The following is a 56,189-nucleotide window of genomic DNA, read 5'->3' as shown; positions in this document are numbered from 1 at the left end:
TCGTCGAACCGGCCCCCGGCCGGCACCTCGACGTGCCGCTGTACTGGCAGTACTGGCGACTGGAGTCGACGGCGCTGGCGGCGCTGACGGCGGCGGTCCGGGCCGCCGCCAGCACCGCACTGCGCTGACGGTGAGCGGGGCGGACCCCGGCGGGACTCCGCTCAGCCGGTCGCCCGCCCGGCGACGAACGTCCTGCGGTACACCTGCGGCGACACTCCACTGAGCCGCTTGAACTGGACCCGGAACTGCGCCGGTGAGGCGAAACCGACGAGATGGGCGATCCGGTCGACGCCGTGGTCGGTGCGTTCCAGCAGCTCCTGCGCCCGGCGGATACGTACGGCGGCGATCCACTGCATCGGGGTACGGCCGGTCTCCTCGTGGAAACGGCGGTTGAGCGTACGCACGCTGAGCCCGGCCCGGGCGGCCACGTCGGTCAGGGTCAACCGCTCGTCCGCGTGCGACTCCCACCATTGCAGGACCGGGCCGAGACCCACCCCGGCGGGGTCCACGCCGGGACGCACGATGAACTGCGCCTGCCCGCCGTCGCGGTGCAGCGGGGCCACGGCCTGCCGGGACGCGTCGGCGGCGACCGTCGCCCCGTGGTCCCGGCGGACCAGGTGCAGGCACATGTCCACGCCCGCGGTCGCCCCGGCGGAGGTGACGAACTGGCCGGTGTCGACGTACAGCACCTCCGGGTCCACCCGGACGGCCGGGTACGTCGCCTGCAACAGTTCGGCGGCGGCCCAGTGCGTGGTGGCCCGCCGGCCGTCGAGCAACCCGGCGGCGGCCAGGGTGAACGCGCCCACGCAGATCGAGGCGATCCGGACGCCGGCGGCGGCAGCCGCCCGCAACGCGTCCAACACCGCGCCGGGCACCGGCGCGGTCGGGTCGTAGCGGCCGGGCACGATGACGGTGTCGGCGTCGGCGAGCGCGTCGAGGCCGTGGTCGACGGCCAGCCGCAGTGGGCCGGCGTCGACGACCGGCCCGCTGCCGCAGACCAGCACCCGGTAGCCGGCCCGGCCGCCCGGCAACCGCACCCGGCCCAGCACCTCGATCGGGGTGGCCAGGTCGAACGCGATAGTGCCCGGCAGCGCCAGGACCAGCACGGTGTGCACGGTGGCACCTCCCGGAAGCGACGACGCACGGCAAGAAACAGTCGGACGATGGCAATCCTGCCACTGGCCGGGTCGGGCGGCGAGGCCGAGGATCGGTGGCATGTTGGTACAGATCGTGTTGTTCGACGGGTTCGACCCGCTCGACGTCATCGCGCCCTTCGAGGTCCTCGCCGCCGGCGGCGACACCGTCGGGGGCGCACTGACGGTGGAACTCGTCTCGGCGCAGGGCCCGAGGGAGGTGGTCAGCGGCACCCGGGGCCTGACGCTGCGGGCGACCGCGCCGCTGGACCCGACCCGGCCGGGCTACGTCGTGGTGCCCGGTGCCAGCGGTCCGAGCACCGGCGACCCCGACGAGGGCGTGGTGACCATCCCCGTGCTGCTGGCCCGGTTCGCCGACTCGGCGGCCGTACCGCTGCTGCGCGCCGCCCTCGACAACCCCGACGTGACCGTGGCGGCCGTCTGCGGCGGGTCGCTCGCCCTGGCCATGGCCGGCCTGATCGAGGGCCGCCACGCGGTGACCCACCACCTCGGCATGGACGTGCTCGACGCCACCGGCGTACACGCGGTGCCGGCGCGGGTCGTCGACGACGGCGACCTCGTCACCGCGGGCGGCGTCACCTCCGGCCTGGACCTCGGGCTGCACATCCTGGAACGGGAGTTCGGCCCCCGGGTCGCGCACGCCGTGGAAACCCTCTTCGCCTACGAGCGACGCGGCACCGTGTGGCGTGCCGCCGGCCACCTTCCCGTCCCGGTCTGAGGAGAAACGGTGGCACACCCCGTCATCGGCACCTGGGACGTCAGCCTGAAGACCCCCATCGGCACGCTCCGCGCCACCTACGTCTTCCACGACACCGGCGGGGTGCCCGCCGGCACCGCGTCGACGGCGGCGGAAACCGTGGCGCTGACGGCGGTGACCTGCGCCGACGCCCGGGTGACCTGGCGACAGTCGGTGACCCGCCCGATGCGCCTGCACCTCGACTTCGACGTGCTGGTGGACGGCGACACCCTGGCCGGTCACTCCCGCGCGGGTCGGCTGCCCCGCACCGTGGTCACCGGCACCCGCCGTTCAGCCGGCAGTTGAGGACCACCGTCCTGCGCATGACGGGCTTGTCCGGGTCGGCGGGGTGAGCCCGGGACCAGGACCGATGATCTTCGGGGGGCGACCCGGCAGAACGGGGGGAGATCCGTCGAAGCTCATCACGTGCCTCCTGAAGTCGGTCTTATGGTGGGAGGTGGATCAGGCGGCGGGGATGCCGACGACCTCGACGTCGACGTCCTCGGTGCGCAGCGCCTTCACCGCCCGGTAGAGCGCCACCTGGGCGAAGGTGAACAGCGTTCCGACGGTGACCGGCCGGCCGCTGCCCAGGGCGATCGCGTAGATCACCTTGCGGGGGCGGAAGCCCGCGCCGATCTCCCGGCCATTGGGCTGCCGCCGGACCAGCTCGGCCAGTCGCTCCCGGGCGTCCGCCTCGTAACGCAGGGCGTCCACGGAGGCGGCACCCTGAGCGAAGAGATGGCTCAGCGGGGAGCTGCCGGAGGCGCGCTTGACGTGGATCAGCTCGCCGTCCGGGCCGAGCAGGTCACACGCCTCGATGCCGCGCCGGTGCTGGGCCGTGCGCAGCAGCTTCTTGTCGAGCAGGACCAGACGGGGGTCGCGGTCGGCGGCGGCCCGGTTGTAGGCGTCCTCGTCGGGAAGATCGGGCGTCCACGGCGGCAGGGCGATGCCACAGGGGCGGGCCAGGATCTCGGCGATCTCCTGGTGCAGGAACTCGCGGTGCCGGTCGCCGATCTCGTACCAGCCGCCCTCGTGCAGCAGCAGGTGACTCGTGCCGACCGCCACCTCGGCGGTGATCCAGCGGGAGGCCGGCGTCGAGAGCAGCTCCTCGGTGCCGCGCTCGTCGGTGTGCAGGGTGATCCGTCCCCGCTGGAGCCCGGACCACCGGTCACCGGCGGGCACCCGACGGGTGTGGGCCAGCAGGGCCGGCAGGTTCAGCTCGTCGACGAGCGAGGTCCGCCGCCCGGACCTCGGGACCTGGATCCGGTAGGACCGCACCGCCTCGATGTTGTCGACGAGACCGCCGGGGACGGCCACCCCGAGCTGCGCCGGATCCGGCTGGCCCAGCCGCGCGTCCAGCTCGGCGGTGAGCGCGGGCAGCCGGGGGTCGCGGGGGGAGACCGGCCGGATCTGGGTGACGAAGGCGAGGTCGGCCAGCGGGGACACCTGCCGGCAGACCCGGTCGATCTCCCGCAGGTCGGCGAGCAGCCCGGTGGGCTGCACGGCGAGGTGGATGCGCAGCGCGTCGCCGCCCTCGATCCGGGTGGGCCGGCCGGTGCGGCGGCACACGGTCAGGTTCGGGTTGTGGGTTGGTCCGCTGAGCTGGCCGACGATCTCGCCCCACTTGTCGATGCCGAACTTGCGGATGGGCTGTCCGGCCGGGACGAGGCTGCGGTCGACCCGTCCAGCGGTGCCGATCATCCGCCGCCGGACCTGGCGGATCTCGCTGGGCAGCAGCGCCCGGACGGCGAAGGAGACGCCGAACGTCGGGTCGACCACGCCCTGGTCGATCATGTGCCGGCCCAGCGTGCCGTAGGCGAGGGCGTACGCCCGCTCGTCGACGGCGAGCAGCAGCAGCCCGCCCCCGCTGCTGTGACCGAGGTCGACCTCGCGGCCGGTGAGTGCGGTGAGGACGTCGCACCAGTCGGCGCGGGGGCGGGGCACCGTGCCGTGCACCAGCAGGGCGGGTGCTCCGGCGACCTGCCGGGTGCTGACCGGGAAGCCGCTGTCCACCAGGTACTGACGGTTGAGCGCCCGGGTGAGGCCGGTGGCGGTCGGATCGACGCGGAGCCGGTAGACCGTCGTCAGGTAGGTCTCGGGCGGCGGTGCGGGCACCGGGTGCGCGAAGAGCGGGGGCTGGGTGTTGCCGGGCCGGCGGGAGTCCTCCCGGGCGCCGGGACGCGTGCCCGGACCGGTGGTGCGGTGGTGCTGGGCGTGACGCATCGTCGATCTCCTCGTCGTTTCGCGTGGTGTTGCGGTGAACATGAGAACATTATATGTGAACGCCGTCAATGAACGTGGTGCTTGACGGCTGTGGCACACTGCGAAAATGCAGGAGACAGCGACCATGACCGCAGCGGAGATCGCCCGGCTTGCCGGGGTCGGCCGGGCCGCCGTCAGCAACTGGCGCAAGCGGCACCCCGACTTCCCCGCCCCGGTGGGTGGCTCGGCGAACAGCCCGGAGTTCGCCCTCACCGACGTCGAGCGATGGCTCCGCGACCAGGGGAAACTGCCCGACCTTGCCCCCGCCGAGCGGCTCTGGCGGCACCTCGCGGCGGCCGGTGGCTCCCCGGTCGCCGCCCTCGCCGCCGTCGGCATGCGACTGCTCGCCCACCACCGCCCTGCCCGGGACACCACCCCACCGCCCGGTGCGCCACAGCCCGACGCGGCGCCGCCAGCCGTCCCGTGGCCCGCCGACCAACCGGCCATGGGTCCACTCCCCGCCACCCTGCTGGCCGACATCGACGCCCTCGCCGACGACCGGGGAGCGCCGGAGGCCTTCGACGAGCTGTGGCGGTGCTTCTCCGGTCCCGGCCCCGGCCGGCCCCTCGCCACCCCGGACGACCTGGCCGACCTGATGGCCGGGCTCGCCGCCGTGGACGGCGGCACGGTGCTCGACCCGGCCGTCGGCTCCGGGGCCACCCTGCGGGCCGCCGCCCGTGCCGGCTGTGCCGCCGCGTACGGGCAGGAGATCGACGCCGACCTCGCCGCGCTCGCCGGCCTCTGGCTGGCCCTACGGGACGTGCCGGGCGAGGTGCGCACCGGTGACTCGCTGCGTGCCGACGCGTTCGCCGGCCGACAGGTCGACGCCGTCGTCTGCCACCCCCCGTTCGGGGCCACCAACTGGGGCGACGACGAACTGGGCCACGACCCGCGCTGGATCGTCGGCACCACCCCGCGTACCGAACCGGAGCTGGCCTGGGTCCAGCACGCCCTGGCGCACCTGCGGGTCGGTGGGCACGCGGTGCTGCTGATGCCGCCCGCCGTGGCCAGCCGACGCGCCGGCAAACGCATCCGCAGCGAACTCCTGCGCCGGGGCCACCTGCGTGCGGTGATCGCGCTCCCGCCGGGGGCGGCCGGGTCGCACGGCGTACCGCTGCACCTGTGGGTGCTGCGGCGGGCCGCGCCGGACGCGCCACCCCCGGCCCGGATGCTGCTGGTCGACGCGGCCGGCGGCGACCTGGCCGAGACCGCGCCCCGGGTGCTGGCCGCGTGGCGGGAGTTCGACGCCGCGCCGGACGACGAGGTCGACCAGGTCGGTTTCGCCCGCACGGTTCCGGTGATCGAGCTGCTCGACGAGGACGTCGACCTGACCCCCGCGCGCCGGCAACCGGCAGTCGGCAGCGAGGTGACGGGGGAGCAGTTGGTACGCACCCGGGAGCGGCTGACCGCCGTCGTCGCCGCGCTGCCGGAACTGATCCCGCAGGCCTCGCCCGGGGCGGGAGGGCCGCAGGGACTCACCCTCACCGTCGGCGAGCTGGTACGCAGCGGCGCGCTCCAACTGCTCGGCCCGATCCGCTCCGGCCCGGCCGACAGCTCGTCGGGGCGGACGTCCGGCTCCGCGCCGGTGGTTGTGCCCGACGGTCCGCCGGTGCTCACCGTGTCGGACGTGCTGGCCGGGGTGCCCGCCTCCGGGCGGGTCGACGACCGGCTCGGGCAGCGGGTCCCGCTGGCGGTCGGGGACGTGGTGGTGCCGATGGTGGCGCGGGAGCTGACCGCCCGGGTGGTGACCGCCGAGGGCGACCTGCTGGGGCGCAACCTGTATCTGCTGCGGCCCGATCCGACGCGGCTCGACCCGTGGTTCCTGGCCGGGCAGCTCCGCACGACGACGAATGAGCGGCAGGCGTCGAGCCTGTCGGGGACGCTGCGGCTCGACGTCCGGCGGGCGCAGGTGTGCCTGGTGCCGCTGGACGCCCAGCGGGCCTACGGGGAAACGGTCCAACGGCTGTTCGCCTTCGAGTCGGCCATCCGGCAGACGGTGTCGCTGGGAGCCGACCTGGTGCGGCTGACCGCCGACGGGCTGGCCGCCGGTTCGATCCGGCCGGACGGGTCGGCCCGGTGACACGGCTGACCGGCGCGGCCCGGCGCGGGCCCTCGCCACCGCAGGGGTGCGTCGTCGGATATCCGACCCCGAACGGGCGTGGCGACGGTCATCGGCGCGAACCTGGCAGATCGGGCGGGTCGGATCGGTCGACCCCGTCAGCAGGGGCGGCTGCCGGCAGCAGCGGTCCGCGCCCGACGATCCGGACGAAGGCGGGTCATCTGTCGGTCATCGCCCGATGACACCTGGTCGACCATCGCCCCCGGGTGGGGGAGCGCGGGCGGCGCAACCAACAGCCATAATCCTTGACTCAACGCAATCGGAAGGAACGTGGTGAGCACGAAGCACCAGGAGTTGGCGGGCTTCATCTGGTCGGTGGCGGATCTGCTGCGGGGTGATTACAAGCAGTCCGAGTACGGCCGGGTGATCCTGCCGTTGACCGTGCTGCGTCGGCTGGACTGTGTGTTGGCGCCGACGAAGGACGCGGTGCTCGAACGGCACCGGCAGTTGAAGGCGTCGGGTGTGCAGAATGTGGATCCGGTGTTGCGGCGGGTGGCCGGGTTGTCGTTCTACAACACCAGTGAGATGTCGTTCCGTAGGTTGCTCGGTGACCAGGACCATGTGGTGTTGAACCTGCGTGCCTACATCGGTGGGTTTTCGCCGGGTGCGGTCGACGTGTTGGAGAAGTACGGCTTCGACACCCAGATCGGCCGGTTGGCCGAGGCGGGCCTGCTGTACCAGGTGGTGGCGAAGTTCGCCGACATCGACCTGCACCCGGACGTGGTGTCCAACCACCAGATGGGTTACGTCTTCGAGGAGCTGGTGCGCCGGTTCTCCGAGATCAGCAACGAGACCGCCGGTGAGCACTTCACCCCGCGCGAGGTCATCAAGCTGATGGTCAACCTGCTGCTCGCCCCCGACGAGGAAGAGCTGATCACGCCCGGCATCGTGCGCAAGGTGTACGACCCGGCGTGTGGGACCGGTGGGATGCTCAGTGAGGCGCAGGAGCACATCGAGGCGCACAACGCGCACGCCACGGTGGAGGTGTACGGGCAGGAGCTGAACGGGGAGACGTACGCGATCTGCCGTTCGGACATGATGCTCAAGGGTGGCGACCCGACGAAGATCACGTTCGGCAACTCGTTCAGCCAGGACGGCCACGACGGGGAGCGCTTCGACTACATGCTGGCCAATCCGCCGTTCGGGGTGGAGTGGAAGAAGGTCGAGAACTACGTCAAGGCCGAGCACGCCCGGGGTCACGCGGGGCGGTTCGGTGCCGGGCTGCCCCGGATCAACGACGGTTCGCTGCTGTTCCTCCAGCACATGATCGCGAAGATGAAGCGCCCCGAGGACGGCGGCAGTCGCCTCGCGATCGTGTTCAACGGTTCGCCGTTGTTCACCGGGGCGGCCGGGTCGGGGGAGTCGGAGATCCGCCGCTGGATCCTGGAGAACGACCTGCTCGAAGGCATCGTGGCCCTGCCCGACCAGCTCTTCTACAACACCGGCATCTCCACGTACTTCTGGATCCTCACCAACCGCAAGGACGCGTCCCGCCGCCGCAAGGTGGTGCTGCTCGACGGCCGCGACCACTGGACCAAGATGCGCAAGAGCCTCGGCGACAAACGCAAGATGCTCACCGACGACCACATCGCCGAGCTGACCCGGGCCTACGTGGACGTGCTGACCATCGCCGACGACCCGGAACACCCGCAACACGCCAAGGTGAAGGTCTTCGCCACCACCGACTTCGGCTACCAGCGGATCACCGTCGAACGCCCGCTGCGGCTGCGCTTCGAGGTCACCGACGAGACGGTCGCCCTGCTCGCCGAGGCGCGGGCCGTCCTCAAGTACGCCGACCGCGAGTCGCTGCTCGTCGGGGCCAGGTCCCTGATCGGTACGTCGTCCGCGACGCGCGCCGAGTTCGCGCTGCGGCTGAACGGGCTGGGGAAGCTGCCGGCGGCGGTGGAGAAGGCGGTGTGGGAGGCGTTCTCGGTCAGCGACCCGGAGGGGGAGGTGCAGACCGACCGCAAGGGTAGGCCACTGCCGGACACCGACCTGCGCGACAACGAGAACGTGCCGCTCGACGAGGACATCCACGACTACCTCAAACGCGAGGTTCTACCCCACGTCCCCGACGCCTGGATCGACGAATCAAAGACCAAGATCGGGTACGAGATCCCGTTCACCCGCCACTTCTTTGTCTACCAACCGCCGCGTTCTCTTGCTCAAATTGACTCTGAATTGGGGGCACTCGAAACGGAGATTCAGCAGTTGCTCCGTGAGGTGACTGGATGATGGATGAATGGCGTAAGGTACCCCTGTGGACCTTGGTATCCGAGGTTCGCTCAGTAGTGGACCCGGCAAGCCTAGGCTCAACGGTCTTCCACTACAGCATCCCTACGCTGGAGGCCAGCGGCGATGGGCAATTGGAAGACAGTTCGGAGATTCGCTCCGCGAAGCTTCGCATTCGGGGCGGCGAGGTCTTGATCAGCAAGCTCAACCCCCGTAAGAGTCGGGTCGTGATTGCTTCGCCTTCGGGTAATCCTGTTGTCGCTTCCACGGAATTCGTGGCGCTGCGTCCGCAGGGCGTTGATCCTCGTTTCCTTTATTACCTCCTTTCGTCGGAAATGACCCGTCAATCGCTTGACGCTCGGGTTCAGTCCGTTACTCGGAGTCATCAGCGGGTGAGTCCTGAAGATATTATGCGTTTAGTTGTATCGGTTCCCGAGCGTGGGGAGCAGCAGCGGATCGCGGACTTTCTTGATTTTGAGCTAGGTCGCACGGAGGCACTGAAGGGTGCGAAAGAGTCCCAGATCGAGTTGCTGAGGGAGCGGGCTGAGGCGGTTGTCGCTTCGGAGATTTCGAAGCTGTTCGATGAGTATGGGTCGGTTCCTGTTCGGCGTGTCTGGATCGGTATCGAACAAGGGTGGAGTCCCCAATGCGAAGAAATCGATGCTGAGCCGGAGGAGTGGGCCGTGCTGCGGACGAGTTCGGTTAGCTCCGGTGTCTTCAACCCGTTGGCTCATAAAAGGCTCCCGGCTCACGTTAAACCGGATCTTCGTTATGTGATTCACGACGGCGACCTCCTGCTGACGCGCGGGAGTGGCTCCCCGACCATGGTTGGAATCGCTGCGGTTGCCGACACTGGCCAACGCCGGCTGTTGCTGAGTGATCTGCTTTACCGGCTGCGGCTCCATGCTGAATGGCCGGCCTCATTCGTGGCGGCAGTCCTAGGCGCCCGTCCAGTTCGCGATCAAATATCGCTGTTGCTTCGAGGACAGTCTGGTCAGACGATTAAGCTCCGCGGTCAGGACGTGGGTGAAATCCTAATCCCACGGGTTCCGGAAAACATGCGCGCCATGGTGGCAATGGAAGTGGCGTCCACCCATGCGACACACAATCATGCGGTCGGAAGGATTCGTGACGGTCTGAATTTGATGCGGGAACGTCGGCAAGCATTGATTACAGCGGCCGTGGCAGGGCAGGTCGACCTTGCAACGGCGCGGGGGGTGCAGCCGTGAGTTCCGCCGATCAGGAACAGCCGTTCGAGGGCGCCATCGAGAGTGCCTTAGCCGGCCTGGGCTGGTTGCGAGCCGCAACCAGCAACTTCGATAGCCGAGTAGGGCTCGACGCCGCTGAGTTGTTCGCGTTCGTCAGTGATACACAGCCGGACGCGTGGGCGCGGCTGCTGGCGTACCACGGGAACGACCCGGATGTGGCGCAGCGCGAGTTCGCGCAGCACCTCGCCAGGCAGATCGACGAGCGCGGCCCGCTCGACGTCCTCCGCCGGGGCGTCAAGGACAAGGGCGTGCTGATCCGGCTCGCCTACTTCAAGCCCGCGCACGCCATCACCGACGACGCGCTCACCCTCTACCGGGCGAACCGGCTCACCGTCACCCGGCAACTCGCGTACTCGACAAGCAACAACAACACTCTCGACCTGGTGCTCTTCGTCAACGGCATCCCGCTGGCGACCGCCGAGCTGAAGAACCCGCTGACCGGGCAGACCGTCGAGGACGCCAAGGAGCAGTACCGCAGGACACGTGACCCGAAGGAACTGCTCTTCGCTCGGCGTACCCTCGTGCATTTCGCCGTGGATCCTGACCTGGTCTTCGTCACGACGAAGCTGGCGGGGGAGAAGACCCGGTTCCTGCCGTTCAACACCGGGTCCAACGGGCCGGGGGTGTCCGGCGGTGCCGGAAACCCGCCCGTCGGGGCGAGCGGCTACCGCAGCTCCTACCTGTGGGAGCAGATCTGGCACCCGGACACCTGGCTGGACCTGATCCGCCGGTACCTGCACACCGACCGGGAGTCCCAGGCGCTGATCTTCCCGCGTTACCACCAGTGGGATGCGGTGACCCGGCTGACCGAGCACGCCGCCCGGCACGGCTCCGGCCACAACTATCTCGTCATGCACTCGGCCGGGTCGGGCAAGTCGAACACCATCGCCTGGCTGGCGCACCGGCTGTCCAGCCTGCACACCGCGCACACCCTCGACGAGGACGCCCGCGCTACCGGGCTGCACCCCGACGAGGCGGTCTTCGACAAGGTCATCATCATCACCGACCGGGTGGTGCTCGACCGGCAACTCCAGGACACGGTGTTCCAGTTCGAGCACGTGCCGGGTGTGGTGCAGCGGATCGACAAGGACTCCGCCCAGCTCGCCGCCGCCCTCCAGGGCGAAACCGCCAAGGTCGTCATCACCACCATGCAGAAGTTCCCCTACATCCTCAACCAGGTGCAGGGGCTGCGCGGCAAGCGGTTCGCGGTCATCGTCGACGAGGCGCACTCGTCGCAGTCCGGTGACTCGGCCGCCGCGTTGAAGAAGGTGCTGCTCCGGCTCGGCAGCGACGACGTGGACGAGTCGGGCGACCTGCTCACAGCGTCCGCGCTGGCCCGGGGGCGGCACCAGACGCTGTCGTACTTCGCGTTCACCGCCACCCCGAAGGCGAAGACGCTAGAGCTGTTCGGCACCCCGCACCCGGTCACCGGCGACGCGCAGCCGTTCCACACCTACTCGATGCGGCAGGCCATCGAGGAGGGCTTCATCCTCGACGTGCTGCGCAACTACCTGACCTACAAGTCGTACTGGAAACTGGCCAACGCCAACCCCGACGACCCGGAGGTCGACCCGAAGAAGGCCGGCGCGCAGCTCGCCCGGTTCGCCAGCCTGCACCCCACCATGCAGGCGCAGAAGGCCGAGATCGTCGTCGAGCACTTCCTCAAGCACACCGCGCCGCGTCTCGGCGGGCGCGCGAAGGCCATGGTGGTCACCGCCTCCCGCGAGGGCGCGGTCCGCCTGCACACCGCCATCAGGAAGTACGTCGAACTGCACGGCTACGCCGGCTGTGACTCCCTCGTCGCGTTCTCCGGAGAGCTGGAGGTCGACGGCGTCGAATACACCGAGGCCCGGGTCAACGGCTTCGGCGAGGGCGAACTGACCGACCGCTTCGCCTACACCGCCGCCGACGACAGGCACGCCGGCACGCCCAAGGCGAAGCAGCCGGTGGAGTACCGGATCCTGGTGGTGGCCGAGAAGTACCAGACCGGCTTCGACCAGCCGCTGCTGACCACGATGTACGTCGACAAGCTGCTCAAGAACGTGGCCGCCGTGCAGACCCTGTCCCGGCTCAACCGCACCCACCCGCTCAAAACCCAGGGCGACGTGTTCGTGCTCGACTTCGTCAACGAGGCCGGCGACGTCGCCGCGCACTTCCGGCCGTACTTCGAAACCGCCGCCACCACCCCCACCGACCCCAACCTGCTCTACACCGCGCAGCACGCGGTGACCGGCTACCCGGTGCTCGTCGAGTCGGAGATGCAGGCGTACGCCGAGGCGCTGCTCGCCGCCGAAGCCAAGGCCACCACCGACACCGGCCTGCAACGGGCGCACGCCGCGCTCTACCGGTTCACCGAACCGGCAGTCGACCGCTTCAAGGCCCTGGCCGAGCAGGACCCGGAGGCCGCGACCGGCTTCCGGTCCGCGCTGCGCGACTACACCCGGATGTACGCGTTCCTCAGCCAGGTCGTGCCCTACCACGACGAGGACCTGGAACGGCTCTACCTGTACGGCCGGGCGCTGCTCAACCGGCTGCCCCGCCAGCAGGACCCGTCCGTCGACATCGGCGAGGTGCAGCTCACCCACCTGCGGGTCAGCAGGACCGGTGAGCACGACGCGTCCCTGTCACCGGAAGGTGAGCAGATGCTGCCCGGCTTCCTCGGCGGAGCGGTCGGCAGGCAGAACGACCCCGACCGGGTGGCGCTGTCCGAGCTGATCGACGCGTTCAACGACCGCTTCGGCATCGGGCTGGGGGAGGCCGACAAGGTCTGGGTCGAGCAGCAGATCGTCGCCCTGGCCGAGGACGGCACCCTCGAAGCCGCCGCCATGGTCAACGACGAGAGCAACTTCGGCGTGGTCTGCGACAGGCGGATCGAGGACGTCATCCTGTCCCGGCACGACGACAACGGCAAGCTCATGCAGCGCTACCTCGACGACGAGAGCCTGCGCTCCCAGCTCAACCAGTTCGCCCGCCGGCAGGCGTACCAGATGATCCGCCGCCGCAAGGGCATCGCCTGACCGCGTTCGTGAAAGGAGGACGGGTGCCCCCGTCCGACCACCCCTTCCACCTTTGGGTAGCTCGTGACACTGTGTCAACAACGATTGCCCCGCACAGAATTCGGGTGAACGGCAGGGCAAATTTTCGCAAGCAGGGAAACGTTAGTTTCCTTATGCTTCATGAATCGTCAGGTAGCAATGCGTCCGACAGGCGGTTGGGTTGGCTAATTGTTCTGACTGCCGTCGGTATTGCCTACGCTTGTTTTTCGGGCGAAGAGCCCCGTTGGGGAATGGTGCTGATTGGTGTCGTTGGCGTTTTCTGCTTGGTGCCGGTCGTGTTGTCCGATGCCCCGGACAAAGCGAAAAAAGTAAAGCCGTCGCTGCAATCGCTTCCGAGTGGCACTAGGGTGCTGACCAGGTTTGACGAGCGCCGAGCGTTCGACGATCTGCAAACGCTGGCGGATCGGATTGACAAGACACTGCCGGCTTTGGCTGGACTGGTCGATTCGAGGGACGCGGCTTCGCTGGTGGCGCAGAGCCTCTGGCAGGGTGCTGGGATTCTCGCACGGAAGCAGGAGATTCGGGGCGTCCGAGAGGACCTCGCGAAGCATGGTCATCCTGGCTCCCCAATGACGAGCCGTGCCCGGCTGGAGCTCCAAAGCCAACAGGCGCGGGCTGGCGCGCTATGGCGCGAGGTAAACGAGGATCTCGCCACGCTCGTGTCGCAGTTGACGGTGACCGCAGAGGCCGGTGAGGCGTTCGTCCGAGACAAAGAAATCGATGACACTCTACAGCGCACTGCCGATGCCATTAACAAGCTGTCGCTTGATGTTTCACCTATCGAGGCCAATGCCGGAGAGCAACTTGCTGACAAAACAACGGCAGTGTTGACCGCCTACCGGGAACTGAGCGAACTATACGGCGGCGGAACTCAGTCGTGACGACGGTGGGGTGCTGATGCGGGCGCAGGAGCGGGTGGCGGACCGGTACGAGCTGACCTATCCGGTCGGTCACGGCGGGATGGGGGAGGTGTGGGCCGGGTTCGACGAGAAGCTTGACCGGCCGGTGGCGATCAAGTTCCTGCGGCAGCTCACCGTCCCCGAGAGCGAGCGGGAGAACGCAGTCGAACGCTTCATGCGGGAGGCCCGGGTCACCGCCCGGCTCGACCATCCGGGGGTGCCGAGCGTCCACGACGTCGGCTACCACGGTGACGACATCTACCTCGTCATGCAGCTCGTGCCGGGGATGGTGCTGGCCGACCTGATCGCCGAACGTGGCCCGCTGTCGGTGCCGTGGTCCGCCGCGATCGGTGCCCAGATCTGCTCGGTGCTGGCCGCCGCCCACGTGGCCTCCCTCGTGCACCGGGACCTCAAACCGCAGAACCTGATGGTCACCCCGACCGGCGCGGTGAAGGTGCTCGACTTCGGGGTTGCCGCGCTGCTCGGCCCCACCGACGGCCCCCGGCTCACCGCCACCGGGCACACCCTGGGCACACCCACCTACATGGCGCCCGAGCAGGCCCTGAGCAGCGTGGTCGGCCCGCGCGCCGACCTGTACGCGCTCGGCTGCGTGCTCTTCGAAATGCTGACCGGCAGCCCGCCCTACCGAGCCGACAACCCCCTCGGCATGCTGCACCGGCACCTGAACGACCCGGTCCCGTCGGTCGCCGAGCACCGGGCCGGCGTGCCCGACGGGCTGGTACGACTCGTGACCCGCCTGCTGGCCAAGGACCCGCAGCACCGACCGGCGTCAGCCGCCGAGGTGTACGAGATCCTGACCCCCTTCGGCAGGGTCGCACCGGAGATCGCGGCCGACCTGGCGGTCGCCGTCGCCGACGGGCAGGTCGTGGACCCGACCATGCCCTACCGATACCCCTTCGGCCCGGTGCCGCAAAAGGAACCGGTGCCGCCGACCCGGCGGGACGTCGTGCCCCGTCTGGTGCCGGCGGACCTCGTCCAGCCACCCTCGTTCGAGGAGCTTGCCGAGGCGCAGGACCGCGCCTGGGAACTGGCCGAGCAGGAGCGCTTCACCCAGGCCGCCGAACTGCTCGAAACGGCACTTCGCCCAGTAGGGAGAGGGCGCGCAGCGAAACAGCCGCAGATGCTGGAGTTGCGGCTCAACCTCGCCAACCTCTACGTGCTCGCTGGCGCCTACCGAGAGGCGCTGCCCGAATTCGCCAGCCTCGTCGTTGACCTCGCTGAACGGCCAATGCCAGACCAGGAGTTGATCTGGTATTGCCGTCAGCAGGCGGCAATGTGTCAAGCCGAACTCGGCGAGGCAGGCACGGCGTTGGCCGAGATGCGCCTGCTCTTGGCCGAGCAGCAGGGCAACCTGGCGACAGACGAGCTTTTGCCGATCCGGCAGCAGATTGCCATTCTTGCCGCCGGAGTCGGTGAGATCGCGCAGGCTCAACTTCAACTCGACGAGTTGCTTCAGGACGTGATCCGACTACATGGCCTCGATAGTCCGCTGGTGAGTGAGATAGAGACACTACTGAGCCATCTCCGTCGGCTCGACGGCGGTGATGGTCGTGGAGCGCCACGATAATTGAGAGAGGTAGCCTCTATGTATGAGCTGAAGGACGTGCTCAAGCAGTGCGTCGAGCGCATCCAGCGGTATCGACAGCAGCGGACGCGCATACCTGAGCAGAGCACCAGGATGAGCTTGATCGATCCCGTAATTGATGCGCTCGGGTGGGATATCCATGACTTGGAAGAAGTTCACCCCGAGTATCGCCGACGAGGCGTCGACAACCCCGTCGACTATGCGTTGCTGATATTGCGCACCCCACGGTTGTTCATCGAGGCGAAGGCGCTCGGTGAAAACCTTGACGATCCCCGCTGGGCAAATCAGATTATCGGTTACGCTGCGTCAGCAGGTGTCGAGTGGGTCGCTCTTACGAACGGGGCCGAATGGCGAGTTTACAACGCGCACGCACCGGTACCGGTCGAGCAGAAGCTCTTCCGTGTTGTAAGCCTGGAGTCCGACCTCGATGCGGCATCGGAGCTGTTATCCCTTCTTAGTAAGGAGAACATGGGGCAGAATCGCATCGAGGAACTCTGGAGGGGGTATTTTATCGATCGCCAGGTATTGGCTGACCTACTTGACCTCTTCGGTGATGGAGAGCCGGCGCCAGAACTGGTGGGATTACTTGACGACCGGCTGCCCCGCCTCACCCGCAACGAGATCCGTTCCAGTCTGATCCGTGCCCGTGCCTCATTTGACTACCCGGCCCCAACGATGCCGGTGCGCTCCATTGGTGCGGCGAATCCTGCAACATCTCTGACGGCCGAAGGGCCTGTCACGATGCGAACGGGTTCTTCCAAGTCGTCAGCAGACGGAGTAATCCCACCACGTCGGTCCAAGCGTGCAGTCTCTCACACTGAACGATCGATCAAGCTGGCCGACATTATCCGGGTTGGTCGACTATCACCAGGAGCAGAGCTCTATGCCCGATACAAGGGCGTGTCCTACACCGCCGAACTTCTCGCCGACGGCACCGTCCGTTTTGGTGGTCGCCCGTTTCCCACACCATCCGCCGCCGGCCGGGCGCTGAAGATCGACGCGAACGGACCTGGAACGCCTGAGACTGTTCTGGCCACAGATGGCTTGGACTTTTGGTCCTCGAAGGACGCAATACGAGGTGACATTGCCTCGCTCAAGGAGATCCGCCGTAGGACTGCCGACAGAGAGGACGGGTAGCTCAACAGAGGGCGTCGTAGGTCAGGTCGAGCGCTGTGACTCCGGCTTTGCCGTGTCGGCTACGAAGACGCCCAACCCTTGCCTGCCGATGAGTTCTCCGGCCTCGATCATGGAGTCGACGGCTCTCCGGACGGTCGCAGAACTCGTGGAGTGCTGGTCCATGAGTTCCCGGGTGGTTGGGATCTTGTCGCCGGGCTTCAGCAGCCCTGCCTTGATCCTCGCCCTCAGATCATCGCGGATTGATCTCCAGAGGGGTTGGGCGTAGGGCATACGCCGATGTCATCACCGGCGAACCGACAGTAGACGAGCAACCCAAGGTTTGCTAGGAATGCTAGAAAAACCTAGTAGGCTTCGGGCGACACGGGGAGGCGGCATGGGTAGGCGGTGGAAGTGGTTCCTGCGGTCGGGGACGGTCGCGGTGGATCTGACCGGGCAGGTGGTGCCCGACGGGAACGGACCGGGGCGCTGGCGGCGCAGGACGGTCGAGGGCGTCGTACCCGATGGGGTGGTGACGTCGCGGTGCGACGGCGCGCTCGGTGACGCGCGGCGGGCGGGGGAGATGCCGAACCAGCGCGCGGACCGCTACCGGGTGCGGGTGCCCCGCCAGGGACGGCGGGCGGGTTCCGATGGTTGAGGCCACCGGCTCGTCCGTGCCGCGCCGGCACCTCGGGCGGGTGCTGCGGGAGCTGCGCATCGAGGCGTGCATGACGCTGGACGCGGCGGCCGAGGCGCTGGAGTGCAGCCGGCACAAGATGTGGCGCATCGAGAGCGGCCTCGGCATGGTGCGCGCGGTCGACGTACGGGCCATGTGCGAGCTGTACGGGGCGCGGCGCGCGCTGACCGCCGCACTGGTCGCGCTGGCCGGCGAGACGCGGGGGAGGGGGTGGTGGCACGCGTACGGGGACCCCGTACCCGAATGGTTCGACCTCTACGGCGGCCTGGAGTCCGCCGCGTGCCGGCTCCGCGAGCACGCCGGGGCGCTCGTCCCCGCCCTGCTGCAGACCCGGGCGTACGCCGCCGCGACCTGCCCGCGCCGGCCCGGCGCGACCGGCGAGGAGCGGGAACAGCCGGTCGAGGCGCGGCTGCGGCGGCAGGACCTGCTCCGGCGGCGACTGCCCCGACCGCCGCGCTACGAGGTACTGCTCGCCGAGGCGGTGCTGTTGCGGGAGGTGGGCGGCGCGGCGGTGACGGCCGGACAGCTCCGGCACCTGGCGGAGGCGAGCCGGCTGCCGCAGGTGTCGATCCGGGTGCTGCCGCTGGCCGCCGGAGCGCACGACGGGGCGCTCACCGGCTCGTTCGTGCTGCTGGAATTCCCGCTCGGCCTGCGCGCCGACCCCGACCCGCCGGTGGTCTACCAGGAGTCGTTGACCGGGGCGCTCTACCTCGACCGGCCGGCGGAGTGGGCCGCCTACGAGCAGGTCTGGGCGGGCCTGGACGGGGTGGCCCTGGACGAGGAGGAGTCACGCCGGCTTATCCTCACGATCGGCGAGGAGCTGCACCCCGGATGACCGTGGAGCCTCGACGAGGATGGGGCCGGTGAGGCACGCCGGCATTCGTGTCGTCGGCGCGGCGCGGACGGAGACCCCGACCCGTCGGGTGCGTGCGGAAGGATGGGGGTATGCAGAGCTTCCTGACCCCGGAGCAGATCGCCGACCGGACCCGGCGTGCGGTCGACGCGGCCGTCCACGCCGGACGCGCACAGGGACTCGACGTGACCGACCCCCGCGTGCTCTACGAGGCCTTCTCCGTGGTCGTGCACCTCGCGCCGTCGCCGGTCGTGGCCCGGGTGCCCACGGTCCTGCCCGCCTACGCGGACCTCGACAGTGTGGCCGGTCGGCAGCGGGCGGAACTGGACGTGACGGGATGGCTCACCGAGCGGGGCGTGCCGGTCATCCCGCCCAGCCCGCTCGTGCCCCGCGAACCCGTCCGGCACGACGGCTTCTCGATGACGTTCTGGCAGCTGATCGAGCTGGCACCGGCTGGGGAACCCGACTACGTGGCGAACTGTGGCCTCGTACCCGAACTGCACGCCGCGCTGCGTGACTATCCGGGTGAGTTGTCGTTCCTGTCCGCCGCCGAACCGCAGTTCGTCGAGGACGGCCTCGTCGCGCTCGACGGCCAGCCCGAGCTGATCGACCCGGCGGACCTGGACCGTGCCCGCCGCGAATGGCAGGTGCTGGCACCACTCGTACGATCCCGCGAACTGTTCGAGAAGACGTTCCCCGGGGTCGACCTCCAACCCGTCCACGGCGACTCCCCGGTCGTGAACATGGTCGCCGGGGTGGACGGGTACCGCTACGCAGACTTCGAGATGGTGACGCTGGGGCCCGTCGAGTGGGACGTCGTCGGTGTCGGACCTGAGGGGGAAGCCGCCTACCGGAGTGCGGCGCAGCGCCGGAACCTGCGGGACCTCGACGAGGGGGTACTGCGCTTCGTGGCGGCGGTGGGGATGCTGCGGGGCGTCGCCTGTCTCGCCCTGGCCCCCCAGCTGCCGATGCTGGCGGACGCCCTCGGCGGCATGCTCGACCAGTGGCGGTCGATGCCGTTCGCCGGAGGGCTCGGCTGAGCGGGTGATCCCGCGTCGCTGGCTGTCAGGTTTACGACGCGACTGCGGCCGCCATCGATGCAGATGGTGATGTGCGCCCGCTCCCTGGCATCACCGACCGGGTGAAAGCGCAGGTCAGCGACGGCTGCGGTGGCGTTCTGCCCGGCCACACACGAGTGACGGCTGAGCCGCGAAGTGGTGTTGCCCCGCCGGTCACCGATCTGGTTGTCTTGCCGACCTGTAGTTCGCTGCCGGGACCACGGAGCCCTCGAAGGAGAAGCGTGCCGCAACCCCTGACGCTCACCGAGATGCTGGCCGTCCTCGATGATCCCCGGTCGATTTCCGACCTGCACGGTTACTACCTCGGCACCGGCGGCGAGACGTTCACCGGCGGACAGTTCGACCAACTCGGGGGTGGCGGCAGCCGTCCCGAGACGGCCGGCGCCATCACCGCCGAGGACCTTGTCGCCGTGGAACTGCTGCGGGTGCGGGTGCCGCCGCAGCAGGCGCTCGACCTGTTGCAGGGGCCGCTCGGCGAGCGGGTCGCCGCCGAGTTGGAGAGGATTCCGGTCGACGTGGCGCTGGGCGCAGACGAGGCGTACCCCCTGGTGGTGGCGGGTGGTCCCGCCGACACCGCCTGGCGGGCGCTGCGCAACGCGACGGGCATCGGGTGGGTCGTCGCCGGCAAGCTGCTCGCCCGCAAGCGTCCGAAGCTGGTGCCGGTATACGACGCGGTGGTGTCCTGCGCCTACCGCACCGGCGCCGGCTTCTGGGAGTGGCTGCACGGCAGGCTCCGCGAGGATGAAGGCGTCCTTGTGCAGCGGCTGCACGCACTGCACAAGGATGCGGGCCTGCCCGAGGCGGTGAGCCTGCTCCGCGTCCTCGACGTGGTGTTCTGGATGCGGCACCGCCCGGTGCACAGCGGCGACCACTGTGCCGGGATCCGTCTGCCGTGAGCCAGGACGAACGACATTTCACGATACGCATCAGGGGTGGGACGCCGCAGGCGAAGGCGGCGGGCAAGCGGCGCTCCACCGACACCTGCCGATGACGGCACCGAGTTCACGCGTTCGTCCGACGCAGTGCATCTGCGTCAACTGCGGCGACACCGTCCACGGCCGGGCGAACACCCGCCAGCGTGGGCCCGACATCGCCTGGTACGTCCACTGCCGACCCTGCGCGGACCTGGTCGCCGACCAGATGCAACCGCTCGGCCTGCTGCCGGGCGGAGGCGTCGACATCCACCGGTGCCGCACCTGCGGAAACCTCCGGGTCTGCCGTACCGGCTGGCGGACCCGGTGTCACCTCTGTCTGGACGAGCGGTCCGCCGGCCCGAGCCTCACCGCCGGGGCACGCCTGCTGACCCGGCTGCCGGACGAACCCGCGCTCGCCGAACGGGTACGCCGCTTCGCCGGCGTGGCCGACACCGACACCATCCCCACCCTGGCCGCCGCCGAGTTCCAGGCCGCGATCGCCCTCGGCGAGGAACTCGACAGCCACCGCCGCGACGGCTGGACCGACCTGGCCGGTGACGTCCACGGCCTACCGTGGTACGGCGCACGGCAGGCACCCTTCTCCCACGGGACCTGGGGCCTGCACCTGCGCTGCGGCTCGTGGCAACGGCTGCGCGACCGCACCTGCGCCCAGTGCCCACCCGAGCCCGAGGACCGCACCTTCGCCGCGCTCCGCGACACGCCGTACCTGCTGTATCTGGTGCGACACCGCGGACTGCTCAAGTTCGGCGTCGGCGGGGCGAGCCGGGTACGGCAGCACCTGCGGGCGGGTGCCCAACTGGTGGAGGTCGTCGAGGGTCGGCACGCGGACGTCATCGAGGCGGAAGCGGTCCTCAAGCGGCAGAAGCGGGCGGCGGGGGAGCCGTTGCGCTGGTGGCGTACCCGGCGGATGCCGGAGTCGTTCGGAGCGGGCACCGAAGTGGTCCGCACCGGCGTACGGATCAGGCTCGGCGACTACCTGCGCGACGGAATCGACGTGACCGACCGCTTCACGAACACGCCCGGCACGACGCGGGACAGTACCTGACGATTTCGCTGTTCTATCGGGCGAGTGGAATGGTGAGCGGACTGCCTGCCGGTGCTACGTGATGAGGCGATAGTTGGGGATGCCCCGGGTGCGTTCCTCGGCGGGCAGATCAAGGGAGAGCGCCCTGACCCCGTCGGGAATGGGTGCCCTGGAGAGGTGAATTCCCTCCAGGCAGGTGTCGCACCAGAACGAGGCATAGCCGTGTCGAGCTTCTGGGGGAGCGGTGAAGACCAGGCGTAGCGTCTGATGCCCGCAGTTCGGGCACGGAAGATCGGAGAAGCCCGGCAGGGTGCGGTACACGACGTCGTACGCGTCCAGCCACTCATCGAAGTTTGCCATCAACGCACTCCCTCTGGCCTGACCGGATGGTCGTTCCACCATCGTTCCTCATGGGCATACGCCCGGTCTTCGAAGGCGTCGGCCTCGTTGCGGGTGGTGGGGTAGGGACGGCCGTCACGGAGTTCCGACACGTGGAACTTCTCGTGCTCAAGGGTCCGGGCCAGATCCTCCTCGCTGCGGAACGCTTCGCGGCAGAGCATGACCGACTGATCGGGTCTGGTCACCCCACACACGCCTGAGATCCGGTTGTTGATATTGAAGCGAATGCCGGATACGTCGATGCCGTATTTGGTGGCGACCTCCTGTACCGACTCCAGGCTCATGGGCATCCGGGGCCCGTGGCCTTTGGCTCGTACTCGATTGAGGTCATCAGCGGCGGGGTCGGCGTGCCGGAGCCGGCTGAGGAGTTGCTTGAGTTTCTCGATGAGGTCGCCGAGGCGGCGTAGTTCCGGCAGCAACCGTCGCAGGCTGGCCAGCAGCCCGCGTAGCAGCCGGGCGATCCGCGCCGCCCACGAGCCCACCAGCGTGGTCACCTGCTCCACCACCCACGGCGTGGCGAGCCCGCCGGTGGCGAGCAGTTCGCCCGCGTACACGATGAGGCGGGAGACGCAGGCGGCGATGGCGTCGCGGACGAGGAGCCGGACGGCGGCGACGAGGCCGGCGGCGCCCTCGGTGGCGGTGGCGAGGGTGTCGGCGCCCTCGGCGAGGCCGGTGATCGCCCGGTGCTGCTCGGCGGCCCAGGCCCGGTAGGCGCTGCCGGCGCTGCCATCCCAACCGGTGACCTCGGTGCGCACCGCGTGGGTCAGTTCGGCGGCGTCCTGCCGGAGGGCTGCGGCGACGTTGCGCCAGGTCTGGGCGTGGGCGGTGATCTGTGCGGGGTCGCCGGCGAGCCAGTCCAGGGCTTCGCTGAGCGGCCTGACGTGTTCGATGAGCCAGGCGATGCCGTACTGGAGCAGCGCACCGACCGGGTCGGAGACCAGCGCGAGGGCGTCCAGGCCGGCACTGACCACGCCGAGGCTGCCGTCGATCCAGCTGCCGGTGCGCACACCCTGGGCGATGAGTTCGATGTCCTCGCAGATCCAGATCCCGGCCCACGCGCTGGGGCCGGCGTCCGACGCCGTGGCGACCAGCGGGTTGCCGGTCACCGGCCGTCCCGTATCCGGTCGAGGTGTCGGGCGGCGCGGGTGTCGACGGCCCGGTAGCCCGCGGCGCTGGACCGCAGCTTCGCGGCGGTGTCACGGACCGATCCGGCGGCGGTGCCGACGCCGTCGACCAGGATCTGCTGGAGGCCGCCGAGCAGCGCCGGCATGATCGCGCAGAGTTGCCCGTACGCGTCGGCGTCGAGCTGGACGTGTCGGCCGGCCCTGCCGGCGGTGTCGAGGCTGTCGGCGCAGCGGTCGAGGTGGGCGGCGTGCCGGTTCAGGTCGTCCGGGTCGACCCGGATGCCGTCACCGGCGGGCATCCGGCGTGCCCGGCCCGGCGTCGAGTCGCCGCCGGTGGGACTCGATGATCGCCCGGGTGGCCGGGTCGTCGACGCCGAGGGCCCGGGTGGTGGCGTCGGTGAGCTGCCGTAGCAGGTCGGTGCGGGCGGCCCGGGTGGTCGCCATGATCTGCCGGGCGGTGTGGGCGGCGGAGTGCTGCCGGGTCTGCTCGTCGAGCCGCAGGTCGACCAGCAGGCCGGTGGAGTCGACGGTGACCTCGATGGTGCGGTCGGAGCTGCGGGCGGTGCCGGTCAACGCCTGCGCGTCGGCGGACAGGGCCCGTGCCCGTTCCGCCTGCCCGACGAGCGACGACTCCCACTCGTCGAGCCGGCGTGCTGCGGCGTCCAGTGCCGACTCGTCCGCCCACATCCGACCCTCCCCAGGGGACAGTGGCCCCGACGTCACCTCGCCCGGTGGCGTCGGCCCGCCGTGGTCGACCGACCCGACGTCACCGACACGGTAGCAACCGGTTACGCGCGGCAGTGTCCCGTCGGGTCGGGCCTGGCGGCCGGCGGTGCCGCTGTCCGTTCCTCGACGCTCCCCGATCAGGGTCGGGGGTTGCCGGGCGGCCCTCGAGCGTCCATTATGCTCACAGCGCGTACTGGCAACGATGCCCTCGGTAGTCGCGCACCCTGTGAGTGAAGGGAATCCCGCGTGAACTGGATCGCCCGGACGGGCCTGCCGCTGCGGCGGCGGGGCCCGGGAACGACCACCCCCCTGCGTGCCGTCCTGGCCGCCCTCGCCGTCTTTGTCGCGGGGGTGGCCGCCACGTTCACCGTCGCCACGCCGGCCAGCGCCGCGACCACGACGATCTGCAAGAGTTCCCCGATCCCCGCCGGCTACGTGATCGTGGCGGAGGGGTCGTCGGCGTCCTGCCCCTACAGCTTCCCGAACACGTGGACCATCACCACGCCGTCGACCACCTCGACCACCGTCGTGTGCAAGGTCTCCACCATCCCGCCCGGCTACGTGATCCTGGCGGAGGGGTCGTCCGCGTCCTGCCCGTACAGCTTCCCGAACACGTGGACCATCAAGATCCCGCCGACCGGCTCGGCGAGCGTGATGTGCAAGGCGTCCACCCTGCCGTCCGGTTTCGTAATCGTCGCGCAGGGGTCGTCGGCGTCCTGCCCGTACAGCTTCCCCAACACCTGGACCATCACCACCCCGTCCACCACGGGCATCACCGTCATCTGCTCGGCCTCGCCGATCCCCGCCGGTTATGTCGTGGTCGGCACCGGCTCGTCGGCGTCCTGCCCGTACAGCTTCCCGAACACCAAGAGCATCAGGCTGCCCTGACGGGCGGGCTCGGGCTGCGGCTCCGGACGGGGGCCGTGGCCCGGCTCACCGCCGACGCCGAGCCCCGCGCGTCGCGCCGGCCCGGCCCGGGTGCGTAGAGTTCCCGGGTCGGGCCGGCGGTCGGCCCCGGACGCGAGGGCGGGACGATAGCGGACATGACGGTGGACAACGTCGGACAACCGGTTCCCGACGCCGGCACCCCCGGCGTCGACCAGGGCGACCTGGCGGCCGCGCTGCGGGTCTTCGCGGCGCTGGAGTCGCTGCCCAGCGACCACCCGGACGTGGTACGGGTGCAGCGCGCCACCGCCCGGCTGTTCAAGATGGTGAAGCAACGGCGACGCGAGGAGCGGCGGGACGCCGTCCTGGCGCACGACCGGGCCGTGACGGCCGCCACCGCCACCGGCGCCCCGGGGCGGATCGACGACGAGACCAAGGGCATCCCGCTGGCCTCACCCACCGCCGGGGACACCGCCGGAACGCTGATCAACCCGCGCGGCTGCTACATCTGCAAGACCCGGTACCGCCAGGTGGACGCGTTCTACCACCAGCTCTGCCCCGACTGCGCCACGCTCAACCGGGAACGCCGCGACGCCCGGTGCGACCTCACCGGGCGGCGGGCCCTGCTCACCGGGGGCCGCGCCAAGATCGGCATGTACATCGCGCTGCGCCTGCTGCGCGACGGCGCGCACACCACGATCACCACCCGGTTCCCGCACGACGCGGTCCGCCGGTTCACCGCCATGCCCGACAGCGCCGACTGGCTGCACCGGCTGCGCGTGGTCGGCATCGACCTGCGCGATCCCGCCCAGGTGGTGGCGCTCGCCGACTCGGTCGCCGCGCAGGGCCCGCTGGACATCCTGATCAACAACGCCGCGCAGACCGTACGCCGCACCCCCGGCGCGTACGCCCACCTGGTCGCCGCCGAGTCGGCGGCGCTGCCCGAGGGGCCGCTGCCGGAGCTGCTCACCTTCACCGGCGGCCGGGGCGTCACCCTGGCGCTGCCCGAGGGCACCCTGCCGACGCCCACCATCGCCCCGCACGCCCTCACCGCGCTGGCGTTGACCGGCCGGTCCGCCACGCCGGAGCGGATCGCCGCCGCCACCGCCGTCGACGCCGGTGGGCTCGCCCCCGACCTGGGGGACACCAACAGCTGGGTGCAGCGGGTGCACGAGGTCGACCCGGTCGAGCTGCTCGAGGTGCAGCTGTGCAACGTGACCGCCCCGTTCGTGCTGGTCAGTCGGCTCCGGCCGGCGTTGGCCGCCGCACCCACCGGGCGGGCGTACGTGGTGAACGTGTCGGCGATGGAGGGGCAGTTCGCCCGGGGTTACAAGGGGGCGGGGCACCCGCACACCAACATGGCGAAGGCGGCGCTGAACATGCTCACCCGCACCAGCGCCGAGGACATGCGCGCCGACGGCATCCTGATGACCAGCGTCGACACCGGGTGGATCACCGACGAGCGCCCGCACCCGACGAAGATGCGCCTGGCCGACGAGGGGTTCCACGCCCCGCTGGACCTGGTCGACGGGGCCGCCCGGGTGTACGACCCGATCGTGCGTGGCGAGCGGGGCGAGGAACTGTACGGCTGCTTCCTGAAGGACTACGCGCCCTGCGCCTGGTGAACGGCGCGGGGCAACCCCGGCCCGGGAGACGATCGGCGGAGTCAGGCCACCCGGGGGACCGGCAGCATGCCCCGGTGGGCGGTGCCCGAGATGTCGCCGGTCTGGTCGACGGCCGGTGATCGCGGCGCGACCGGGGCGGTGGCGTCGAACGGGCGGGACGGCCCGCCGGCGGGCGGGACGACCGGCAACACCGTGGTCGGGGTGGACGACGCCTCGATCTCGGCCAGCACGGCGCGCAGCCGGGACACGTCGTCGAGGGCCATCCGGAACGACCCCCGGCAGGTCGTTCCGCTCCACAGGGACAGCACCACCGCTGCCCGCTCCGGGTGGTAGCTGACCCGCATCGTCCGGTCGTCGCCCCGCGTGTCGGTGAACAGGTCACCGAAGCTGGGCATCGGCAGTACCTCTCCCATCCGTCCAGCATGCCCGAGCCGACGGCGACCGGGAAGCCCCGACGGATCAGTCGGGCAATCGGGGCGTTTCCCGGCCGGGCCGGGTGGCTCGGCGTCCCCGGAGGAGGAACCGGGTCAGCCCTGGGCGGTGGCCGAGGGGAGGGCGCTGCCGCCCCGGGGTGCCTCGCCGGCCATCAGCCGGGCGATCTCCGCCCGGTCGGCGGCCGACGGCAGTCCCCACTGCGGCTGGTAGCCGTAGACCTCCCGCAGCGGGCGGGCCGAGGTCCGGCCGTCGAGGATCTCGACGGCGTCGGTGTCGATCAGCCCCGGGTGCTCCACGCCGCACGCCTCCGCCACCTTGACCAGGTCCCGGCGCAGGGTGCCGATGTAGTTGGCCGCCCGTACCGACTTGCGGGCCGGGTCCAGGCCCCGGGCCAGCCAGGCGTTCTGGGTGGCGACCCCGGTGGGGCAGGTGTCGGTGTGGCACTTCTGCGCCTGGATGCAGCCGATCGCCAGCATCGCCTCCCGGCCCACGTTGACCAGGTCGCAGCCGAGCGCGAAGGCCACCACGGCGTTGTCCGGCAGCCCGAGCTTGCCCGCGCCGACGAAGACGGTCTGCTCGTGCAGCCCCCGCTCGGCGAAGGTGCGGTAGACCCGGGCGAAGCCCTGCTGGAACGGCAGCGACACCGAGTCGGTGAAGATCAGCGGTGCGGCGCCGGTGCCGCCCTCGCCGCCGTCGACGGTGACGAAGTCGACGCCCCGGCCGGTGTCGCGCATCAGCGTGGTCAGCTCCTCCCAGAACCCCAGGTCGCCGACGGCGGACTTGATGCCGACCGGCAGCCCGGTCTCGGCGGCCAGCAGCTCCACCCAGTCCAGCAGGCTGTCGCAGTCGGAGAACTCGGCGTGCCGCGACGGGCTCACGCAGTCCTGCCCGGCGGTGATCCCCCGGGTGGCGGCGATCTCGGCGGACACCTTCGCCCCGGGCAGCAGCCCGCCCAGGCTGGGCTTCGCGCCCTGGCTGAGCTTGATCTCCAGGGCCCGCACCGGTGCCCCGGCGACCAGGTCGCGCAGCCGGGCGAGGTCGAACCGGCCCCGGGCGTCCCGGCAGCCGAAGTACGCCGTACCGAGCTGGAAGACCAGCTCGCCGCCGTGGCGGTGGTACGGCGACAGACCGCCCTCGCCGGTGTTCTGCAGGCAGCCGGCCAGCGCCGCCCCCTGGTTGAGGGCGGACACCGCGTTGCCGGACAGCGAGCCGAAGCTCATCCCGGAGATGTTGACCACCGATCCGGGGCGGAACGCCTTCGCCCGGCCGCGCGGCCCGCCGAGCACCTTGGCCGCCGGCAGCCGTACGTCGTGCCCGGCGGCCGGAACCGACGACGGGACGGTTCGGGCGAACGTGCGGTGTTTGATGATCGGGTAGCCGGGGCTGCGTTCGACGTCGTTGTCGGTGCCGAACCCGAAGTAGTTGTTCTCCTGCTTGGCCGAGGCGTAGATCCACCGCCGCTGGTCCCTGGTGAACGGGCGTTCCTCGTCGTTGCCGGCGACGATGTACTGCCGCAGCTCCGGCCCGATCGCCTCCAGCAGGTACCGGGCCCGCCCGACCAGCGGGAAGTTGCGCAGCAGCGCATGGTCACGTTGGAGGATGTCGCGGGCGGCGAGGCCGACGGCGGCGGCGGCGATCACGGGTACGGTGCGGCGGGCCCACGTCATGCCGGCCACACTCCCCGCTGCCGCCGCCGCCCAAACGCCCCTGCCCGCGTGGCGCGTGGTCAGCGCCGCAGCGACTGCCGCACGACGCCGCCGACCAGGGCGCACCAGGTGCTGGTGGAGACCCGGCCGGTGCGGGGCAGATTGTGCAGCGCCTGGAGGTCCTGCACGGCGCGGCGGGTGGCCGGGTCGTAGCTGCCGGTGACGGCGACCTCGGCGTAGCCCTTCCAGTTCAGGATGAACTGCACCGCCTGCACGGGCAGGCCGGTGGCGTCGCGGTCCAGTTCGGGCGCGAGGGTTTCCCAGGTGGGGGCGGTCAGGGTGGCGTCGACGTCGACGGGGATGCCGTTGCGGGCCTGCCAGTCGCCGACGGCGGCGACGGTGGCGGCGTCGAACGTGCCGCTCGGGGTGACCGGGTAGCCCCGGTAGGCCAGCAGGTACTGGGCGACCTGGACGCCGGGGGCGTTGACGAAGCGCCACAGGTCGGGCCAGCGGCGCTCCGGCACGTCGACCGGGCGGGTGCCGAGCCGGCGGAACACCTCCCGGCGCACGCCGGGGAAGAGGCGGTAGAACTGCGCGCCGGGGCAGAGCGTGGCGCGGAAGTCCCAGTGGCCGAAGATGTCGTGGGCGTGCAGGCCGTACTGCCGGCAGATGGTGGTGCAGAGCCGGACCAGCGAGTCGAGCAGCGCCTGCGGCGGGGTGTCGGTGACGTAGGTGCCCTCGTTCTCGATGCCGATGGCCCGGCCGTTCTCGCCGGGGCAGTGCGCCGAGATCATCTGCCGGTCGCCGGCCCGCAGCCGGTCCAGGCTGCCGTGCCGTCCCTCCAGGACGTAACCGCCCCGGCTGACGGTGAAGTGCTGGCCGGTGTCCGACCAGCCGTTGCCGTCCATGTGCAGGTCCTGGCAGTCGTGGGCCAGGGTGACCGCCTGCTCGCGGGAGTAGTCGGTGACGTTCGGGAAGGCCATGTGGTGCACGATGATCTTGTTGGTGGGGATCGTGCTGACCGGCAGCGGGTCGGCCGGCGGCCGGGCGTCCCACTCGTCACAGCCGATGATCCAGTCCAGGTCCGCGCCGGGGGCGGCGGCCCTGGCCTCGCCCGGCAGGGTCAGTTCGGAGCCGACGACCGCGACGGTGGCCGCGCCGAGGCCGGCCCGCAGCAGCGTACGACGGTCGAGTGCGGGGCGTACGACGGGCATGGCATCTCCTCGGCGACCGGCGACGGCACTGGCGACGAATCTGAAAACTAGCTCCAACGGTTCCGCGTGAGATGGAGGATATTGCCATCTCCGTGGTCGGCGCTAGAGGGCGTCATCGATCGATTCTGCCCATCGTCGCGGCGTGCCGGGCGGAACTGTCCGGATTTCCCGCCGTCGGGGGGTGGCCCGGGTGGGCCGCTCAGCCGGCGACGGCGAAGTCGTCCAGGGCGGCCAGCAGGTGCCGCCGGGTCCCCACCGTGCCGAAGTGACCCGCCCCCTCGACCACGTGCAGGCGCGAATCCGGCCAGGCCCGGTGCAGTTCCCAGGCGGTGGCCAGCGGGCTGCCCAGGTCGACCCGGCCGTGGATCAGCACGCCCGGGATGCCGGCGAGCCGGTCGGCCCGCCTGATCAGCTCACCCTCGGCCAGCCAGGCCCCCTGCGAGAAGTAGTGCGCGCAGATCCGCACCATCGCGGTCCGCTCGGCCGACGGGCGCTCGCCGTACGGGTTGCCCACCCCCTCGGCGGAGACCACCGCGTCCTCCCAGGCGCACCAGTCCCGCACCGCCCGCTCGCGGACCTGCGGGTCCGGGTCCTCCACCAGCCGGGCGTACGCGCCGACCACGTCGTCGTCCGGGCCGACGCCGCCGCCGGCGAGGAACCGTTCCCACTCGCGGGGGAAATACTTGCCGACACCCCGGTAGAGCCAGTCGACCTCCGACCGGCGGGTGGTGGTGACCGCCCCGATCACGATCGCCGACACCCGCCGCGGGTGCCGCTGCGCGTACGCCAGCAGCAGCGTCGAGCCCCACGAGCCGCCGTAGAGCAGCCACCTGTCGACGCCCAGGTGCTCGCGCAGCCGTTCCATGTCGGCGACCAGATGCGCGGTCGTGTTGTGCCGCAGGTCGGTGGCCGGGTCGGCGGCGTGCGGGGTGCTGCGCCCGCAGTTGCGCTGGTCGAACAGGACCACCCGGTAGCGGGCCGGGTCGAAGTACCGCCGGGCCCACGGGCCGCAGCCGGAACCTGGTCCACCGTGGACCACCAGCGCCGGGCGGCCCGCCGGGTTGCCGCAGACCTCCCAGTAGACCGCGTTGCCGTCGCCGACGTCGAGCATGCCCTGGTCGTACGGCTCGATCGGCGGGTACCGCTCGTCCATCGGTGGACCTCCCCGGGGTCGCGATATACAACAGCGCTGTTACATTACGGCATGCCCGACGAAGCGTCCGACCCCGCACTGCTCGGCACCCGGCTGCGGCACCTGCTCGAACTGCTCGACGGCGACGTCGCCGCCGTCTACGCCGACCTCGGGCTGCCCGGCCTGCGCCCCCGCTACACCCCGGTGCTGATCGCGCTCGACCGGCTCGGCCCGGTGTCGATCCGTACCCTCGCCGGGGCGACCGGGGTGACCCACTCCGCCGCCAGCCAGACGGTCGCCCGGATGGCGGCCGACGGGCTGGTCACCCTCACCCCCGGTGCCGACGCCCGGCACCGCATCGTCACCCCCACCGACCGGGCCCGGGACCTGCTGCCCGTCCTGCACGCCGAGTACGCCGCCACCGCCACCGCCGCCCGCCGGTTCGAGGCGGAGCTGGCGTACCCGCTGAGCCGCCTCGTCGACGAGGCCCTGGCCGCGCTGCGGCGGCGGTCGATGCGGCAACGCGTCGCCGACGTCGCCCCGCAGCTCGCCCGCCCGACCGGCCACGACCCTCGCGACCGGCCGGCGACCCCGACCGGGTGACCGGAAACAATCTCCGCGCCCGGACGTCCGGACGCGAGGAAACAACCGTTGCGCCGATGGACCGCAGCTCGACCCGGGTAAGAATGATCAGTGTGGCCCTGACCTGTGACCAGTCCCGGCGGACCGGAAAGGCCGGCGGGTGACCGGCGACTGGAGGTTGTCCGGCTACACCCCGGTACGACAGCTCGGCACGGGCGCGTCCGGCCGGGTGCTGCTCGCCACCCACGACGCCACCGGCACCCCGGTCGCCATCCGCTACCTCACCCCGTCCCTCGGTGCCGACCCCGCCTTCCGGATGGCCTTCCGGGAGCAGGCGCGGCTGCTGGTCGACGTGGACGATCCGCACGTCTGCCGGCTCTTCGAGTACGCCGAGTCGCACTCCGCCGCCGCGATCGTCACCGAACTGGTCAACGGGGTGGCGCTGCGCGAGCTGCTGCGCGCGCACGGCCCGGTCCCGCCGGAGGCCGCGCTCCACGTCCTCAAGAGTTCGCTCGCCGGGCTCGCCGCCGCGCACGCCCGGGGCGTGGTGCACGGCGACCACCGGCCGGAGAACGTCCTCGTCACCCCGGACGGCCGGGGCAAGCTCACCGACCTCGCCATCGCCCTGCCCACCGGCACCGGCCGCCGGCTGGCCCCCGAACAGTGGACGGGCGCCCCCGCCGAGCCGGCCGGCGACATCTACGCCGCCACCGCCACGTTCGTCGAGTGCCTCACCGGGCGACCCCCCTACGACGGGCGGGACCTGGCGACCCTGCGCGCCCAGCACAGCGCCGCGCCGGTTCCGGACGCCCCGACCCCGGCACCCGTGCACGACCTGCTCCGGCACGGGCTGGCCTGGTGCCCCGGCGACCGTACCCAGCCGGCCGAGATCTTCCTCACCGAGCTGGAACACACCGCCGCCCGGTCGTACGGCGGGGACTGGGAGGAACGCGGCCGGCGTCAGCTCGCCCAGCGTGTCGCGCTGCTCGCCGCGTCCCTGCCCCTGCCCGACGGGGCACCCGGAGCCGGCGAGGTGGCGGACGCCCCCGACGCCGATCCCCACCCGGCCCTGCGGCGCGGCGGCCTGCGCAGCGTCCTGGTCGGGGTGGGCCTGACCGCCACCCTGCTGGTCGGCGTCGTCGCGCTGGGGGTCGCCGCCCGGCGGTCCGGCCCGCTCACCCTCGCCGAGGGCGCCGTCGGGCCGGGAGCGACCGCCGCCACCACCCGCAGCCCCGCGCCGCTGGCCGCCGCGCCCGCCATCACCGTCGTGCCGGCCGAGCCGAGCCGCAGCCCCACCCCGGCGGCGAGCACCGCCGGTGCGCCGACCAGCACCGCCCCGACCCGGTCCGCCGCCGCGACCACCACCCGGGTACGCACCCCGAGTCCCGCGCCGCCGACGACGCCGACCGTCCCGCTCCTGCCGCCGGACGTGTCGCCACCGACCGTGTCCCTCCCCGACGTCGCCCCGACCACCGTGGAGCCGCAGGGCTGCTCCAACGGGGTCACCGCGGCCGCGGTCACCGCGACGGTCGTCGACGACCGGGCGGCCGGCGACGGACTCCGGGTGGTGTTCCGGTACACCCTCGACGGTGCCACCCGGACCGTCGGCATGGACCAGACCGCGCCGGACGTCTTCCAGGGCACCCTCGGTGACCTGCCGGCACCCCCGGCGACCGCCCGGATCCCGATCCAGGTCGTCGCCGTCGACGACGCCGGCAACGCGTCCGCGCCCACCGGCCCGGTCGTGGTGTCACTGCTGCCCGCCTGCACGTCGCGCTGACCGGGCCGGCCGGGTGCCGGACCCGTCGGGTTTCCGGCGACCGGGCCGGGGGTAGCTTCGGGGGCCGACCGAGCTGACGGTGGAGGACCACGGATGACAGACAAGTTCAGCGATGCGGTGGGCGACGCCCTGCGGGCGGTGATGCTCTTCCTGCCCAAGGCGGTGGCCTTCGTGGCGATCCTGGTGGCCGGCTGGTTGATCGCCAAGGCCGTCCGCAGGATCGTCGACAAGGTGCTGGAACGGGTGCACTTCGACCGGGCCGTCGAACGGGGCGGGATCAAGACCGCGCTGGCCCGTTCCCGCTACGACGCCAGCGACATCGTCGCCAAGCTCGCCTACTACGGGGTGCTGCTGGTGACCCTCCAGCTCGCCTTCGGCATCTGGGGCCCCAACCCGATCTCCGACCTCATCGCCGGGGTGATCGCCTGGCTGCCCCGGGCGTTCGTCGCGATCGTCATCGTGGTCGTCGCCGCCGCCATCGCCAACGCGGTCAAGGACATCATCAGCAGCGCGCTCGGCGGCCTGTCCTACGGTCGGGTGCTGGCCAACATCGCCTCGGTGTTCATCCTCGGCCTGGGGGTGATCGCCGCGCTCAACCAGATCGGCGTCGCCACCGCGGTCACCACGCCGGTGCTGGTCGCCGTGCTCGCCACCGTCGGCGGCATCCTCGTCGTCGGGGTCGGCGGCGGGCTGGTCCGCCCGATGCAGGCCCGCTGGGAGTCCTGGCTGACCCGCGCCGAGCAGGAGTCGCGCACCATCGCCACCCACGCCCGCGCCTACCAGGCCGGCCGGCGCGACGTCGAGACCCGGCTGGACCCGTACGCGGAGGCCGAACGCACCCAGCCGGTCCCCACCACCCCCGCCCCGGTCCCCGCCCCGGCCGCGCCGGTCCCCGCCCCGCCCGCGCCGGTTTCCCCCACGCCGCCTGCGGCGGTGGCGGTGGACGACGACGCCGAGCGTACCCAGGTGGTGACCCGCCCCGACGACGTCGAGGCGACCCAGGTCGTGCCACGCCAGGCCGGACCGGCCGACGGTCCCGCCACCGACAGCGAGGCCACCATGGTCATCCCCCCGGTGGACCCGGAGACCCCCCGCCGCTGACCGTGCCGCGCGACGGGGGCGGACGCCGCAGCAGGCTCCGCCCCCGTCGGCAGACGGACACCGCACCGGGGCCGCGCCGCAGGCCGCAGCCGGCTAGCATCGGGCACATGACCTGGCGATGGTGACCCTCCCCTGAAGGCCGAAACCGTGGACCGCCACGGACGCCGTACCTCCCGCGTCCGTTCCGTCCCCGGGAAAGGCCCTGATGAACTCCCTCTCCGCGCGGGTGCCCGACACCCGTGTCCGCCGGCTGTCCGTCACGCTCTACGGCTACCTGTTCCTCAGTGATCTCGTCCTGCTCTACCCGGTGTACGTGCTGCTGTTCAGCGACACCGGGCTCACCGTCGGACAGATCTCCGCGCTCTTCGTGATCTGGTCGGTGACCGCGATCGTGCTGGAGGTCCCCTCCGGGGCCTGGGCCGACGCCGTCTCCCGACGTCTGCTGCTCTGCCTCGCGCCGCTGCTCATCGGGGCCTGCTTCGCGCTGTGGGTGCTGGCCGGGTCGTGGTGGGCGTTCGCACTCGGCTTCGTCCTCTGGGGGGCGGGCGGCGCGCTCGGCTCCGGCGCCCTGGAGGCGTTGGTCCACACCGAACTCGACCGGCTCGGCGCGGCCGGCCGCTACGCCCGCACGATGGGGCGGGGACGGACCGCCGGGGTGCTCGGGGTGCTCGCCTCGATGGTCCTGGCCGGACCGGTCCTCGCCGCCGGCGGTTACCGGGCGGTCGGTGCGGCGAGCGTGCTGTCCGCCGTCCTGGCCGCCGCCGTCGCCACCCGCTTCCCGGAGCACCGGTCCGTCCCGCCGCCCACCGCTCCCGCCGACGGGCCGGCCGGGCCGGGCTGGCGGGCGGGCCTGCGGGCCGGCCTCGCCGAGGCCCGCGCCGACCGGCGGGTACGGGCGGCCGTGCTGCTCGTCCCGGCGGTGGCGGCGGTCTGGGGCGTCCTCGACGAGTACGCCCCGCTGCTGGCCCGCGACACCGGCGTCGCGGCGTCCACGGTGCCGCTGCTGCTCCTGCCGGTCTGGCTCGGGATGACCGTCGGCGGGCTGCTCGCCCCGGCGGCGGAACGCCTGACCGACCGCGGCTACGCGGCACTGCTCACCCTGGCCGCGGTCGCCCTGGCCGCCGGGGCCGCCGTCCGGCATCCGGGAGGCTTCCTGCTGCTCGGGGTCGCGTTCTGTGCGCTGCAACTGGCCACCGTGCTCGCCGACGCCCGCCTCCAGGACCGGATCACCGGCCCGGGACGGGCCACCGTCACCTCGGTCGCGGGCATGGGCACCGACCTGGCCATGGTCGTGGCCTACGCCGGTTACGCGCTGGTCGCCGCGACCGGCGGGCATCCGCTGGCGTTCGTGGCGGCGGCCGTGCCGTACCTGCTGGTGGCCGGGGTGCTGGCGGGGTCGGGGCGGGCCGGTGACCGCCCGGTGGCACCGCAGCGCCCGACGACGTCGGCGGCACGGTGAACCGGCCCGTCAGGAGGGGGCACGGCGGCGGTGCCGGGATCAGTCCGGTGACGCGTCCAGGTAGACCCAGTTGCCGTCCTCGCGGACGAACCGGCTGTGCTCCGTCATCGTGCCCGGCTGCCCGGCCTCGCGGTAGTGGGCGCGGAACGTCACCGTGCCGGCGGTGTCCAGCAGCCCGCCGCGCGTGCTGTCGACGATCTCCAGCCGGGTCCACCGGGTGGCGGGGTCGAGGTGCAGCCGACGGGGCCGGGTCGTGGAGTGCCAGCTCCGCAACAGGTAGTCGGCGTCGCCGACGGCGAAGGCGCTGAACCGGGAACGCATCAACGCCTGCGCGGTCGGGGCCGTGCCGTGGCCGGCGTGCAGCGGCCCGCAGCAGTCGTCGTACGGCAGGCCGGTGCCGCAGGGACAGGGCCGCAGGGACGCGTGTTTCGCCACCCGCCCATCCTGCCGCAACCGCCGGACGGGCCGACCCAGGGTCGGCCCGTCCGGGTGCGGCGGTCAGGAGGCGTAGCCGCGGCTGGCGATCCAGTCGCCGAGGTTGTCGACGGTGATGCGGTACGAGGCGGTGTCCGGGTTGGCGGAGTCGGCGATGGTCACGGTCCTGCCGTCGTCGTGGTAGCCGGTGACGCTGATGTAGTGGCCGCCCTCGAAGGAGTGGGCGTTGCCGTCGGTGTCGGTGGTGGTGCCGGCGATGTTGGCGACCACGGCGCGGCCGTCGTCGATGGCGCGGACGATGTCGGCGCGCAGCGTGTCGGTCTGCCTGTCGTCGGCCTTGCTGCTGCGGATCTCGGTGCTGTGGTAGGCGTCGCGGCCGGTCTCCCGGTTGAGCACCGGGGTGATGTCGTTGATGCTGTCGGTGCCGTCCTCGGTGGTGCGCATGTGCTTGGCCATGGTGTCCACGTCGATGTTCTTGCCCTGCACGCTCAGCGCGTTGCGGGCGGCGGCCGGGCCGCAGTAGTAGAAGTTGGGCTGCGCCTCGTAGTCGACCTTCAGCTCACGCTCACCGGCCGGCTTGCGGTCGGCCTGGACGGCGGCGGGGCGGGTGGTCCCGGCGGCGTGGGCGGCGATCGCGGGGCCGGCGACGCCACCGGCGGTGGCGGCCAGGCCGGCGACGGTCAGGGCGGTCTTGCGCAGGATGTCGGTACGCATGGGGAGGCTCCTCTGCGTCGGGGGTGCGGTGGACGCCCGGGGGAGAGGGCGTCGCGGAAGTCAGGAGGGAAGCGCGCGGCGGTCGGGGGGACCTGCTCGGGCGTCCGGGGGAGGTGTAACCGACCCGGTGGCGACCGCATTCCGTGGTCGGTGTTCCGGGGCCTGCTCCCCGCGGGGAGCGGCGGTGATATGCCAGGTACAACGCCCCGGCCCCGGCGACGATTCCGCCGTCGGGGTGGCCCCGGCCACGCGACACCGGCCCCGGAGGCGACACACCGGCGGTGACCGCGCGCCACGCCGGCCCGCCCACCGGACACCGACGGCGACGTCGCCCCGTACCGGCCGGCGGGCCGCGTGCCGCGCAGGCGGGCGGTGGCGAACTGGGCGAACCCGACATTCCGCACAGACGGCGATGCCCGGGGCGAACCCATGTCCTCGCCCCCGGAGTGGGGCGGCGGTCCACCGCTAGCCTGGACGGTCATGAACGTCGCACAGCGGGACGGCCGGCGGCACCGGTGGGTACGCCGGTGAGCCCCACCCAGCGCCTCCTCGACACCGACCAGGTCCGCCGGTACGTCGCGGCCTGCCTCGGGCCCGCCGTGCGGGTCACCGACTGCGGGCCACTGCGCGGAGGCGGATTCGCCGCCGTCTGGTGGGTACGGCTCGACGACGGTCGTGCCGTGGTGCTCAAGGTGGGGCCACCGCCGTCGGTGCCGCTGCTGCGCTACGAACGCGACCTGATCGCCGCCGAGGCACGCTACCTGCGGCTGGTGGCGGCACACGCGCCGGCCGTACCCGTGCCCCCGCTGCTGCACCACGGCAGTGACCCGGTCCTCGGGGACTGGCTGCTCACCGGCCACCTCCCCGGGCGGATGCTGTCCACCCTCGTCGCCGACGGCGTGCCGGTCGACGGGGTGTGGACCGGGCTGGGTGCCGCGTTCGCCGCCCTGCACCGGGTGACCGGCGACCGGTACGGCTACGACGGCGGTCGGGCCGCCGGGTCGACCTGGCGCTCGGCGTACACCGCGATGCTGGACGACCTGCTCGCCGACGCGGCGGACTGGGCGGTGTCGCTGCCGCTGCCGGCCGACCGGTTGCGGGCCCTGGTCGCCCGGCACGCCGGGGTGCTGGAGGCGGTGCGCCGTCCGGCGCTGCTGCACTTCGACGGCTGGGCGGGCAACGTCCTCGCCGTGCCGGGCCCGGACGGCGGGCACCGGCTCGGCGGGCTGGTCGACGGTGAGCGGTTCCTGTACGGCGACCCGCTGCTGGACCTGGTGTCGCCGCTGCTGTTCCGCCGCGCCGAGGACGCCCCGGACGACCCGTTCCTGCGCGGCTACCGCACGGCCGGGGCGCGGCTTGCGCTGGACGATCCGGGGGTACGCCGCCGGCTCGGCCTCTACCGGCTCTACCTCTACCTGCTGATGACGGTGGAGGCGCCCAGCCGGGGGATCACCGTGGACACCGAACCCGACCGGTTCCGGATCCTGACGCGGCTGCTCGACGAGGAACTGTCCGACCTGGACGGGACCTGACCGGGGGCGGTGGGGTCAGAGCCAGCCGGAGCGGCGGAACAGCCGGTGCAGGGTGAACGCCGCGGTCGCCATCAGCGCCAGCGCGGCCGGGTAGCCGTACCGCCAGGACAGTTCGGGCATCCGGGCGAAGTTCATCCCGTAGACCCCGGCGACCGCCGTCTGGGTGGCCGCGATCGCCGCCCACGCCGCGATCTTGCGCATGTCGTTGTTCTGGTCGACGGCGAGCTGGGCCAGCCGGGACTGCAGAAGCGAGTTGAGCAGCTCGTCGTAGGCGGTGATCCGGTCGACCGCCCGGGTGAGCCGGCCCTCGACGTCGACGTACCAGCGGCGCAGCCCCGCCGGCAGGCCGCCGTCGGGGCCGGCGACCAGGGCACGCAGCGGCTCCTGGAGCGGCAGGACCGCCCGCTTGAACTCGACCAGCTCCCGTTTGAGCTGGTAGATCTGCTGGATGTCGGCGGCGTGGTCGGGGGCGAAGACGGTCTCCTCGACGCGTTCCAGGTCCCGTTCGAGGTGGGCGGCGACCTCGAGGTAGAGGTCGACCATGCGGGCGGTCACCGCGTACGCCACCGCCCACGGACCCTCGGCGAGCAGCGACGGGCGGCCCTCGATCTCGCGGCGGACCGGCGCGAGGGCACCGGACGCGCCGTGCCGGACGGTGACCACGAACCGGTCGCCCAGCAGCACCATCACGTCGCCGGTGTCCACCACGTCGGAGGTCGCGGTCAGCTCGCCCTGGGCGACGTAGGCGGCGGTGCGCAGCACCAGCAGGGTGACCGGGCCGTGCCGCTGCACGGTGGGGCGGTGCCCGTCGGCGAGCGCCTGCGCCACGGTCAGCTCGTCGAGGCCGAAGACCTGCCCGACGGCGGCGAGCACGGCCGCGCCCGGGTCGTGCAGGCCCAGCCAGACGAAGGCGTTGCGGCCGCGTCGGGAGCGGGCGTACGCGTCGGCGTAGTGCGGCCGGTCGGCCTCGCGGCGGCCGTTGACGTAGACCGCGCAGTCGACCACGGCGTCCGGGTTGGACCGGCGGGCCGGTCGGTCGGGGGTGTCCCCGGGACGTCGGCGCAGCCGGCCGACCAGGGTGCCGAGCCGGGGCCCGAGCAGGGTCGTCAGCGCTCGCCGCTCCACCGTTACCTCCGCCTCGCCGCCCGTCCGCCGGCCCACCGTAGTAGGGCGGCGCGACACCGGGCGGGGCGGGTCAGCCGACGGCGGTGGCCCGTACGACGACGTTGTCGGAGTAGTCGCGGGACCGTTCGTCGAACCGCCCTCCGCAGGTGACCAGGCGCAGGGTCGGTCCCGGTCCGCCCGGCCCGTAGACCAGCGCGGTGGGGAAGTTCCGCTTCGGGTACGCCCCGACGCCGTCGACCGCGAACCGCACCACCCGCCCGTCGGCGCGGGTGACCCGGACGGTGTCCCCGGGGCGCAGCCGCCCCAGGTCGAAGAAGACCGCCGGCCCGTCGCGGGTGTCGACGTGCCCGACGACGACGGCGTTGCCCGCCTCGCCGGGGCTGGCCCCGGGCCGGTACCAGCCGGCGACGGTGGGGCGGTCCAGCGGCGGCACCTCCAGGGTGCCGTTCGGGTCGCCGGCCACGGGCACCAGGTCGGCGTGCACGCCGATGGCGGGGATGTCGATGCGCACCGGGGTGGAGCGGGGCAGGGCCGGGATCGGGGAGCGGCTGGTGTTGCCGCCGCTGACGTCGATGCTCGGCTGGGGTGGTCCGACCGGTCCGAGGGTCAGCCCGGCGGCGATCAGCGCGATCCCGGCGGTGCCGCTGACCGTGACCGCGGTGACGGCGGCGCGGGTCCGGCCCGCCCACTCGCGTACGCCCATCGCCCGTCCTCCCCGACGTCCGATGTGGTCGGGGTGCCCGTACCGGTTCGGTGCGGGCACCCGTCCCCAGGGATGGTGTGGCGCGTCGCCGACCGACGCCTGTCGTGTCGTCAGGCGACGGTGCCCGCCGCCGCCCGGCGTCGGCGGCGCAGCAGCACGGTGGTGCCGAGCGCGGCGGCACCGGCGAGGGCGCCGCCGGCGGCCAGCAGGCCGGTGTTGCCGGTGCCGCCACCGGCCCCGGCGGGTGCCGCGCCGATCGGCGTGACGGTGAAGGTGGCGCTGCCGGCGGAGCTGCCGTCGCCGCAGGTGGCGGCCACGGTGTAGCTGCCCAGGGTGAACCCGGCGGTGAAGAGTTCGGCGCTGAGCCCACCGCCCGCCGCGGCGGTGGTGGAACGGACATTCTGGTCCCGGTCCGGGCCGGTGACGTGGAAGAGCACGTCACCCGCCTTCGGGTTGCAGGTCGTCGCGGTGAGCACGACCGTCCCGCCGACCGGCGTGGTGGCCGGCGACACCGTGGTGTCCGCGAGTGCGGCGGTCGGGAGCAGGAGCGTGCCGAGTCCCACGCCGAGCGCCGTCGATACGAGAACCTTCTGTGCCTTCATACGCGTCTTCCCTCACTTTTCGTCCGCTGTCTGCGTGGGACGTCGTTCGGGTGGCCAACTCCGTAACTAGCACCGGTGTGCCCAACACTAGGAGGGATGGGCCCTCCTACCGGGGTAAATGAGAAATCTTCGTTGCCGTCACGTGTTTTCCCGTCCGCCGCCGAGCTGCGGAAATGCCCGGACACTGCGGACACCCCACGCCGACCCACAACCCAGCCTCCTAGGATGCTGTAGGGGTGGTGACCCACCCGCCGGCGGGTCCGCCCCGGAACGCGACGGACCCGCCGGAACCGGGATCAGCGTCGACGGGCCTGGAGGGTGTACGTCTGGGGGAGCCGCCACGGGCGTTCGGTCAGCCGCCACTCGCCGTACGCGTCGCGGGTCTGCCGCCCCGGCAGCGCGTCCCAGGGGGCGCTGTCGTGCTCGTGCAGCATGGTCAGCTCCAACCCGGCGTCGAGCAGGGCGGTGACCACCTCGCCGAGGCCGTGGTTCCACTCGTGGGTGGTGTTGTGGGTGAAGGTGGCCTCGGTGCTCACGTAGGTGCCGCCCTCGTCCCACACCAGCGGTTCGGCGCGCTCGAAGTACGGGTGCTCGACGGCCAGCACGCCGTCCGGCCGGGTCTCGTCCAGGGCCCACAGCATCGGGTGCCCCTCACGCAGGAACAGCCGCCCGCCCGGACGCAGCAGGGCGGCGACCACGCCCGCCCAGCAGCGGATGTCCGGCAGCCAGCACAACGCGCCGACGCCGGTGTAGACCAGGTCGAAACCGCCGACGCCGAGCACGTCGGGCGCGTCGTACACGTCGGCCAGGACGAAGTCGACGGCCGCGTCGGTGCGGTCGGCCAGCGACCGGGCCTGGGCCAGCGACGCGCCGGAGAAGTCCAGGCCGGTCATCCGCGCGCCGAGCCGGTGCAACGACACGGTGTCGGTGCCGATGTGGCACTGCAGGTGCACACCGCGCAGCCCGGCCACGTCACCGAGGCGGGGCAGGTCGAACCGGACCACCTCGCTGAGGTAGTCCGGGTCGGCGGCGAACCGCTGCACGGCGTAGTCGGGGGAGGCGGCGTGGGCGGCGGCCCGGTCGTCCCAGCTGGCCCGGTTGAGGGTGCGGTAGTCGGTGCCGGGCGTCTGCCGGCCCGGCTCGTCGTCGTCGGTCACCGGCCGACGGTGGCAGACGCGGCAGGTCGGCTCAACGGCAATTCGTGGTTTCCGGCGGGCCCAGGTCAGGCGGGGACGGTGAGCACGGTCCGCTCGGCGGCGCTGCGGTGTGCCAGCTCGATCAGTTCCACCGTGCGTACCGCGTCCCGGGGGTCCACCGGCAGCGGTCCGTCGCCGCGTAACGCCGTCTCGACCTGGGCGTAGAAGTCCTGGTAGCGGCCCGGTTCGGTGGGCACCGGGCGGAGGTCGTCGCCCGCGCCGAGCAGACCGTACCGGTCGGGGGTGACCTCGCCCCAGCCGGGTGTGTCGGGCCGGCCGCCACGGCGCAACGCGTCCTCCTGCCCGTCGAGGCCGTGGCAGGTGTACGCGGCGCGGTCGCCGAGGACCCGGAGCCGGGGGCCGAGCTGGGCGGTGACCGCGCTCATCCACAGGTGGGAGCGGACCCCGCCGACGTGGGTGAGCGCCACGAACGCGTCGTCGTCGACCTGTGCGCCGGGGCGACGCCGGTCCACCTCGGCGTAGACGGTGTCGACCGGCCCGAACAGCTGCACGGCCTGGTCGACGAGGTGCGCGCCGAGGTCGTAGAGGACCCCGCCGGCGTCGGCGGGGCTGCCGCCCTCCCGCCAGCCGGCCCTGATCTGCGGCCGCCAGCGTTCGAAGCGGGACTCGAACCGGGTCACCCGGCCGAGCGCGCCGTCCTCGACCAGCCGTCGTACGGTGCGGAAGTCACCGTCCCACCGGCGGTTCTGGAACACGGTCAGCGCGACGCCCCGGCGGTCCGCCTCGTCGACCAGCGCGCGGGCGTCGGCGGCGGTGGCGGCGAGCGGCTTGTCCACCACCACGGGCAGCCCGGCGGCGAGCGCCGCCCGGGCGTGGGTGACGTGGGAGCTGTTCGGGGTGGCCACCACCACCAGGTCGAGGGCGTCCGGGTCGGCCCACAACTCCCCGGCGTCGCCAACGACCCGGGCGTCGGGGTGCTCGTCGGCGACCTGCTGCCGGCGCTGCGGGTCGGCGGTGACGACGGCGGCCAGCCGTAGCCCGCCGGTGGCGGCGATCAGCGGGGCGTGGAACACCCGGCCGGCGACGCCGTAGCCGAGCAGTCCGACCCGCAGGGGGTGCCGCGTGCCGTCCGTCATGCTGGTTCCCCGATCGTCGCCGCCGGTGGTCCGGTCCCCACCGAACCTACGCGCCGGTCGGTGCGGGTCCGGTGTCAGGCCGGCGTCGGGTCGGTCACCCAGCCGGCGACCAGCACCAGGCCGGTGGGGCGGTGCACGGCGAGGAAACCGAACGGGCGGTCCACGTCGAGGCGTACCCGGCGCCGCCGGGCGGTGGCGCGGGGTGCCGCGCCGCCGGCCCGCATGGCCAGGGCGGTGACGGCGGCGGCCCGCAGGCCGGTGGCGGTGAACTCGGCGCGGGCGCTCTGCCGGGCGTCGGAGACCGACAGGCGGGGGCTGATGTCGGGGAAGTGGTCGCCGTCGCGGGCGGCGGTGGCGAGGCCGAACAGGTCGGCGTGGTCGAGCAGGTCGTGCTCGCCGGTCACGGTGAACCCGACGGTACGTACCAGCAGCTCCGGCCGGTCGTCGTGCCCGTCGACGGTGTCCTCGGTGACGCCGGGCCCGGCCGGTGCGGGCAGGGTCGCCGGGTGGTCGAGCGCGTGGATCGCGGCGGGGAGCACCCGGGCGGCGGGTTGCCCGGGCGGGCCGAGGGCGAGCAGCACGTCGACGTCGGCGTCCCCGGTGACGGTGAGCAGGCTGACCGGGCCGGCGGCGGTGTCGGCGACCCGCAGCGCCGTCGGGTCGCCGCCGCCGGAGTGCAGTCCGGCCAGGGTGCGGCCCTGCCACGGCCCGGTCGCCGGTCGGCAGGGGGCGGGGTGGAACGGGGTTGCCCAGTCGACGAGCACGCTCAGCGCGGTGGCCAGCACCAGCGCGGTGCCGGGGCCGACCGGGACGGGCATCCGGGGGACCAGGCCGTCGGTGTGGTCGTGCGCCCACCGGTCGAGGCGCGGCTGGTCGACGGTCGGGTCGCCGGTCAGTTCGCCCCGGGTCGAGGCGTCCACCTCGGTCAGCCACCGGTGGCCCAGGGGCAGTCCGGCGCGGGACCAGAAGCCCGCCGCGAGGCGGGTGGTGGGGGAGTCGACCGGGGTGGCCGGGGTGGGGGCGACGGCGTGCAGTTCGGTGCGGGCGGGGCCGGTGGCGTACCGGGCGAGCAGGGCGAGCAGCGGGTACGCCCCGGCGCCGGACAGGACGGTCTGCCGGTCGTCCAGGCGGGCCGCCCAGCGGGCGGTGAGGGCGTTGGCGGGCGGGCTCATGGGGCGGCAGGCTACCCGGCGCACCCTGTCGGGTGCCCGCCCGGCGTGGTGCGGTGGGGTCGGTGCGGCCGGCCGGCGGTGGTGTGACAGCGTGGCCGGGTGGGTGTACGCGAGGTCGACCTGGCCGTCGTCGGTGGTGGCGGGGCCGGTTCGCTGGTGCTCGCCGCGCTGGCCCGGCACGAACTGCCGGGGTTGCGGGTCGCCGTGGTGGACCCGGTGCGCAAGTGCGGCCAGGACCGCACCTGGGCGTTCTGGGGCGCTCCCGGCGGTGATCTGGAGTCGATGCTCAGCGCCAGCTGGTCGCGGGTGGAGGTGGCCACCCCGGCGGCGACCCGGGTGCTGGAGCTGACCCCGCTGCGGTACGCGATGCTGCGTTCCGCCCCGGTCTACGAGCGGGCCGCCGAGGCGGAACGGCGCCTCGGCGCGGCCCGCCACGACGTGGCGGTGGGGGCGCTCGACGACGACGGCACGACGGTGACGGTGCGTGACACCGACGGGCGGGCGGTGCTGCGCGCCGGGTGGGTCCTCGACTCGCGTCCCCGCCCGCCCCGCCGGCCCGGCCGGACGGCCTGGTTGCAGCACTTCCGGGGCTGGTGGTTGGAGTCGTCGACGCCGGTGTTCGATCCGGGGCGGGCGGTGCTGATGGACTTCCGCACCCCGCAGCCGGCCCGGGGGGTGTCGTTCGGCTACGTGCTGCCGGTCAGCGACCGGTATGCGCTCGTCGAGTACACCGAGTTCTCCCCGGCGGTGCTCACCGACGCGGGCTACGACGCGGGCCTGCGCGGCTACGCGGGGCTGCTCGGGCTGGACCTGGCGGCGTTGACGGTGCGGGAGGTGGAGGACGGGGTGATCCCGATGACCGACGCGCCGTTCGACGGCCGCCCGTCGCCACGGGTGGTGCGCCTGGGCACCGCCGGTGGGGCGACCCGCCCGTCGACCGGGTTCACCTTCTCGGCGATGCACCGCCAGGCCGGGCAGGTCGCCGCCGCGCTCGCCGCGGGTCGTGCGCCGGTGCCCCGGCCGGCGTACCCGGGGCGGCACCGGTGGATGGACGCGGTGGCGTTGCGGGCGTGGGACTCCGGGGCGGTGGGCGGGCCGGAGTTCTTCGACCGGCTGTTCGACCGGAACCCGGCGTCGCGGGTGCTGCGGTTCCTCGACGGGGCGACGAGCCCGGCGGAGGACGTGGCCCTGATGCGGTCGAGTCCGCTGCTGCCGATGACCTCGGCGGTGGTCGGTGACGCGGTGGGCCGGCTGCGGGCCCGGCTGACCCGACGCTGAGCGGGGGCGTCGGTCAGCGGGCGGCGCGGACCGTGTCGCGGACCAGCGTCCGCAGGCCCTCCATCGGGTCGCCGTCGTTCGCGCCGAGCCGGTTGCGGGTCGCCGCCACGGACAGGCCCAGCTCCGGGTACGCGTAGGCGAGGCTGCCGCCGCTGCCGGAGGTGCCGAACGAGCCGTCGTCGTCGACCGTGTAGCCGAGGCCGAACGCCGTTTCCTGCCCGAACACCCATTCGACGCCCCGGACGGCCACCGCGCTGACCTGGCGCAGCCGGTCGGCGGAGATGAGGCGTACCCCGTCGACGTCGCCGATGAGCGCGGCGTAGAGCCGGGCGGCGGCGCGGGCGGTGAGGGTGCCCACGGCGGGCACGTCGGCGCGCAGCACGTCGGGTCGGCTGCCGATGGTGGCGTCGGGGCGGACGGCCGGTGGGGCGACGGCGTCGAAGTGCGGCAGGTTGGCCGAGGCGAAGGCCATCAGGTCGGCCAGGCCGTTGTCCTCCAGGGTGGCCAGCCGGGGCAGGTCGGTGTCGGGCACCCCGAGGAACAGTTCCCCGGTGACGCCGAGCGGGGCGGCCACGTCCTCGGCGAGCACGGTGGAGACCGTCCGGCCGGTGACCCGGCGGACCACCTCGCCGACCAGCCAGCCGTACGTCCAGGCGTGGTAGGCGATCCGTTCACCGGGCGCCCAGCGGGGCACCGCGTCGGCGACGAGGGCGCACATCCGGTCCCAGTCGGTGAAGTCGGCGGGGGTGACGTCGGCGGGCAGGTGCGGCACCCCGGCGGTGTGGGTGAGCACGTGCCGCAGGGTGACGGTGTGCTTGCCGTGCCTGGCGAACTGCGGCCAGGCGTCGGCGACGCGCAGGTCGTAGTCGAGCCGGCCCGCTTCGGCCAGGACGTGCACGACGCTGCTGGTCAGGCCCTTGCCGGTGGAGACGCTGAAGATCGGGGTGTCGGCGGTCAGCGGCCGGCCGGTGGCGGTGTCGGCGGTCCCGGCGGTCTCGTCGACGATCAGCCGGCCGTGCCGGTAGGCCGCCACCTGCACGCCCGCCTCCCGGCCGGAGTCGACGAGCGTGTGGATGGTCCGGCGTACCTCGGCCCGGAGGGCGTCTTCGTCGTCGCGCACGGACGCCGACTCTGCCAGAGCCGGTCCGGGGCCGCCGCCGGTTTTCCGGCCGGTGCGGGGCCCGTCCGTGTCCCTGCGGCGGGGGCCCGGTGGGGTGCCGGTAGGTTCGGCGGCATGGTGGACGGGGTCGTGGAGATCTGGACCGACGGGGCGTGCAGTGGCAACCCGGGGCCGGGGGGTTGGGGTGTGCTGCTGCGCTACGGCGGGCACGAGCGGGAGCTGTGCGGTGGCGAGGCCACGCCGACCACCAACAACCGGATGGAGCTGACCGCGGCGATCGAGGCGTTGGAGGCGCTGACCCGGCCGGCCACGGTGCGGCTGCACACCGACAGCACGTACGTGCGCAACGGCATCACCGGTTGGCTGGCGTCGTGGAAGCGCAACGGGTGGCGTACCGCGGCGAAGCAGCCGGTGAAGAACGCCGACCTGTGGCAGCGGTTGGAGGCGGCCTGCGCCCGGCACGAGGTGAGCTGGCACTGGGTGAAGGGGCACAACGGTCACCCGGAGAACGAGCGCGCCGACGCGCTGGCCAACCGGGGGATGACGCAGGCGCGGGCGGCGGTGGGCGTCTCCCGCTGAGCCCCGGACCCCCGCGGGCCGACGCGCACCGCGTCTCCCGCGACCGCGCCGGCCGGTGCGCGCTACTCGGTGGGCGGGTGGGCGGCCTCCTCCTCGGCGGGGTCGCCCGCGCCGGAGACCGCGGCCACGTCGTAGCCGGCGCGGCTGGTCTCCCGGGCCGACCGGTGCTCCTCGGCGGGCAGGTCGGCGAAGTCGTCGCCGGTGTCCCCGCCGTCGCCCAGCGACTCGCCGGGCGGGCGCAGCGACGCCTCGTACGCCGGCACGCCGTTCGGCTCGTCGGTGTCGGCCCGGTCGGTGCGTGGTTGTTCCGTCATGCCGACCTACCTGCCCGCCCTACCGCCCGGCAAACCCACCCGCCGGGGCGCGGCCACGCCGGTCGCCGTCGGGCGGCGGAGCTGTCAGCGGCGGGGGCGGCGCGGGCGGCGGGCCGGGGTGGGCGGCACCACCGTGGTCCAGTGCGCGGGGCGGCGCAGCCGTGCGGGCAGGGTGGTGTGCCGGTCGCCCCGGGCCGCCTCGAGCTGGGACTGGTGCAGGAACAGGGTGTCGGACAGGTCGGCCCCACGCAGGTCCGCGCCGCGCAGGTCGGCCCCGGTGACGTCGGCCCGGCGCAGGTCGGCTGAGCGCAGGTCCGCGCCGAGCAGCCGGGCGCCGCGCAGGTTCGCCCCGCGCAGGTCCGCGCCCCGCAGGTCCGCGCCGAGCAGCAGCGCGCCCCGTCGGTCGGCCCCGCCGGTGCCGGCGCGGGCGGCGTCGCTGGCCGCCGCGAGCAGCGGGTTCACCCGGTCGCGGTGGGCGTCCACGTCGACGGTGGAAAGCTCCTGCGGCGTGCCGCCGGCCAGCGCGTCGGTGGCGTCGCGGGCGGCGCGCAACTCGTCGTGCAGCGGGCCGGCGGGGGTGAGGGTGAGCGCCTCGGTGAGATACCAGAGCAGCTCGTGCAGGGGCCGGGTGACGGTGAACGCGGCGAACATGCCGGCGGCGGTGGCCGGGTCGGTGCGCCAGTCCCGGCCGGCGAAGGTGACCTGGCTGACGCGCTGGCCGGCGCCGAAGCAGTCGAACACGACGCAGCCGGGGTAGCCGGCCTCGCGCAGCTCGTCGTGGATGCCGCAGCGGGAGTCGACGCGCAGGTGGTGGCAGGGGCGGCCGGCGGGCTTGTCCCGGGCGAAGTCGGCGGAGGCGGCGAACGCCGGTGCGACGCAGCACAACCCGACACAGCGGGCGCAGTCGGCCCGCAGCCCGGTGGTGTCGGCCATGCTGTCCGTCGTCTCCCTCGTCCGCTGGTCGTCGCCGGTGCCGGTCCCGCGTCCGGGGCGGTCCGCCCCCGGCCATTGTCCGCCGGGCCCCGGCCCGCCGATCGGGAGGGTCCCGCCCGCCGACCGGGGCGGCGGGTACGGCCGGGCGGTCCGGATGGACGGGAGGGTCGGCGGCACCCGCCGCCCCGGGAGGGTGGGATAGGGTCCGGTGACCGCCTCGGACCAGGGAGATGCGATGCCCACCGACCACGTCGACGTGCTCATCGTCGGCGCGGGGTTGTCCGGTGTCGGTGCCGCCTGCCACCTGCGGCGCACCTGCCCCGACACGACGTACGCGGTGGTCGAGGCGCGGGACGCGATCGGCGGCACCTGGGACCTGTTCCGCTACCCCGGCATCCGCTCCGACTCGGACATGTTCACCCTCGGCTACGCGTTCCGCCCGTGGACCGCGCCGCAGGCCATCGCCGACGGCGACACCATCCTGCGCTACGTGCGGGAAACCGCCAGGGAGTACGGCGTCGAGGAGCACATCCGGTTCCGCCACCGGGTGCGCCGCGCCGAGTGGGACAGCAGCACCGCCCGCTGGACGGTCCACGTGCACCGCGACGACACCGCCGAGGACATCGTTCTGACCTGCGGTTTCCTCTTCTCCTGCACCGGCTACTACCGGTACGACGCCGGCTACACCCCCGACTTCCCCGACGTCGGGCGGTACACGGGTCGGCTGGTGCACCCGCAGCACTGGCCCGACGACCTCGACCACACCGGCCGGCGGGTGGTGGTGATCGGCAGCGGGGCGACCGCGGTGACCCTGGTGCCGGCGCTGGCGCGGCGGGCCGGGCACGTCACCATGCTCCAGCGTTCCCCCACGTACGTGATCGCGTTGCCGGCCCGGGACCGGTTGGCCGACGTGCTGCGCCGCCGGCTGCCCGCCCGCGCCGCCCACCGCCTGGTCCGCGCCAAGAACGTGCTGTTCGGCACCGTCAACTACCAGCTCGCCCGGCGGGCGCCCCGAACGGTGCGGGCGTTCCTGCGGCGGGCCGCGAGGGGCCGGCTGCCCGCCGGGTACGACGTGGACCGGCACTTCTCGCCCCGCTACGACCCGTGGGACCAGCGGCTGTGCGTGGCACCCGACGGTGACCTGTTCGACGCCCTGTCCACCGGCCGCGCCTCGGTGGTCACCGACACCGTCGCCGCGTTCACCCCGGGCGGCGTCCGGCTCGGCTCCGGGGTGGAACTGCCCGCCGACATCGTGGTCACCGCCACCGGGCTGCAACTGCTCGCCCTCGGCGGGATGACCCTCACCGTCGACGGCGTCGACGTCGACCTCGGCGCTACGGTGGCGTACAAGGGGATGATGCTCTCCGGGGTGCCGAACTTCGCGTTGACCATCGGCTACACCAACGCCTCGTGGACGTTGAAGGCCGACCTGGTCGCCACCTACGTGTGCCGGCTGCTGCGTCACCTGGCCGCCACCGGCCAGCAGGTCGTCACCCCGGTCGCCCCGCCCGACGGCGACCTGTCGCCCCTGATCGACCTGCGGTCCGGGTACGTGCTGCGCAGCGTGGACGCGCTGCCCCGGCAGGGTACCCGCGCGCCGTGGCGGCTGTACCAGAACTATCCCCGCGACGTCGTGCTGATGAAACACGGTCGGCTCGTCGACGAGGGGGTGCGTTTCTCCCGGGCGACCGCCGACACCCCGGTCGGCTGAGCCCGTTCCCACCGTCCTATCGTCTCTTTCCCGCAGCAAGGAGGCCGCGTGCGTAACTTCGACTTCACGGCCGGGACCGCCGTGGTCACCGGTGCCGCCAGCGGAATCGGTGAGGCCCTCGCCCACGGGCTGGCCCGCCGCGGCAGCGACCTGGTCCTGCTCGACCGCGACGGCGACCGGCTCGACGCGGTGGCCGCCGCGATCCGCGGCGCGTATCCCGGGCGTCGGGTCGACACCCACCTGGTCGACCTGGCCGACCTGTGCACCACCGCCCGGGTGGCCGAGGAGGTCATGGCCCGGCATCCCCGGATCCGGCTGCTGGTCAACAACGCCGGGGTGGCCCTCGGCGGCCGGTTCGACCAGGTCACCATGGACGAGTTCCACTGGGTCGTCGACATCAACTTCCGGGCCCCGGTGCAGCTCACCCACGCCCTGCTGCCAGCGTTGCGGGCCGAACCCGGCGCGCACCTGGTCAACGTGTCCAGCCTGTTCGGGCTGATCGCCCCGGCCGGGCAGGCCGCCTACGCGGCCAGCAAGTTCGCCCTGCGGGGCTTCACCGAGGCGCTGCGCTACGAGCTGGCCGACGACGGCATCGGGGTGACGTCGGTGCACCCCGGCGGCATCGCCACCCGCATCGCCCGCAACGCCCGGGTCGGCAGCGGGGTGCCCCGCGAGGAGTTCGACGCGGCGCGGCAGCAGTTCGAGAGGCTGCTGTCCATCCCGCCCGGCCGGGCCGCCGAGGTGATCCTGCGCGGGGTCGAACGTCGTCGCGGCCGGGTGCTGATCGGCTGGTCGGCGAAGCTGCCCGACCTGCTGGCCCGGGTCGCGCCCGGATCGCACGGCCGGCTGGTCGCCGCCGGGGTCCGGCTCGTCGGTGGTCCGGGACCACGGTCCGCGCCGACCGCCCGGGTGGCGGCCCCGGTGCCGGCGGAACTCCCCGCCGGTGAGGTCGCCTGACCCGGGTCCCGGCACGACGCCCGCCACCGCCGGCCGCGACGGTGGCGGCGGGGGAGGACGGCCGGTCAGGGCGGATTGCTGCCCCGCTTCTCCTCCTGCGCCAGCACCGCCTCCCGCACCTCCGGGTCGTCGCGGGCGGCCAGCTCCGCGGCGAGCCGGGGATCGCCCACCAGCCGCTCCCGGTTGCGGTGCAGGAACGCCGCGAACCCGCCGGTGTACGGGCAGGCGAGGTCGCCGAGTTCCCGGTCCGGCTGGTAGCGGCAGCCGGTGCAGTAGTCGCTGATCTCGTCGATGTACCGGCCGTCCACGGCGTACGGGCGGGTGTCCACCCGGGCCAGGTCGGCGTACTGGCTCATGCCGAGCACGGTCGTGTTCATCACCCATTCGGCGCCGTCGACGAAGCTGCGCTGGAACCAGTCGACCAGTTCGGTCGGCCGCCAGCCGCGCTGCAACGCGTGGTTGCCGAGCACCAGCAGCCGCTGGGCGTGGTGTGCCCAGGCCCGGTCCCGGACCCCGGCGAGCACGTCGGCCAGGCAGCGCGCCTCCACCGCGTCGGCGTCGAGGTCCTCGAACCACTGCGGCAGCGGTTCGGTCGCGGCGAGCCAACCGGTGCCCCGGTAGGGCGGGTCGACGTACCAGTAGAGCTGCCAGAGGAACTCCCGCCAGCCGAGCACCCCTCGGACGAACGCCTCCACCGAGGCCAGTGGGGCGTCACCCGACCGCCACGCCGCCTCCGCCCGGGACACGGCCGCCGCCGGGTCGAGCAGCCCGAGGTTGAACGCGGCGGAGAGCATCCCGTGCGCCAGCACCGGGTCCTCGGCGCTCATCACGTCGCCGTAGCGGCCGAACGCGGGCAGCCGGTACCGCAGGAAGTGCGCCAGCCGGTCCTCGGCCTCGGCGGCGGTGGCCGGATGGGAGCGGGGGGCGTCCCGGCCGACGAACCGCACCCCGTCGCGTTCCCACCGGTCCAGGTCGGCCCGCACCCCGGCGTCGATGTCGTCCTCGACGATCGGCGGTGGGGGCGGCACGTCCAGGGTGCGTCCGGCCGGGGCACCACGGTCACCGTCGGCCGGGCCGGGGCCGGTGAGCACCCCGTGGCGGCGTTTGGCGTACCGGTAGAAGTCGACCATCCGCAGCGGCCCGCGCCGGGGTCGGTCCGCCCAGTCGGCGAAGTCGGCCCGGTCGGTGACGAAACCCCGGGGCGGCAGCACCGTCAGCCCCGGCACGGACCGGACGAAGTCCCGGGCCGCCCGGGTGCTCGGGTGGCAGACCTCGACCGGGCCGTCGACGGCCGCCAGGGCCTCCCGGAACGTCGCGGTGCGCAGCAGCACCGCCCGGTCGCCGAGTTCGGCGGCGCGGTGGCGCAGCGCGCTGAGGATCAGGTGCGCCCTCTGCCGGTGCAGCCGCCGACGCCGGAACAGGTCGGTGACCTCGACCAGCAGCACCGGTTGCCGGTCGTCGTCGAGGAAGTGCGGCCCGAGTTGATCGGCGAGCAGCCACCGGCGGGGAGACATGCGTCGATTGTGCCCGCCGTCCGGTCACCCCACGTGCCCGGGTCGATCGGTCGCGGTGATCGCCCCTGCCCGCCCGCCCGGCGACGGCACCGTCCGTCCGACAGTGGCGCGGGCCACCGGCGTCGCCCCCGCCACCGCCCGCCGCGTCGTCGCCGACGCACCATGGTGGTATGACGGATAGCCGTACGCGGATGTTCCGGTGCCGGGGCACCACGCGGACCAGCCGGTCCCCGGCCTGCTACGGCCACCACGTCGACGGATCCGGCGCGGCGGACGCCGGCCCGGACCACCGGTGAGCGTCGTCCCCGCGCCCACCGTCCGGCGGGCCACCGTGGTCTGGGCGGTGGCCGTCACCGCCTACCTGGCGGCGGTGTTCCACCGCAGCTCCCTCGGGGTGACCGGGGTGGAGGCCACCCACCGGTTCGCCGTCAACGCCTCCGCGCTAGCCGCCTTCTCGGTCGCCCAGCTCGTCGTCTACGCGGCCATGCAGATCCCGGTCGGCGTGCTGCTGGACCGGTTCGGCTCCCGCCGGCTGCTGCTGGCCGGCGGCACGCTGATGGTCGCCGGGCAGCTCTGCTTCGCCGTCGCCACCGACGTCCGGCTCGCCGTCGCCGCCCGGGTGCTGGTGGGCCTCGGCGACGCGATGACCTTCATCAGCGTGCTGCGGATCGTCGCGTTCTGGTTCCCGGGCCGCCGCAACCCGCTGCTGGTGCAGCTCACCGGCACCGTCGGTCAGCTCGGTGCGATCCTCGCGGCGGTGCCGCTGGTGGCGCTGCTGCACCGGGCCGGTTGGACCCCGGCGTTCCTGGTCGCCGCCGGGTTGGGGGCGACGACGGTGCTGCTGGTGCTCGTCGCCGTCCGGGACGCCCCGCACGTCGGGCCGGGGGTCGCCGTCACTCCCGCCCTGTCCGTGGTGCGGCGGGAACTCGCCGCCGCCTGGGCCCAGCCGGGCACCCGGCTGGGCCTGTGGACGCACTTCGTCGCCCAGTTCTCCGGGGCCGTGTTCGCGCTGCTGTGGGGTTACCCGTTCCTGGTGCAGGGGCAGGGGCTCACGCCGACGGCCGCGGCGTCCCTGCTCAGCCTGATGACGGTCGGGACGCTGGTCGCCGGGCCGGTGGTCGCCCACCTGTGCGCCCGGCACCCGTTCCACCGGTCGGCGCTGGTCCTCGTGGTCACCGCGGCCAGCGCCGCGGTCTGGGCGGTCGTGCTGGCCTGGCCGGGCCGCTCGCCGCACTGGCTGCTGGTGATGCTGGTGCTGGTGCTGGCCCTGGGCGGCCCCGGCGCGGTGATCGGCTTCGACTACGCCCGCACGTTCAACCCGGTGCACCGCATCGGCAGCGCCACCGGCATCGTCAACGTCGGCGGGTTCGTCGCCTCGATCGTGCTGGTGCTGGCGATCGGGGTGGTGCTGGACCTGACCACCCCGGCCGGCGCGTCGGCCCCGCCGCTGTCGGCGTTCCGGTGGGCGTTCGCCGTGCAGTACCTGCTCTGGGCGTTGGGCGCGGTCCAGGTGCTGCGGTACCGCAACGCCGCCCGGCGGCGACGCGTACCGGCCACCGACGCCGGGCCGGTGGCGACGCCGGAGGTGACGGTGTGCGTACCGCCGGGGGAGCCGGCCGACGGTGGGGGTGAGCGGGCGGCGGGCGGCGAGTCCGGCGGACCGATGGGTCGGGCGGCATGATCGCGGTAGGTTCGGCGGTGAGCGGGACCCATCCGGCCGTCGGGCCGGCAGGCAGGGAGGACACAGCGTGAGCCAGGAAGTCCGGGGCGTCATTTCACGGAGCAAGGGCGCTCCGGTCGAGGTCACCACCATCGTGGTGCCCGACCCGGGGCCCGGCGAGGCGGTGGTGCGGGTGCAGTCCTGCGGGGTCTGCCACACCGACCTGCACTACCGCGAGGGCGGCATCAACGACGACTACCCGTTCCTGCTCGGCCACGAGGCGGCCGGGGTGGTGGAGCAGGTGGGCGAGGGTGTCACCGACGTCGCCCCCGGTGACTTCGTGGTGCTCAACTGGCGTGCCGTCTGCGGGCAGTGCCGGGCCTGCCGCCGGGGCCGGCCGTGGTACTGCTTCAACACCCACAACGCGGCCCGGAAGATGACCCTCACCGACGGCACCGAGCTGACCCCCGCCCTGGGCATCGGCGCGTTCGCCGAGAAGACCCTGGTCCACGCCGGCCAGTGCACCAAGGTCGACCCGGCGGCCCGGCCCGCCGCCGTGGGGCTGCTCGGCTGCGGGGTGATGGCCGGCCTGGGCGCGGCCATGAACACCGGGCAGGTCACCCGGGGCGACTCGGTGGCCGTCATCGGCTGCGGCGGGGTCGGCGACGCGGCGGTCGCCGGGGCTGTCCTGGCCGGCGCGACCACGATCGTCGCGGTGGACACCGACGGCCGCAAGCTCGACTGGGCGCGCAGGTTCGGCGCCACCCACACCGTCGACGCCTCCGCCGAGGACGCCGTCGAGGCGATCCGGGCCGCCACCGGCGGCTTCGGCGCGGACGTGGTGATCGACGCGGTGGGCCGGCCGGAGACCTGGAAGCAGGCGTTCTACGCCCGGGACCTCGCCGGCACCGTCGTGCTGGTCGGGGTGCCCACCCCGGAGATGACCGTCGACCTGCCGCTGCTGGACGTCTTCGGCCGGGGCGGCGCGTTGAAGTCGAGCTGGTACGGCGACTGCCTGCCCAGCCGGGACTTCCCGCTGCTCACCCAGCTCTACCTGCAGGGCCGGCTCGATCTCGACGCCTTCGTCACCGAGGAGATCGCGCTGGACCAGGTGGAGGAGTCGTTCCGCCGGATGCACCACGGGGACGTGCTGCGGTCGGTGGTGGTGTTCCCGTGACCGCCCGGATCGACCACGCCGTCACCTCCGGCACGTTCTCCCTGGACGGGCAGACCTTCGACGTCGACAACAACGTCTGGGTCGTCGGCGACGACACCGAGTGCGTGGTGCTGGACGCCCCGCACGACGTGGCCGCGATCCGCCGGGTCGTCGGCGACCGGCGGGTGGTGGCGATCCTCGCCACCCACGCCCACGACGACCACGTGCGGGTCGCCCCCGCCCTGGCCAAGGCGACCGGCGCACCGATCCTGCTGCACCCCGCCGACCGGGTGCTGTGGGATCTGGTGCATCCCGGGCTGGCCCCCGACGGGGAGCTGACCGACGGGCAGGAGATCACCGTCGGGGACACCGTCCTGCGGGTGCTGCACACCCCCGGGCACAGTCCCGGCGCGTGCAGTTTCCACGTCCCGGCGCTGGGTGCGGTGTTCACCGGCGACACCCTGTTCGCCGGGGGGCCGGGGGCGACCGGGCGGTCGTACAGCGACTTCGCCACGATCGTCGAGTCGATCCGGACCCGGCTGCTCACCCTGCCGGCGGACACCGTGGTGCACACCGGGCACGGCGACGACACCACCGTCGGCGCGGAGGCCCCCCACCTGCAGGAGTGGCTGGCCCGCGGCCACTGACCGGCGGGCACCGCCCGCCGTCGCACCGTCGCCGATACGGCGGTATCCGAACGCCCGGATACCGCCGTATCGGCATTTTCGCGCCGCGTGCCCGGTTCCGGGGATGACCCGGACCACAGCCCGAGCTGGCCTGCGTATTTCCGGAATGACGGACAGGGGCGGTGGGTTGTGTTCCCCGTACGCCGGTCGCCACACCTCCGGCCGGCGGGGCAGTCCCCCGAGGCCCGCTCACCCCGGAGCGCGTCGCCACGATCGAAAGGGCAACCATCGTGAAGCTGGACTTCACCCGATGGCTCCCGGCCATCGCGAAGGACCGCAGGACCGTACTGAGCATCGCCGGCGTCGCCGCCCTCGGCGGCCTGGCGTTCGGACCGGCCGCCGTGGCCGCCCCCGTCACCAGCGGCCCCCACGAGGGGGCCCGTGCCGCGATCGACCTGGCCACCGGCAAGGGTCGGCAGGATGTGACCACCGGCGAGGGCCGGCAGGGCGTCACCGTCGAGTCCGGCCTGACCACCGGCACCCCCACCACCGAGGTACCGGCCGGCAAGCCGAGCACCGACGACCTCATCCCGCGCGGCGTCGAGGGCGCCCAGTCCCGCGTCC

53 protein-coding genes (2 of these 53 running past the window's edge) are annotated in these 56,189 nt (G+C 72.8%); 30 read left to right on the top strand and 23 right to left on the bottom strand.

Going from position 1 to position 56,189, the window contains the following annotated elements; genetic code table 11:
* Window positions 1-128 carry the final stretch of a LysR family transcriptional regulator ArgP gene (locus tag ACN268_RS06345; RefSeq protein WP_421482206.1) on the top strand. 754 nt of this gene lie to the left of the window's left edge, so only the last 128 of its 882 coding nucleotides appear in the window; the start codon falls outside the window, past its left edge; it ends in the stop codon at window positions 126-128.
* A 33-nt stretch (window positions 129-161) separates the two neighbouring features.
* On the opposite strand, the gene ACN268_RS06340 is transcribed toward ACN268_RS06345, so the two are convergent.
* Entirely contained in the window at window positions 162-1,115 is a 954-nt protein-coding gene (locus ACN268_RS06340; RefSeq protein WP_421482204.1) for a GlxA family transcriptional regulator, read from the bottom strand.
* Between the two features lie 100 nt (window positions 1,116-1,215).
* On the opposite strand from ACN268_RS06340, the gene ACN268_RS06335 reads away from it, so the two are divergent.
* Window positions 1,216-1,872 (top strand): DJ-1/PfpI family protein, encoded by a 657-nt coding sequence (locus tag ACN268_RS06335; protein ID WP_421482203.1) that lies wholly within the window; start codon window positions 1,216-1,218, stop codon window positions 1,870-1,872.
* 9 nt (window positions 1,873-1,881) lie between these two features.
* Window positions 1,882-2,196 carry a hypothetical protein gene (locus tag ACN268_RS06330; RefSeq protein WP_421482201.1) on the top strand — a complete coding sequence of 105 codons (315 nt, stop codon included), beginning with the start codon at window positions 1,882-1,884 and terminating at the stop codon, window positions 2,194-2,196.
* 156 nt (window positions 2,197-2,352) lie between these two features.
* Here the strand turns inward: ACN268_RS06330 and ACN268_RS06325 are convergent, their stop codons facing one another.
* Window positions 2,353-4,113 carry a DUF6119 family protein gene (locus ACN268_RS06325; protein ID WP_421482200.1) on the bottom strand — a complete coding sequence of 587 codons (1,761 nt, stop codon included), beginning with the start codon at window positions 4,111-4,113 and terminating at the stop codon, window positions 2,353-2,355.
* Between the two features lie 106 nt (window positions 4,114-4,219).
* Here ACN268_RS06325 and ACN268_RS06320 point away from each other — a divergent pair, with 106 nt between their 5' ends.
* The 7 genes from ACN268_RS06320 (at window position 4,220) to ACN268_RS06290 (ending at window position 16,469) form a co-directional block, all read left to right on the top strand.
* Window positions 4,220-6,232 (top strand): N-6 DNA methylase, encoded by a 2,013-nt coding sequence (locus ACN268_RS06320; protein ID WP_421482199.1) that lies wholly within the window; start codon window positions 4,220-4,222, stop codon window positions 6,230-6,232.
* Between the two features lie 312 nt (window positions 6,233-6,544).
* Window positions 6,545-8,506, top strand: coding sequence for a type I restriction-modification system subunit M (locus ACN268_RS06315; RefSeq protein ID WP_421482197.1), 1,962 nt, complete (start codon window positions 6,545-6,547; stop codon window positions 8,504-8,506).
* A complete protein-coding gene (locus ACN268_RS06310; RefSeq protein WP_421482196.1) occupies window positions 8,503-9,732 on the top strand; it encodes a restriction endonuclease subunit S in 1,230 nt (409 codons plus the stop codon). Before ACN268_RS06315 ends, ACN268_RS06310 begins: the two co-directional genes overlap by 4 nt.
* A 119-nt stretch (window positions 9,733-9,851) precedes the next feature.
* Complete coding sequence (locus ACN268_RS06305) at window positions 9,852-12,788, top strand: type I restriction endonuclease subunit R (RefSeq protein ID WP_421482195.1); 2,937 nt, start codon at window positions 9,852-9,854, stop codon at window positions 12,786-12,788.
* A 104-nt stretch (window positions 12,789-12,892) separates the two neighbouring features.
* Window positions 12,893-13,708 (top strand): hypothetical protein, encoded by an 816-nt coding sequence (locus tag ACN268_RS06300; RefSeq protein WP_421482194.1) that lies wholly within the window; start codon window positions 12,893-12,895, stop codon window positions 13,706-13,708.
* A gap of 16 nt (window positions 13,709-13,724) precedes the next feature.
* Window positions 13,725-15,314 carry a protein kinase domain-containing protein gene (locus ACN268_RS06295; RefSeq protein ID WP_421482193.1) on the top strand — a complete coding sequence of 530 codons (1,590 nt, stop codon included), beginning with the start codon at window positions 13,725-13,727 and terminating at the stop codon, window positions 15,312-15,314.
* An 18-nt stretch (window positions 15,315-15,332) separates the two neighbouring features.
* Window positions 15,333-16,469, top strand: coding sequence for a hypothetical protein (locus tag ACN268_RS06290; protein WP_421482192.1), 1,137 nt, complete (start codon window positions 15,333-15,335; stop codon window positions 16,467-16,469).
* 21 nt (window positions 16,470-16,490) lie between these two features.
* Here the strand turns inward: ACN268_RS06290 and ACN268_RS06285 are convergent, their stop codons facing one another.
* A complete protein-coding gene (locus ACN268_RS06285; RefSeq protein ID WP_421482191.1) occupies window positions 16,491-16,739 on the bottom strand; it encodes a GntR family transcriptional regulator in 249 nt (82 codons plus the stop codon).
* 103 nt (window positions 16,740-16,842) lie between these two features.
* Here ACN268_RS06285 and ACN268_RS06280 point away from each other — a divergent pair, with 103 nt between their 5' ends.
* From ACN268_RS06280 to ACN268_RS06260, 5 genes are all read left to right on the top strand, one after another.
* Complete coding sequence (locus ACN268_RS06280; protein WP_363653327.1) at window positions 16,843-17,103, top strand: hypothetical protein; 261 nt, start codon at window positions 16,843-16,845, stop codon at window positions 17,101-17,103.
* Window positions 17,096-17,977 (top strand): helix-turn-helix domain-containing protein, encoded by an 882-nt coding sequence (locus tag ACN268_RS06275; protein ID WP_363793214.1) that lies wholly within the window; start codon window positions 17,096-17,098, stop codon window positions 17,975-17,977. Before ACN268_RS06280 ends, ACN268_RS06275 begins: the two co-directional genes overlap by 8 nt.
* A 110-nt stretch (window positions 17,978-18,087) precedes the next feature.
* Window positions 18,088-19,035 carry a hypothetical protein gene (locus tag ACN268_RS06270; RefSeq protein WP_421482190.1) on the top strand — a complete coding sequence of 316 codons (948 nt, stop codon included), beginning with the start codon at window positions 18,088-18,090 and terminating at the stop codon, window positions 19,033-19,035.
* Between the two features lie 260 nt (window positions 19,036-19,295).
* Window positions 19,296-19,970, top strand: a complete 675-nt coding sequence (locus ACN268_RS06265) for a DUF6308 family protein (protein WP_421482189.1) — start codon at window positions 19,296-19,298, stop codon at window positions 19,968-19,970.
* Between the two features lie 91 nt (window positions 19,971-20,061).
* Window positions 20,062-21,054: a hypothetical protein gene (locus ACN268_RS06260; RefSeq protein WP_421482188.1), complete on the top strand. Its 993-nt coding sequence runs from the start codon at window positions 20,062-20,064 to the stop codon at window positions 21,052-21,054.
* Window positions 21,055-21,108: 54 nt separating this feature from the next.
* On the opposite strand, the gene ACN268_RS06255 is transcribed toward ACN268_RS06260, so the two are convergent.
* The 4 genes from ACN268_RS06255 to ACN268_RS06240 are packed head-to-tail and all read right to left on the bottom strand — an operon-like array spanning window position 21,109 to window position 23,243.
* The gene (locus tag ACN268_RS06255) at window positions 21,109-21,393 is read right to left on the bottom strand and encodes a hypothetical protein (protein ID WP_421482187.1); all 285 of its coding nucleotides are present in this window, start codon (window positions 21,391-21,393) and stop codon (window positions 21,109-21,111) included.
* Window positions 21,393-22,538 carry a WXG100 family type VII secretion target gene (locus tag ACN268_RS06250; RefSeq protein ID WP_421482186.1) on the bottom strand — a complete coding sequence of 382 codons (1,146 nt, stop codon included), beginning with the start codon at window positions 22,536-22,538 and terminating at the stop codon, window positions 21,393-21,395. The genes ACN268_RS06255 and ACN268_RS06250 overlap by 1 nt, the downstream gene beginning before the upstream one ends.
* Window positions 22,535-22,855: a type VII secretion target gene (locus ACN268_RS06245; protein WP_421482185.1), complete on the bottom strand. Its 321-nt coding sequence runs from the start codon at window positions 22,853-22,855 to the stop codon at window positions 22,535-22,537. The genes ACN268_RS06250 and ACN268_RS06245 overlap by 4 nt, the downstream gene beginning before the upstream one ends.
* Window positions 22,842-23,243: a YbaB/EbfC family DNA-binding protein gene (locus ACN268_RS06240; protein ID WP_421482184.1), complete on the bottom strand. Its 402-nt coding sequence runs from the start codon at window positions 23,241-23,243 to the stop codon at window positions 22,842-22,844. Before ACN268_RS06240 ends, ACN268_RS06245 begins: the two co-directional genes overlap by 14 nt.
* Window positions 23,244-23,528: 285 nt before the next feature.
* Here ACN268_RS06240 and ACN268_RS06235 point away from each other — a divergent pair, with 285 nt between their 5' ends.
* Both ACN268_RS06235 and ACN268_RS06230 read left to right on the top strand, forming a co-directional pair.
* Entirely contained in the window at window positions 23,529-24,170 is a 642-nt protein-coding gene (locus tag ACN268_RS06235; protein WP_421482183.1) for a hypothetical protein, read from the top strand.
* 155 nt (window positions 24,171-24,325) lie between these two features.
* Entirely contained in the window at window positions 24,326-25,792 is a 1,467-nt protein-coding gene (locus ACN268_RS06230) for an SDR family NAD(P)-dependent oxidoreductase (RefSeq protein WP_421482182.1), read from the top strand.
* Between the two features lie 41 nt (window positions 25,793-25,833).
* Here the strand turns inward: ACN268_RS06230 and ACN268_RS06225 are convergent, their stop codons facing one another.
* The 4 genes from ACN268_RS06225 to pip all read right to left on the bottom strand — a co-directional run bounded on the left by ACN268_RS06225 (window position 25,834) and on the right by pip (window position 30,240).
* Entirely contained in the window at window positions 25,834-26,205 is a 372-nt protein-coding gene (locus ACN268_RS06225; RefSeq protein ID WP_421482181.1) for a hypothetical protein, read from the bottom strand.
* 114 nt (window positions 26,206-26,319) lie between these two features.
* Window positions 26,320-27,894: a glutamate synthase-related protein gene (locus ACN268_RS06220; protein WP_421482180.1), complete on the bottom strand. Its 1,575-nt coding sequence runs from the start codon at window positions 27,892-27,894 to the stop codon at window positions 26,320-26,322.
* Window positions 27,895-27,953: 59 nt separating this feature from the next.
* The gene (locus ACN268_RS06215; protein WP_421482179.1) at window positions 27,954-29,087 is read right to left on the bottom strand and encodes a peptidoglycan-binding protein; all 1,134 of its coding nucleotides are present in this window, start codon (window positions 29,085-29,087) and stop codon (window positions 27,954-27,956) included.
* A 199-nt stretch (window positions 29,088-29,286) separates the two neighbouring features.
* On the bottom strand, window positions 29,287-30,240 hold the full coding sequence (gene pip, locus ACN268_RS06210) for a prolyl aminopeptidase (protein WP_421482178.1): 954 nt from the start codon (window positions 30,238-30,240) through the stop codon (window positions 29,287-29,289).
* 51 nt (window positions 30,241-30,291) lie between these two features.
* Between pip and ACN268_RS06205 the strand changes: the two genes are divergently transcribed.
* From ACN268_RS06205 to ACN268_RS06190, 4 genes are all read left to right on the top strand, one after another.
* Window positions 30,292-30,822: a MarR family winged helix-turn-helix transcriptional regulator gene (locus ACN268_RS06205; RefSeq protein ID WP_421482176.1), complete on the top strand. Its 531-nt coding sequence runs from the start codon at window positions 30,292-30,294 to the stop codon at window positions 30,820-30,822.
* Between the two features lie 139 nt (window positions 30,823-30,961).
* Window positions 30,962-32,581, top strand: coding sequence for a serine/threonine-protein kinase (locus tag ACN268_RS06200; RefSeq protein WP_421482175.1), 1,620 nt, complete (start codon window positions 30,962-30,964; stop codon window positions 32,579-32,581).
* A 93-nt stretch (window positions 32,582-32,674) separates the two neighbouring features.
* Window positions 32,675-33,682, top strand: a complete 1,008-nt coding sequence (locus ACN268_RS06195) for a mechanosensitive ion channel family protein (protein ID WP_421482174.1) — start codon at window positions 32,675-32,677, stop codon at window positions 33,680-33,682.
* A gap of 205 nt (window positions 33,683-33,887) precedes the next feature.
* Window positions 33,888-35,141 (top strand): MFS transporter, encoded by a 1,254-nt coding sequence (locus ACN268_RS06190; RefSeq protein WP_421482173.1) that lies wholly within the window; start codon window positions 33,888-33,890, stop codon window positions 35,139-35,141.
* 39 nt (window positions 35,142-35,180) lie between these two features.
* Here the strand turns inward: ACN268_RS06190 and ACN268_RS06185 are convergent, their stop codons facing one another.
* The gene (locus ACN268_RS06185) at window positions 35,181-35,576 is read right to left on the bottom strand and encodes a YchJ family protein (RefSeq protein ID WP_421482172.1); all 396 of its coding nucleotides are present in this window, start codon (window positions 35,574-35,576) and stop codon (window positions 35,181-35,183) included.
* Between the two features lie 63 nt (window positions 35,577-35,639).
* Entirely contained in the window at window positions 35,640-36,290 is a 651-nt protein-coding gene (locus ACN268_RS06180) for a C39 family peptidase (protein ID WP_421482171.1), read from the bottom strand.
* A 527-nt stretch (window positions 36,291-36,817) separates the two neighbouring features.
* Between ACN268_RS06180 and ACN268_RS06175 the strand changes: the two genes are divergently transcribed.
* Window positions 36,818-37,822, top strand: coding sequence for a phosphotransferase family protein (locus tag ACN268_RS06175; RefSeq protein ID WP_421482170.1), 1,005 nt, complete (start codon window positions 36,818-36,820; stop codon window positions 37,820-37,822).
* A 15-nt stretch (window positions 37,823-37,837) separates the two neighbouring features.
* Here ACN268_RS06175 and ACN268_RS06170 read toward each other — a convergent pair whose 3' ends face one another.
* From ACN268_RS06170 to ACN268_RS06145, 6 genes are all read right to left on the bottom strand, one after another.
* A complete protein-coding gene (locus tag ACN268_RS06170) occupies window positions 37,838-38,947 on the bottom strand; it encodes a magnesium and cobalt transport protein CorA (RefSeq protein WP_421482169.1) in 1,110 nt (369 codons plus the stop codon).
* A gap of 70 nt (window positions 38,948-39,017) precedes the next feature.
* Complete coding sequence (locus ACN268_RS06165) at window positions 39,018-39,650, bottom strand: class F sortase (protein ID WP_421482168.1); 633 nt, start codon at window positions 39,648-39,650, stop codon at window positions 39,018-39,020.
* A gap of 110 nt (window positions 39,651-39,760) precedes the next feature.
* Window positions 39,761-40,252: a hypothetical protein gene (locus ACN268_RS06160; protein ID WP_357927740.1), complete on the bottom strand. Its 492-nt coding sequence runs from the start codon at window positions 40,250-40,252 to the stop codon at window positions 39,761-39,763.
* Window positions 40,253-40,548: 296 nt separating this feature from the next.
* Window positions 40,549-41,409 (bottom strand): class I SAM-dependent methyltransferase, encoded by an 861-nt coding sequence (locus ACN268_RS06155; RefSeq protein ID WP_421482167.1) that lies wholly within the window; start codon window positions 41,407-41,409, stop codon window positions 40,549-40,551.
* A gap of 65 nt (window positions 41,410-41,474) precedes the next feature.
* A complete protein-coding gene (locus ACN268_RS06150) occupies window positions 41,475-42,545 on the bottom strand; it encodes a Gfo/Idh/MocA family oxidoreductase (protein WP_421482166.1) in 1,071 nt (356 codons plus the stop codon).
* A gap of 74 nt (window positions 42,546-42,619) precedes the next feature.
* Window positions 42,620-43,717, bottom strand: a complete 1,098-nt coding sequence (locus ACN268_RS06145) for a serpin family protein (RefSeq protein WP_421482165.1) — start codon at window positions 43,715-43,717, stop codon at window positions 42,620-42,622.
* 99 nt (window positions 43,718-43,816) lie between these two features.
* Here ACN268_RS06145 and ACN268_RS06140 point away from each other — a divergent pair, with 99 nt between their 5' ends.
* On the top strand, window positions 43,817-44,995 hold the full coding sequence (locus ACN268_RS06140) for a lycopene cyclase family protein (protein ID WP_421482164.1): 1,179 nt from the start codon (window positions 43,817-43,819) through the stop codon (window positions 44,993-44,995).
* 13 nt (window positions 44,996-45,008) lie between these two features.
* Here the strand turns inward: ACN268_RS06140 and ACN268_RS06135 are convergent, their stop codons facing one another.
* Window positions 45,009-46,115 (bottom strand): serine hydrolase domain-containing protein, encoded by a 1,107-nt coding sequence (locus tag ACN268_RS06135; protein ID WP_421482163.1) that lies wholly within the window; start codon window positions 46,113-46,115, stop codon window positions 45,009-45,011.
* Window positions 46,116-46,229: 114 nt separating this feature from the next.
* Between ACN268_RS06135 and rnhA the strand changes: the two genes are divergently transcribed.
* Window positions 46,230-46,694: a ribonuclease HI gene (gene rnhA, locus ACN268_RS06130; protein WP_204928359.1), complete on the top strand. Its 465-nt coding sequence runs from the start codon at window positions 46,230-46,232 to the stop codon at window positions 46,692-46,694.
* 62 nt (window positions 46,695-46,756) lie between these two features.
* Here rnhA and ACN268_RS06125 read toward each other — a convergent pair whose 3' ends face one another.
* Both ACN268_RS06125 and ACN268_RS06120 read right to left on the bottom strand, forming a co-directional pair.
* Entirely contained in the window at window positions 46,757-47,008 is a 252-nt protein-coding gene (locus tag ACN268_RS06125) for a hypothetical protein (protein ID WP_420115408.1), read from the bottom strand.
* 84 nt (window positions 47,009-47,092) lie between these two features.
* Entirely contained in the window at window positions 47,093-47,941 is an 849-nt protein-coding gene (locus ACN268_RS06120) for a pentapeptide repeat-containing protein (protein ID WP_421482162.1), read from the bottom strand.
* A gap of 235 nt (window positions 47,942-48,176) precedes the next feature.
* Here ACN268_RS06120 and ACN268_RS06115 point away from each other — a divergent pair, with 235 nt between their 5' ends.
* Window positions 48,177-49,652: a flavin-containing monooxygenase gene (locus ACN268_RS06115; RefSeq protein WP_421482160.1), complete on the top strand. Its 1,476-nt coding sequence runs from the start codon at window positions 48,177-48,179 to the stop codon at window positions 49,650-49,652.
* A gap of 48 nt (window positions 49,653-49,700) precedes the next feature.
* Window positions 49,701-50,609, top strand: a complete 909-nt coding sequence (locus ACN268_RS06110) for an SDR family NAD(P)-dependent oxidoreductase (RefSeq protein ID WP_421482159.1) — start codon at window positions 49,701-49,703, stop codon at window positions 50,607-50,609.
* Between the two features lie 65 nt (window positions 50,610-50,674).
* Here ACN268_RS06110 and ACN268_RS06105 read toward each other — a convergent pair whose 3' ends face one another.
* On the bottom strand, window positions 50,675-52,123 hold the full coding sequence (locus ACN268_RS06105; protein WP_421482158.1) for a cryptochrome/photolyase family protein: 1,449 nt from the start codon (window positions 52,121-52,123) through the stop codon (window positions 50,675-50,677).
* A gap of 292 nt (window positions 52,124-52,415) precedes the next feature.
* Here ACN268_RS06105 and ACN268_RS06100 point away from each other — a divergent pair, with 292 nt between their 5' ends.
* From ACN268_RS06100 to ACN268_RS06085, 4 genes are all read left to right on the top strand, one after another.
* On the top strand, window positions 52,416-53,804 hold the full coding sequence (locus ACN268_RS06100; protein WP_421482157.1) for an MFS transporter: 1,389 nt from the start codon (window positions 52,416-52,418) through the stop codon (window positions 53,802-53,804).
* A 67-nt stretch (window positions 53,805-53,871) separates the two neighbouring features.
* On the top strand, window positions 53,872-54,960 hold the full coding sequence (locus tag ACN268_RS06095; protein WP_421482156.1) for an S-(hydroxymethyl)mycothiol dehydrogenase: 1,089 nt from the start codon (window positions 53,872-53,874) through the stop codon (window positions 54,958-54,960).
* The gene (locus ACN268_RS06090) at window positions 54,957-55,586 is read left to right on the top strand and encodes an MBL fold metallo-hydrolase (protein ID WP_421482155.1); all 630 of its coding nucleotides are present in this window, start codon (window positions 54,957-54,959) and stop codon (window positions 55,584-55,586) included. Before ACN268_RS06095 ends, ACN268_RS06090 begins: the two co-directional genes overlap by 4 nt.
* Window positions 55,587-55,855: 269 nt before the next feature.
* A protein-coding gene (locus tag ACN268_RS06085) for a hypothetical protein (RefSeq protein WP_421482154.1) crosses the window boundary here: on the top strand, window positions 55,856-56,189 show its 5' portion. The gene runs 386 nt beyond the window's last position; the window shows 334 of its 720 coding nt (coding positions 1-334); its start codon is at window positions 55,856-55,858; its stop codon lies beyond the right edge, outside the window.

The sequence above is a fragment of the Micromonospora sp. WMMD735 genome (genome assembly GCF_049178995.1).
In the GTDB taxonomy this organism is placed as follows: domain Bacteria; phylum Actinomycetota; class Actinomycetes; order Mycobacteriales; family Micromonosporaceae; genus Micromonospora; species Micromonospora wenchangensis.
The sequence above is the reverse complement of the archived record's forward strand: the minus strand, read 5'-3'. Positions and strand labels throughout refer to the sequence as shown.

Excerpts from the sequence above, each read along its gene's own strand:
- ACN268_RS06335 (WP_421482203.1), top strand. The coding sequence starts at position 1,216 with ATGTTGGTACAGATCGTGTTGTTCGACGGGTTCGACCCGCTCGACGTC.
- ACN268_RS06325 (WP_421482200.1), bottom strand. The coding sequence starts at position 4,113 with ATGCGTCACGCCCAGCACCACCGCACCACCGGTCCGGGCACGCGTCCC.
- ACN268_RS06320 (WP_421482199.1), top strand. The coding sequence starts at position 4,220 with ATGCAGGAGACAGCGACCATGACCGCAGCGGAGATCGCCCGGCTTGCC.
- ACN268_RS06310 (WP_421482196.1), top strand. The coding sequence starts at position 8,503 with ATGATGGATGAATGGCGTAAGGTACCCCTGTGGACCTTGGTATCCGAG.
- ACN268_RS06295 (WP_421482193.1), top strand. The coding sequence starts at position 13,725 with ATGCGGGCGCAGGAGCGGGTGGCGGACCGGTACGAGCTGACCTATCCG.
- ACN268_RS06290 (WP_421482192.1), top strand. The coding sequence starts at position 15,333 with ATGTATGAGCTGAAGGACGTGCTCAAGCAGTGCGTCGAGCGCATCCAG.
- ACN268_RS06285 (WP_421482191.1), bottom strand. The coding sequence starts at position 16,739 with ATGCCCTACGCCCAACCCCTCTGGAGATCAATCCGCGATGATCTGAGG.
- ACN268_RS06280 (WP_363653327.1), top strand. The coding sequence starts at position 16,843 with ATGGGTAGGCGGTGGAAGTGGTTCCTGCGGTCGGGGACGGTCGCGGTG.
- ACN268_RS06275 (WP_363793214.1), top strand. The coding sequence starts at position 17,096 with ATGGTTGAGGCCACCGGCTCGTCCGTGCCGCGCCGGCACCTCGGGCGG.
- ACN268_RS06270 (WP_421482190.1), top strand. The coding sequence starts at position 18,088 with ATGCAGAGCTTCCTGACCCCGGAGCAGATCGCCGACCGGACCCGGCGT.
- ACN268_RS06260 (WP_421482188.1), top strand. The coding sequence starts at position 20,062 with ATGACGGCACCGAGTTCACGCGTTCGTCCGACGCAGTGCATCTGCGTC.
- ACN268_RS06255 (WP_421482187.1), bottom strand. The coding sequence starts at position 21,393 with ATGGCAAACTTCGATGAGTGGCTGGACGCGTACGACGTCGTGTACCGC.
- ACN268_RS06245 (WP_421482185.1), bottom strand. The coding sequence starts at position 22,855 with ATGCCCGCCGGTGACGGCATCCGGGTCGACCCGGACGACCTGAACCGG.
- ACN268_RS06240 (WP_421482184.1), bottom strand. The coding sequence starts at position 23,243 with ATGTGGGCGGACGAGTCGGCACTGGACGCCGCAGCACGCCGGCTCGAC.
- ACN268_RS06230 (WP_421482182.1), top strand. The coding sequence starts at position 24,326 with ATGACGGTGGACAACGTCGGACAACCGGTTCCCGACGCCGGCACCCCC.
- ACN268_RS06225 (WP_421482181.1), bottom strand. The coding sequence starts at position 26,205 with ATGGGAGAGGTACTGCCGATGCCCAGCTTCGGTGACCTGTTCACCGAC.
- ACN268_RS06220 (WP_421482180.1), bottom strand. The coding sequence starts at position 27,894 with ATGACGTGGGCCCGCCGCACCGTACCCGTGATCGCCGCCGCCGCCGTC.
- ACN268_RS06215 (WP_421482179.1), bottom strand. The coding sequence starts at position 29,087 with ATGCCCGTCGTACGCCCCGCACTCGACCGTCGTACGCTGCTGCGGGCC.
- pip (WP_421482178.1), bottom strand. The coding sequence starts at position 30,240 with ATGGACGAGCGGTACCCGCCGATCGAGCCGTACGACCAGGGCATGCTC.
- ACN268_RS06205 (WP_421482176.1), top strand. The coding sequence starts at position 30,292 with ATGCCCGACGAAGCGTCCGACCCCGCACTGCTCGGCACCCGGCTGCGG.
- ACN268_RS06195 (WP_421482174.1), top strand. The coding sequence starts at position 32,675 with ATGACAGACAAGTTCAGCGATGCGGTGGGCGACGCCCTGCGGGCGGTG.
- ACN268_RS06190 (WP_421482173.1), top strand. The coding sequence starts at position 33,888 with ATGAACTCCCTCTCCGCGCGGGTGCCCGACACCCGTGTCCGCCGGCTG.
- ACN268_RS06180 (WP_421482171.1), bottom strand. The coding sequence starts at position 36,290 with ATGCGTACCGACATCCTGCGCAAGACCGCCCTGACCGTCGCCGGCCTG.
- ACN268_RS06165 (WP_421482168.1), bottom strand. The coding sequence starts at position 39,650 with ATGGGCGTACGCGAGTGGGCGGGCCGGACCCGCGCCGCCGTCACCGCG.
- ACN268_RS06160 (WP_357927740.1), bottom strand. The coding sequence starts at position 40,252 with ATGAAGGCACAGAAGGTTCTCGTATCGACGGCGCTCGGCGTGGGACTC.
- ACN268_RS06150 (WP_421482166.1), bottom strand. The coding sequence starts at position 42,545 with ATGACGGACGGCACGCGGCACCCCCTGCGGGTCGGACTGCTCGGCTAC.
- ACN268_RS06145 (WP_421482165.1), bottom strand. The coding sequence starts at position 43,717 with ATGAGCCCGCCCGCCAACGCCCTCACCGCCCGCTGGGCGGCCCGCCTG.
- rnhA (WP_204928359.1), top strand. The coding sequence starts at position 46,230 with ATGGTGGACGGGGTCGTGGAGATCTGGACCGACGGGGCGTGCAGTGGC.
- ACN268_RS06125 (WP_420115408.1), bottom strand. The coding sequence starts at position 47,008 with ATGACGGAACAACCACGCACCGACCGGGCCGACACCGACGAGCCGAAC.
- ACN268_RS06120 (WP_421482162.1), bottom strand. The coding sequence starts at position 47,941 with ATGGCCGACACCACCGGGCTGCGGGCCGACTGCGCCCGCTGTGTCGGG.
- ACN268_RS06115 (WP_421482160.1), top strand. The coding sequence starts at position 48,177 with ATGCCCACCGACCACGTCGACGTGCTCATCGTCGGCGCGGGGTTGTCC.
- ACN268_RS06105 (WP_421482158.1), bottom strand. The coding sequence starts at position 52,123 with ATGTCTCCCCGCCGGTGGCTGCTCGCCGATCAACTCGGGCCGCACTTC.